59 protein-coding genes (1 of these 59 cut by a window edge) are annotated in these 54,958 nt (G+C 65.1%); 27 read left to right on the plus strand and 32 right to left on the minus strand.

Annotated features, from left to right (window positions below; all coding sequences use genetic code 11):
- Nucleotides 1–136 precede the first annotated feature (136 nt).
- Complete coding sequence (locus CCR95_RS07465) at nt 137–367, minus strand: hypothetical protein (RefSeq protein WP_201093211.1); 231 nt, start codon at nt 365–367, stop codon at nt 137–139.
- A gap of 195 nt (nt 368–562) precedes the next feature.
- Here CCR95_RS07465 and CCR95_RS07470 point away from each other — a divergent pair, with 195 nt between their 5' ends.
- The 8 genes from CCR95_RS07470 to CCR95_RS07505 all read left to right on the plus strand — a co-directional run bounded on the left by CCR95_RS07470 (nt 563) and on the right by CCR95_RS07505 (nt 5,324).
- Entirely contained in the window at nt 563–940 is a 378-nt protein-coding gene (locus CCR95_RS07470; RefSeq protein WP_201093212.1) for a 4Fe-4S binding protein, read from the plus strand.
- A complete protein-coding gene (locus CCR95_RS07475; RefSeq protein WP_201093213.1) occupies nt 937–1,245 on the plus strand; it encodes a nitroreductase family protein in 309 nt (102 codons plus the stop codon). Before CCR95_RS07470 ends, CCR95_RS07475 begins: the two co-directional genes overlap by 4 nt.
- A gap of 179 nt (nt 1,246–1,424) precedes the next feature.
- On the plus strand, nt 1,425–1,814 hold the full coding sequence (locus CCR95_RS07480) for a hypothetical protein (RefSeq protein WP_201093214.1): 390 nt from the start codon (nt 1,425–1,427) through the stop codon (nt 1,812–1,814).
- A 24-nt stretch (nt 1,815–1,838) separates the two neighbouring features.
- A complete protein-coding gene (locus tag CCR95_RS07485) occupies nt 1,839–1,973 on the plus strand; it encodes a WG repeat-containing protein (protein WP_201093215.1) in 135 nt (44 codons plus the stop codon).
- The gene (locus tag CCR95_RS07490; RefSeq protein WP_201093217.1) at nt 1,970–2,137 is read left to right on the plus strand and encodes a hypothetical protein; all 168 of its coding nucleotides are present in this window, start codon (nt 1,970–1,972) and stop codon (nt 2,135–2,137) included. Before CCR95_RS07485 ends, CCR95_RS07490 begins: the two co-directional genes overlap by 4 nt.
- Nucleotides 2,138–2,278: 141 nt before the next feature.
- Nucleotides 2,279–3,229 (plus strand): HlyD family secretion protein, encoded by a 951-nt coding sequence (locus CCR95_RS07495; protein ID WP_201093219.1) that lies wholly within the window; start codon nt 2,279–2,281, stop codon nt 3,227–3,229.
- Entirely contained in the window at nt 3,226–4,164 is a 939-nt protein-coding gene (locus CCR95_RS07500; protein WP_201093221.1) for an ATP-binding cassette domain-containing protein, read from the plus strand. Before CCR95_RS07495 ends, CCR95_RS07500 begins: the two co-directional genes overlap by 4 nt.
- The gene (locus tag CCR95_RS07505) at nt 4,161–5,324 is read left to right on the plus strand and encodes an ABC transporter permease (RefSeq protein ID WP_201093223.1); all 1,164 of its coding nucleotides are present in this window, start codon (nt 4,161–4,163) and stop codon (nt 5,322–5,324) included. Before CCR95_RS07500 ends, CCR95_RS07505 begins: the two co-directional genes overlap by 4 nt.
- Before the next feature lie 147 nt (nt 5,325–5,471).
- On the opposite strand, the gene CCR95_RS07510 is transcribed toward CCR95_RS07505, so the two are convergent.
- From CCR95_RS07510 to CCR95_RS07535, 6 genes are all read right to left on the minus strand, one after another.
- The gene (locus CCR95_RS07510) at nt 5,472–5,948 is read right to left on the minus strand and encodes a hypothetical protein (RefSeq protein ID WP_201093225.1); all 477 of its coding nucleotides are present in this window, start codon (nt 5,946–5,948) and stop codon (nt 5,472–5,474) included.
- 478 nt (nt 5,949–6,426) lie between these two features.
- Nucleotides 6,427–8,502: a TonB-dependent copper receptor gene (locus CCR95_RS07515; RefSeq protein WP_242523112.1), complete on the minus strand. Its 2,076-nt coding sequence runs from the start codon at nt 8,500–8,502 to the stop codon at nt 6,427–6,429.
- A 403-nt stretch (nt 8,503–8,905) separates the two neighbouring features.
- Nucleotides 8,906–10,240, minus strand: coding sequence for a sigma-54-dependent transcriptional regulator (locus tag CCR95_RS07520; RefSeq protein WP_201093227.1), 1,335 nt, complete (start codon nt 10,238–10,240; stop codon nt 8,906–8,908).
- A gap of 339 nt (nt 10,241–10,579) precedes the next feature.
- Nucleotides 10,580–12,190 (minus strand): sensor histidine kinase, encoded by a 1,611-nt coding sequence (locus CCR95_RS07525; protein WP_338115363.1) that lies wholly within the window; start codon nt 12,188–12,190, stop codon nt 10,580–10,582.
- On the minus strand, nt 12,156–12,533 hold the full coding sequence (locus CCR95_RS07530; RefSeq protein WP_207188550.1) for a hypothetical protein: 378 nt from the start codon (nt 12,531–12,533) through the stop codon (nt 12,156–12,158). The genes CCR95_RS07525 and CCR95_RS07530 overlap by 35 nt, the downstream gene beginning before the upstream one ends.
- A gap of 22 nt (nt 12,534–12,555) precedes the next feature.
- Complete coding sequence (locus CCR95_RS07535; protein ID WP_201093231.1) at nt 12,556–13,665, minus strand: hypothetical protein; 1,110 nt, start codon at nt 13,663–13,665, stop codon at nt 12,556–12,558.
- 322 nt (nt 13,666–13,987) lie between these two features.
- Here CCR95_RS07535 and CCR95_RS07540 point away from each other — a divergent pair, with 322 nt between their 5' ends.
- The 4 genes from CCR95_RS07540 to CCR95_RS07555 all read left to right on the plus strand — a co-directional run bounded on the left by CCR95_RS07540 (nt 13,988) and on the right by CCR95_RS07555 (nt 17,320).
- Complete coding sequence (locus tag CCR95_RS07540) at nt 13,988–14,797, plus strand: DUF2202 domain-containing protein (protein WP_201093233.1); 810 nt, start codon at nt 13,988–13,990, stop codon at nt 14,795–14,797.
- A gap of 185 nt (nt 14,798–14,982) precedes the next feature.
- Nucleotides 14,983–15,303 carry a PepSY domain-containing protein gene (locus CCR95_RS07545; protein WP_242523113.1) on the plus strand — a complete coding sequence of 107 codons (321 nt, stop codon included), beginning with the start codon at nt 14,983–14,985 and terminating at the stop codon, nt 15,301–15,303.
- An 8-nt stretch (nt 15,304–15,311) separates the two neighbouring features.
- On the plus strand, nt 15,312–15,971 hold the full coding sequence (locus CCR95_RS07550) for a response regulator transcription factor (RefSeq protein ID WP_201093235.1): 660 nt from the start codon (nt 15,312–15,314) through the stop codon (nt 15,969–15,971).
- Nucleotides 15,968–17,320, plus strand: a complete 1,353-nt coding sequence (locus CCR95_RS07555) for a sensor histidine kinase (protein WP_201093237.1) — start codon at nt 15,968–15,970, stop codon at nt 17,318–17,320. The genes CCR95_RS07550 and CCR95_RS07555 overlap by 4 nt, the downstream gene beginning before the upstream one ends.
- Nucleotides 17,321–17,339: 19 nt before the next feature.
- Here the strand turns inward: CCR95_RS07555 and CCR95_RS25800 are convergent, their stop codons facing one another.
- Genes CCR95_RS25800 through CCR95_RS07565 form a run of 3 tightly spaced genes read right to left on the minus strand, consistent with a single transcriptional unit; the run spans nt 17,340 to nt 18,107 of the window.
- Nucleotides 17,340–17,471, minus strand: a complete 132-nt coding sequence (locus CCR95_RS25800) for a hypothetical protein (RefSeq protein WP_276570238.1) — start codon at nt 17,469–17,471, stop codon at nt 17,340–17,342.
- A 40-nt stretch (nt 17,472–17,511) separates the two neighbouring features.
- Nucleotides 17,512–17,874 carry a DUF5615 family PIN-like protein gene (locus tag CCR95_RS07560; RefSeq protein WP_201093239.1) on the minus strand — a complete coding sequence of 121 codons (363 nt, stop codon included), beginning with the start codon at nt 17,872–17,874 and terminating at the stop codon, nt 17,512–17,514.
- On the minus strand, nt 17,871–18,107 hold the full coding sequence (locus tag CCR95_RS07565) for a DUF433 domain-containing protein (protein ID WP_201093241.1): 237 nt from the start codon (nt 18,105–18,107) through the stop codon (nt 17,871–17,873). Before CCR95_RS07565 ends, CCR95_RS07560 begins: the two co-directional genes overlap by 4 nt.
- Nucleotides 18,108–18,704: 597 nt before the next feature.
- Here CCR95_RS07565 and CCR95_RS07570 point away from each other — a divergent pair.
- The 6 genes from CCR95_RS07570 to CCR95_RS07595 all read left to right on the plus strand — a co-directional run bounded on the left by CCR95_RS07570 (nt 18,705) and on the right by CCR95_RS07595 (nt 26,584).
- Entirely contained in the window at nt 18,705–19,949 is a 1,245-nt protein-coding gene (locus CCR95_RS07570) for a TolC family protein (protein WP_201093243.1), read from the plus strand.
- Nucleotides 19,946–21,160, plus strand: a complete 1,215-nt coding sequence (locus tag CCR95_RS07575) for an efflux RND transporter periplasmic adaptor subunit (RefSeq protein WP_242523114.1) — start codon at nt 19,946–19,948, stop codon at nt 21,158–21,160. The genes CCR95_RS07570 and CCR95_RS07575 overlap by 4 nt, the downstream gene beginning before the upstream one ends.
- Nucleotides 21,160–24,252, plus strand: a complete 3,093-nt coding sequence (locus tag CCR95_RS07580; protein WP_201093245.1) for an efflux RND transporter permease subunit — start codon at nt 21,160–21,162, stop codon at nt 24,250–24,252. Before CCR95_RS07575 ends, CCR95_RS07580 begins: the two co-directional genes overlap by 1 nt.
- Before the next feature lie 198 nt (nt 24,253–24,450).
- Nucleotides 24,451–24,756, plus strand: a complete 306-nt coding sequence (locus CCR95_RS07585; protein WP_201093247.1) for a DUF3240 family protein — start codon at nt 24,451–24,453, stop codon at nt 24,754–24,756.
- A gap of 77 nt (nt 24,757–24,833) precedes the next feature.
- Nucleotides 24,834–25,265 (plus strand): hypothetical protein, encoded by a 432-nt coding sequence (locus CCR95_RS07590; RefSeq protein WP_201093248.1) that lies wholly within the window; start codon nt 24,834–24,836, stop codon nt 25,263–25,265.
- A gap of 107 nt (nt 25,266–25,372) precedes the next feature.
- Nucleotides 25,373–26,584 carry a cytochrome-c peroxidase gene (locus CCR95_RS07595; RefSeq protein ID WP_201093249.1) on the plus strand — a complete coding sequence of 404 codons (1,212 nt, stop codon included), beginning with the start codon at nt 25,373–25,375 and terminating at the stop codon, nt 26,582–26,584.
- 144 nt (nt 26,585–26,728) lie between these two features.
- Here CCR95_RS07595 and CCR95_RS07600 read toward each other — a convergent pair whose 3' ends face one another.
- The 10 genes from CCR95_RS07600 to CCR95_RS07645 all read right to left on the minus strand — a co-directional run bounded on the left by CCR95_RS07600 (nt 26,729) and on the right by CCR95_RS07645 (nt 37,385).
- A complete protein-coding gene (locus CCR95_RS07600; protein ID WP_201093250.1) occupies nt 26,729–29,308 on the minus strand; it encodes a PKD domain-containing protein in 2,580 nt (859 codons plus the stop codon).
- A 306-nt stretch (nt 29,309–29,614) separates the two neighbouring features.
- The gene (locus CCR95_RS07605) at nt 29,615–31,012 is read right to left on the minus strand and encodes an ATP-binding protein (RefSeq protein ID WP_201093252.1); all 1,398 of its coding nucleotides are present in this window, start codon (nt 31,010–31,012) and stop codon (nt 29,615–29,617) included.
- Nucleotides 31,009–31,677 carry a response regulator gene (locus CCR95_RS07610; protein ID WP_201093254.1) on the minus strand — a complete coding sequence of 223 codons (669 nt, stop codon included), beginning with the start codon at nt 31,675–31,677 and terminating at the stop codon, nt 31,009–31,011. Before CCR95_RS07610 ends, CCR95_RS07605 begins: the two co-directional genes overlap by 4 nt.
- 25 nt (nt 31,678–31,702) lie before the next feature.
- On the minus strand, nt 31,703–32,632 hold the full coding sequence (locus tag CCR95_RS07615) for a cation diffusion facilitator family transporter (RefSeq protein ID WP_201093257.1): 930 nt from the start codon (nt 32,630–32,632) through the stop codon (nt 31,703–31,705).
- Between the two features lie 32 nt (nt 32,633–32,664).
- Nucleotides 32,665–33,288: an EF-hand domain-containing protein gene (locus tag CCR95_RS07620; RefSeq protein WP_201093259.1), complete on the minus strand. Its 624-nt coding sequence runs from the start codon at nt 33,286–33,288 to the stop codon at nt 32,665–32,667.
- A gap of 336 nt (nt 33,289–33,624) precedes the next feature.
- Nucleotides 33,625–34,449 carry a cytochrome c3 family protein gene (locus CCR95_RS07625; RefSeq protein ID WP_201093261.1) on the minus strand — a complete coding sequence of 275 codons (825 nt, stop codon included), beginning with the start codon at nt 34,447–34,449 and terminating at the stop codon, nt 33,625–33,627.
- Nucleotides 34,449–35,027, minus strand: a complete 579-nt coding sequence (locus CCR95_RS07630) for a hypothetical protein (RefSeq protein WP_201093263.1) — start codon at nt 35,025–35,027, stop codon at nt 34,449–34,451. The genes CCR95_RS07625 and CCR95_RS07630 overlap by 1 nt, the downstream gene beginning before the upstream one ends.
- Before the next feature lie 8 nt (nt 35,028–35,035).
- Nucleotides 35,036–36,334 carry a 2Fe-2S iron-sulfur cluster-binding protein gene (locus CCR95_RS07635; protein ID WP_201093265.1) on the minus strand — a complete coding sequence of 433 codons (1,299 nt, stop codon included), beginning with the start codon at nt 36,332–36,334 and terminating at the stop codon, nt 35,036–35,038.
- A 68-nt stretch (nt 36,335–36,402) separates the two neighbouring features.
- On the minus strand, nt 36,403–37,011 hold the full coding sequence (locus tag CCR95_RS07640) for a diheme cytochrome c (protein ID WP_201093267.1): 609 nt from the start codon (nt 37,009–37,011) through the stop codon (nt 36,403–36,405).
- A gap of 17 nt (nt 37,012–37,028) precedes the next feature.
- A complete protein-coding gene (locus CCR95_RS07645) occupies nt 37,029–37,385 on the minus strand; it encodes a DUF1924 domain-containing protein (protein WP_201093268.1) in 357 nt (118 codons plus the stop codon).
- A gap of 254 nt (nt 37,386–37,639) precedes the next feature.
- Here CCR95_RS07645 and CCR95_RS07650 point away from each other — a divergent pair, with 254 nt between their 5' ends.
- The 4 genes from CCR95_RS07650 to CCR95_RS07665 all read left to right on the plus strand — a co-directional run bounded on the left by CCR95_RS07650 (nt 37,640) and on the right by CCR95_RS07665 (nt 42,216).
- Nucleotides 37,640–38,251 carry a cache domain-containing protein gene (locus tag CCR95_RS07650; RefSeq protein WP_201093270.1) on the plus strand — a complete coding sequence of 204 codons (612 nt, stop codon included), beginning with the start codon at nt 37,640–37,642 and terminating at the stop codon, nt 38,249–38,251.
- A 5-nt stretch (nt 38,252–38,256) separates the two neighbouring features.
- Nucleotides 38,257–40,644: a methyl-accepting chemotaxis protein gene (locus tag CCR95_RS25805; RefSeq protein ID WP_201093272.1), complete on the plus strand. Its 2,388-nt coding sequence runs from the start codon at nt 38,257–38,259 to the stop codon at nt 40,642–40,644.
- A gap of 290 nt (nt 40,645–40,934) precedes the next feature.
- Nucleotides 40,935–41,417 carry a YchJ family protein gene (locus tag CCR95_RS07660; protein WP_201093274.1) on the plus strand — a complete coding sequence of 161 codons (483 nt, stop codon included), beginning with the start codon at nt 40,935–40,937 and terminating at the stop codon, nt 41,415–41,417.
- Between the two features lie 4 nt (nt 41,418–41,421).
- Nucleotides 41,422–42,216 (plus strand): YkgJ family cysteine cluster protein, encoded by a 795-nt coding sequence (locus tag CCR95_RS07665; protein WP_201093276.1) that lies wholly within the window; start codon nt 41,422–41,424, stop codon nt 42,214–42,216.
- 99 nt (nt 42,217–42,315) lie between these two features.
- Here the strand turns inward: CCR95_RS07665 and CCR95_RS07670 are convergent, their stop codons facing one another.
- The gene (locus tag CCR95_RS07670) at nt 42,316–42,942 is read right to left on the minus strand and encodes a cytochrome b/b6 domain-containing protein (protein WP_201093278.1); all 627 of its coding nucleotides are present in this window, start codon (nt 42,940–42,942) and stop codon (nt 42,316–42,318) included.
- A 143-nt stretch (nt 42,943–43,085) separates the two neighbouring features.
- Here CCR95_RS07670 and CCR95_RS07675 point away from each other — a divergent pair, with 143 nt between their 5' ends.
- The 4 genes from CCR95_RS07675 to CCR95_RS07690 all read left to right on the plus strand — a co-directional run bounded on the left by CCR95_RS07675 (nt 43,086) and on the right by CCR95_RS07690 (nt 46,804).
- On the plus strand, nt 43,086–43,433 hold the full coding sequence (locus CCR95_RS07675; RefSeq protein WP_242523115.1) for a PepSY domain-containing protein: 348 nt from the start codon (nt 43,086–43,088) through the stop codon (nt 43,431–43,433).
- Nucleotides 43,433–44,098: a response regulator transcription factor gene (locus CCR95_RS07680; RefSeq protein WP_201093282.1), complete on the plus strand. Its 666-nt coding sequence runs from the start codon at nt 43,433–43,435 to the stop codon at nt 44,096–44,098. Before CCR95_RS07675 ends, CCR95_RS07680 begins: the two co-directional genes overlap by 1 nt.
- Nucleotides 44,095–45,474 carry a sensor histidine kinase gene (locus CCR95_RS07685; RefSeq protein WP_201093283.1) on the plus strand — a complete coding sequence of 460 codons (1,380 nt, stop codon included), beginning with the start codon at nt 44,095–44,097 and terminating at the stop codon, nt 45,472–45,474. Before CCR95_RS07680 ends, CCR95_RS07685 begins: the two co-directional genes overlap by 4 nt.
- 169 nt (nt 45,475–45,643) lie before the next feature.
- On the plus strand, nt 45,644–46,804 hold the full coding sequence (locus tag CCR95_RS07690; RefSeq protein ID WP_201093284.1) for a glycosyltransferase: 1,161 nt from the start codon (nt 45,644–45,646) through the stop codon (nt 46,802–46,804).
- Between the two features lie 48 nt (nt 46,805–46,852).
- On the opposite strand, the gene CCR95_RS07695 is transcribed toward CCR95_RS07690, so the two are convergent.
- The 3 genes from CCR95_RS07695 to pyrE form a co-directional block, all read right to left on the minus strand.
- Nucleotides 46,853–48,187: a capsular polysaccharide export protein, LipB/KpsS family gene (locus CCR95_RS07695; RefSeq protein WP_201093285.1), complete on the minus strand. Its 1,335-nt coding sequence runs from the start codon at nt 48,185–48,187 to the stop codon at nt 46,853–46,855.
- Between the two features lie 85 nt (nt 48,188–48,272).
- Nucleotides 48,273–49,271: a DUF4124 domain-containing protein gene (locus CCR95_RS07700; protein ID WP_201093286.1), complete on the minus strand. Its 999-nt coding sequence runs from the start codon at nt 49,269–49,271 to the stop codon at nt 48,273–48,275.
- A gap of 43 nt (nt 49,272–49,314) precedes the next feature.
- Entirely contained in the window at nt 49,315–49,956 is a 642-nt protein-coding gene (gene pyrE, locus CCR95_RS07705) for an orotate phosphoribosyltransferase (protein ID WP_201093287.1), read from the minus strand.
- Between the two features lie 62 nt (nt 49,957–50,018).
- Here pyrE and CCR95_RS07710 point away from each other — a divergent pair, with 62 nt between their 5' ends.
- Nucleotides 50,019–50,708, plus strand: coding sequence for a sulfite exporter TauE/SafE family protein (locus tag CCR95_RS07710; protein WP_201093289.1), 690 nt, complete (start codon nt 50,019–50,021; stop codon nt 50,706–50,708).
- 88 nt (nt 50,709–50,796) lie between these two features.
- Here the strand turns inward: CCR95_RS07710 and CCR95_RS07715 are convergent, their stop codons facing one another.
- The 8 genes from CCR95_RS07715 to rph all read right to left on the minus strand — a co-directional run.
- Entirely contained in the window at nt 50,797–51,087 is a 291-nt protein-coding gene (locus CCR95_RS07715) for a DUF167 domain-containing protein (protein ID WP_201093291.1), read from the minus strand.
- 12 nt (nt 51,088–51,099) lie between these two features.
- Nucleotides 51,100–51,675 (minus strand): YggT family protein, encoded by a 576-nt coding sequence (locus tag CCR95_RS07720; RefSeq protein WP_201093293.1) that lies wholly within the window; start codon nt 51,673–51,675, stop codon nt 51,100–51,102.
- Nucleotides 51,672–52,502, minus strand: a complete 831-nt coding sequence (gene proC, locus CCR95_RS07725; protein WP_201093295.1) for a pyrroline-5-carboxylate reductase — start codon at nt 52,500–52,502, stop codon at nt 51,672–51,674. The genes CCR95_RS07720 and proC overlap by 4 nt, the downstream gene beginning before the upstream one ends.
- Nucleotides 52,503–52,681: 179 nt before the next feature.
- A complete protein-coding gene (locus CCR95_RS07730) occupies nt 52,682–53,377 on the minus strand; it encodes a YggS family pyridoxal phosphate-dependent enzyme (RefSeq protein ID WP_201093297.1) in 696 nt (231 codons plus the stop codon).
- Complete coding sequence (locus tag CCR95_RS07735) at nt 53,374–53,859, minus strand: MerR family transcriptional regulator (protein WP_201093298.1); 486 nt, start codon at nt 53,857–53,859, stop codon at nt 53,374–53,376. Before CCR95_RS07735 ends, CCR95_RS07730 begins: the two co-directional genes overlap by 4 nt.
- A gap of 6 nt (nt 53,860–53,865) precedes the next feature.
- Nucleotides 53,866–54,087, minus strand: coding sequence for an ATP-binding protein (locus tag CCR95_RS07740; RefSeq protein ID WP_201093299.1), 222 nt, complete (start codon nt 54,085–54,087; stop codon nt 53,866–53,868).
- Between the two features lie 70 nt (nt 54,088–54,157).
- On the minus strand, nt 54,158–54,775 hold the full coding sequence (gene rdgB / locus CCR95_RS07745; RefSeq protein WP_201093300.1) for an RdgB/HAM1 family non-canonical purine NTP pyrophosphatase: 618 nt from the start codon (nt 54,773–54,775) through the stop codon (nt 54,158–54,160).
- Between the two features lie 22 nt (nt 54,776–54,797).
- Nucleotides 54,798–54,958, minus strand: partial view of a ribonuclease PH gene (gene rph / locus CCR95_RS07750; protein WP_201093301.1) — the end only. Its footprint extends 556 nt past the window's final position; 161 of the gene's 717 nt are visible here — the last part of the coding sequence; its start codon lies beyond the right edge, outside the window; its stop codon occupies nt 54,798–54,800.

The raw sequence follows: 54,958 nt of genomic DNA on the forward strand, positions 1-54,958 counted from the left end.
CGGTTTTACTCTTCCACTATTGAATAACTTGGCACTACATTGCGATTTTCGGCCGGCGTGTACATAAAGATCAGATGGTTAGATGCCATCTGGGGGTGTTTATCAATGGGGTTATGTTAAAGATGGGCTAGGCAAATCAGTTTACCTCGATCTCACCGGATCGTGCACGCCCCCGTTCCAGTCCAACCTTGGGACAGCCGCCGGCTCGCCGCGCCCCCTGCCAGGTGCCCGAGTCCATTGGCAGGCGAAACTCCCGCGCGAGTGACAGGTTCCAGTGGAGCGTGTAGGCCAGAAAGATCGCGAGCACGAGGAGGAACAACGGCGCATCGAGCTGGACCGGATCGAAGCGATTGGCCGCGAGGGTCAAGAGCCCGGTCGCCAGGCGGCGGGTCGGCTTGGCTCTAACCGATCCGCGTCGATCCGCCCGGATGGCGGATCACCACCGACCAGGCGCATCATCTGACGGTGTCGTCGAGCGTCGCCGCGCTCGTTTGGCATGCATCCTTGACGAGCGCGGACCGCCAAACGCCGGCGGCGAGCACGCGATGAGAGACTGCCAGCCATGGCCATCCCTACCTCCAGAACGACGGTTGCCGCCACCCTCCAGCTCGATCCCGAGCGCTGCAACGGCTGCGGGCGCTGCGTGGCCGTCTGCAAGGACAATGAACTCACTCTCGCGCAGGGGCGTGTGGCGCTCAGCGGACATCCGGTCTTCGGCTGTATCGGTTGTGGCCATTGCATGGCGATCTGTCCCACGGGCGCGATCCGCATCCTGGGCCGGACCCTCTCGCCCGACGATCTCTTCGACCTGCCGGAGCGCGCGGCGGCCACCCCCTATGAACCCCTGCACGCCCTGCTGCAGCGCCGCCGCAGCATTCGGGAGCGACTTCGTCCGGCCGATGTTGCACACCCTACATCGAGCAGAGGCGTCAGGGCGTGAACGCGGTGACCTACGACGCCCCCCTGGCGCTCTATTTCTACGGCTCCGCCTATTGCGATCCGGCGGATCCCATTGTGGCCGCGACCTACGCCATGCTCGCCGGTGAAGCCCTGGGGCTGGGAACCTGCATGCTCGGCGGTATCCACCCCTTGATCCAGCAGGGCCGCAAGGCGAAGGCCTTCCGCGAGGCCCACGGCATCCGCTCGGCGAGTCGCGAGGGCCTCTTCGTGATCTTCGGCTACCCGCGCTTGAGGTACCACCAAGGGATTCGGCGGACCTTCGCCTCGATCGATTGGGCGCGGTGACGGGCGGCCAGGCCTCGCGGCGCCCGGACGGCGTTTGGTCCGTTTCGCAGCGATCAGGGCATCGCAAGATCCTGCGGCGGTCACCGACGGTCTGTCATGGACGAGACCGAGCCTAGTCGAAACCTGATCAGAAGTGCGGTGGCTCCGCTTCCTCGAAATCAAACCACCGGTGTGCCGCCATGACGCGATGTTCCCTCCTGACACTCTCGCTCTGGAGCGCCTTCACCGGCGCCGCTGGTTTTCCGCTGCCCTGCGCCGATGTCGCGCGAGGCGCCGAGGCCAAGCTGGCGTCCCACCGCGACTGCGCGGCCCTGAAGGGCGAGGATCTGATGCTGGCACCGACGCAGCTTCGACCGATGCGCTTCGAGATCCAAGGGCTTGCCGTTGTCTGGGTCGCTGGACAGTGGTACGACGTCCGGCCCACGGGCGAGTCGTTGCCCGTCGTGACCCTGGATAACGGTCCGGATCCCTTCGCCGAGGGGCTGGTCCGCTCGCCACGTAAGGGCCGTATCGCCTATGTCGATGCCCAATTCCAAGAGGTCATCGCGTCCCGCGATGACTGGGGCTGACCCTTCGCGCGGGGGAGGGCGCTGGTGTGTCGCGGCTGCCGCCCGATCCAGGACGGTGAGCACACCCGCCTGAGCGGTGGGCGCTGGGGCTGGATCGATCGTCAGGGTCGGGAAGTGGTGCCGGTGCGGCTCGACGAGGCGCGGGCGCGGCTTCGATGACTACCTTCCTCCACAGTCGCCTGATGCGCCGCGCTGTCACGGAGCGGGTCAACGCGGAACGAACTGCTTCCAAGCCACGGACACCGCGCATCGCGGCCTGCATGATCGCCCCCGCCCTGGATGGCGGGCGCGCGGACACCCAGACCAGGAGCGCGCCGCCATGACCGGCCCGTGAGCTGACTTCGCGCTCCGCGTGCTTGACCAGAACTCGGGGCCCCTTTAGCCTCGCGCTGGCGGTCTGCCGGAGCGGTTGGACCCGCCACGTCGCAACGACAGCGTCCGCGTGCTCAAGAGGCGTCCGACCCATGTTCAGGCTCAGATTTCCATTCGCCATCCTGGCAGCGGCCCTGATGACGGGCTGCTCGGAGACGGAGCGACCGCTCGCGCTCGGAACCCTGGAACGGGACCGCGTCGCACTCACCGCCACCGTCGCGCAGTTGGTCGTCGACTTGCCGGTGGCCGAGGGCTCGCCGGTGACCAAAGGCACCCTCCTGGTCCAGCTCGCCGACGGTCAGCAGCGCGCGGAGGTCGAACGCGCCAAGGCGCAGGTCGCTCAGGCCGTGGCCCGCCTGGAGCAATTGCGCAATGGCCCGCGGAGTCAGGACATCGCGGCGGCCAAGGCGCAGGTGGCCGGGCGCGAGGCGGATCTGCGCGAGACCCAGATCACTGCCGAACGCAATCAGGAGCTGATCACCCGCAAGGCGGTCAGCCAAGCCGAGGTCGATCGGACCCAGGCGCTGCGCGATGCCGCCAGTGCGCGGCTGGACGAGGCCAAGGAGAACCTCAACGCATTGCTCGCGGGCACGCGCCCGGAAGAGATCGCCCAAGCCGAGGCCGAGCTGAGCGCGGCCCAGGCCGCGCTGGCTTATCAACAAGCCTTGCTGGCGGAGCTGCGCATCGTCGCGACCCGCGACGGGGTGCTCGACAGTCTGCCCTGGAATCTCGGCGAGCGCGTCACCGTCGGCAGCCCGGTGGCGATCCTGCTCGCCGGCCAGGCGCCCTATGCCCGGGTTTACGTCCCCGAGCCCTATCGGGTCAGGATCCACCAGGGCGATACGCTCAAGGTGCATGTCGATGGACTCGATCAAACCTTTGACGGCACCGTGCGCTGGATCAGCGCCGACCCGGCCTTCACCCCCTACTATGCCTTGAATGCCCGCGACCGCGCCCGGCTCATGTATCTGGCGCAGGTCGAGCTTCCGGACAGCGCGGCCAGTCTCCCGAACGGCGTGCCGGCACAGGTCGAGCTGCCGTGACCGCGCCGGTCATCGAGGCCCAGGGTCTGACACGCCGGTTCGGCGACCTGACCGCCGTCGACGCACTGGATCTGACCGTCGAGCCGCGCACCATCCATGGCTTTCTCGGCCCCAACGGCTGCGGCAAGACCACCACCCTGCGGATGCTGACCGGGCTGCTGACGCCTTCCGCCGGCACGGTGACGGTCCTCGGTCATTCGCTCCCGCGCGACGCCGAGCGGCTCAAGCGCCAGATTGGCTACATGACCCAGAAGTTCTCGCTCTACGACGACCTCACCGTGGCCGAGAACCTCGGTTTCGTCGCCGAGATCTATGGCCTCGGGCAGCGCGTGGCACGCCAGCGGATTTCCGCCTTGCTCTCGACCTATGCGCTGGAGCCGATGCGCCATCGTCGCGCCGGACGCATGAGCGGCGGCCAGCGGCAACGCCTGGCGCTGGCTGCGGCGACCATCCATGAACCGGCTTTGCTGTTCCTTGATGAGCCGACCTCGGCCGTCGACCCCGAAAACCGTCGCGATTTCTGGGAACGGCTGTTCGACCTGGTCGACGCCGGGGCCAGCATCCTGGTCTCGACCCACTACATGGACGAGGCCGAACGCTGTCATCGGCTCGCGATCCTGGAGTCCGGGCACAAACGCGCCGATGGTTCGCCGACTGACCTGATGGCCGGCATGGGAGCCCGAGTGGTCGAGATCGAGGCGCCCGACCTGCGCGCACTCAAGCAGGCGCTGTTGGCGCTGCCGGAGGTTATCTCGGCCGCGCAGCTCGGCAGCCGACTGCGCGTGCTGGTGGCGGAGCGCATCGCCGATCCGGTCGCCTGGCTGCGGTCGCAACCGCTGCAGCCGGCGCCCACGGCGTTGGCGCCGGCGCGTCCCAGCCTGGAAGACGTCTTCGTCACCAGTACCGGGATCCCGGTCGGGAGCCACCAACCATGAGCGCCCTGCTGTCATCGGCCCGGCGCATCCTCGCGATCCTGTCCAAGGAGCTAACCCAACTACGGCGCGATCGCACCACCCTGGGCATGGTGATCATGATTCCGCTGATTCAGCTGATGCTGTTCGGCTATGCCATCAACACCAATGTGCGCGATATCCCCGCCGCGCTGGTGGATCAGGCCAACACCGGCCTCAGCCGGATGCTGACGCAAGCGGTCGAGGCGACCCAGGTGGTGCGCTTCACCGAGCGCACGGTCGACCTCGGCGCGGCGCGGGATGCGATCGTCACGGGTCGAGTGCGCGCCGCCTTCATCATCCCGCCGGATCTCAGTCAACGCGTCGCCCGTAGCGGCAGCGTCGGCGCCGGGTTGGCGACCCCGCCCGCGACCGACGAGCAGACCAGCCGCCCGGTGGCGCAGTGGATCGTCGACGGCTCGGACACCGTGATCGCCGGCGCCATCAAGGGTCTTGGCGCGATGCCGCTCACCGAGCTGCTGCGCCGCCCCGCCAACCGCACGACGCCGACCTTCGCCGTGGCACTCTTCTTCAACCCCGAGCAGCGCACCGCGATCAACATCGTGCCCGGCTTGGTCGCCGTGATCCTGACCATGACCATGGTGATGTTCACCTCGGCGGCGATCGTGCGCGAGCGCGAGCGCGGCAACCTGGAGATGCTGATCAACACGCCGGTGCGCCCGCTGGAGCTGATGCTCGGCAAGATCGTGCCGTACATCGGCATCGGTCTGGTGCAGACCACGATCATCCTGCTGCTCGGTCACCTGATCTTCGGCGTGCCGCTGCAGGGCTCGCTCCTGGCGCTGGCGGCCGCGACGCTCGCCTTCATCGGCGCCAGTCTCGCCCTCGGGCTGGTGCTGTCGACCATCGCCAGCAATCAGCTGCAGGCGATGCAGATGACCGTCTTCATCCTGTTGCCGTCGATCCTGCTGTCGGGGTTCATGTTCCCTTACGAAGGCATACCGGTACCGGCCCAATATCTCTCCGAGGTGCTGCCGGCGACCCACTTCATGCGCGCGATCCGTGCCGTGATGCTGCGCGATGCCGGTCTGACCCAGGTCGCCGGGGATACCTTTTGGCTGCTTGGGTTCATGGTGGTCGGGCTGCTCATCGCCGCGCAGCGCTTCAAGAAGCGGCTGGATTGAGAGGTTGGCGACAGCGGGATCCGAGTTCGATGACGGAGGCGGGACATGTCGGCGCGAGGCTTCGGCCGAGCGATGGTCGATCGGGTCCGACAGCGCCGCCATCGCGCCGATTGCGGACGCCGTTCTTGTGACTTCAGGCGATCAGTCTCACCAGCAACCCAAGTCAGAGTCCGTTCGGCGCTCTGAATCGCGATGTCCTCGTCGGCCGGGGACATGCGCGCGGCTCTGTGACGCAGTCGCTGTCTGGGGGCGTGGCGAGCGGGCAAATCCTTCACCGCCCGCGACCGAGTGGACCAGCGCCACCTGGCCGGGCGCGAGCGCACCGAGGTGGATCAAGCCGTACCAGGCGGTCAGCGCCTTGCCCGCCGTGAGCCAATCGGGCCACAGCCACCGGATCGGCTCGATCACGATGCGCGCGGCGTTGATGAACGTGACATCTCCCAACGCGTCGACGGGTGCCGTGTTCCAGGCGGCGGGTCGCGCGGAATTGGGCGGCATGCCCTCACCGATGGCGACCGGCTCAGCCTCTCGACACGCAGCATCCTGGTTCCGATCACGCCGCCCGCGCGCGAACCCATCCTGCAGCGTTCGTCGCTCGGCGGCGACGTTGATCGGGACCACCATCTGGCGCGAACCGGCGCAAACGGTGCGGGTGAGAAGGGTGGTACTTCGTGTTGCAGCCGATCGGCAGGCGGACATGGCGTACCGGATTGTTGCCGTTGCGATCGGCCTGGAGGTGTCCGGCCTCCGCCAGCGCTTGGTGCAGGCGCTGCGCGCTGGCCAAGTCCTCCAAAGGCTCACACTTGTCAGGCCCCATGAGACTGGCTCCTGCTCACCCGGCCCAGCGAGCGTCGGACCGAGTCAGGGTGGATGGTTGAAGGTGCCCGAGCGTTGCCGTGACCGCGCTCGCTGGGGGCCGCGGTTCGGTGCGGAACGGCCGCGAGCGGCGTGAGGGTCACCTTGGGAGGCCAAGGTGCGGCGCCTGACGGAAAAGCCAGGCCAGCGCCCGGTCGCTGACCACGGATCAACCATCGTTGATGCGCCGCTATCAGGCGCGACTGGCACGGCTGGCTCGATGAAGCGACGGGATTATGCCATCGGCTCAGAAATCGACCGAGACTCGCGCCCACAGCACCCGGCCCGGCTCGTTCACCTGGACCGCGCCGGGATTGAAGGGATCGAGATTGGCGCGGTTCACATGATCGGCATAGGCGCGGTCGAAGAGGTTGTCGATCCCGAGCCTGAGACGCCCGTGCTGGCCGAGGCTGGCCTCGCCATAGAGATCGAGCGTCCACCAGCCGGGCGTCTCGCCGACATCCAGACCGCTGCCGATCAGTGGGTCGTCATCGACACGGTGCTGGGTGTCTGACCAGTTCAGCCGCGCGCCGCCCGACCAGGATTCCCGTCGGTGCTCCAGGCTCAGGTGTCCGTTCAAGGGCGGAATCTGGGCGATGGCGCGCCCGTCGGTCCGGTTTTGGGCAGACACATAAGCAAGCGATGCACCGGCTTCCCAGTGGGCGCCCAGCCGGATCTCTCCGGTCCATTCGCCGCCGGCCAACTCGGCCTCGACATTACGGTAGATGCTGGCGTTGTCGCTCAGCAGGATGCCGGATTGTCCATGGGCGCGGTCGCGCAGGATGTAATCGCTGACCCGGTCATAAAAGACCTCCAGACCGGTGCGCCAGGTCGTGGCGGTTCGGGTCAGCGTGAGGTCGATCTGATGATGGCGTTCGGGCCGGATGCCGGGATTGCCAATCCAGCGCGCGGATGCCGGATTGCCGTTGGACGCCACATAAGCTTCGGTGGCGTCGGCGGTGCGGACGCTGCGGCTCAGGCCCGCCGTGAGTTCGAGCCCTGGACGCAGGTCGCGGGCGTAGCGCAGAAAGCCGCCCAGGTTGTGCTCGGCGCGGTCCTCGGCGGCGCGGCCATAGTAGGCGGCATAGAGCTGACTGGGCGACAACACCCAGGCGGGTCCGACCGGGGCGGCGTTCGCCCGTGACCGCGAGAGACTGGCCCGCACCCGGTCATAGCGCAGCCCGGCGGTGAGTCGCGCAACCTCGCTCAACGGATGCTCCGCCTCGGCGAACAGGCCCAGAGCGTCCTGCTCGACATCCGGCCACAGGAACGACTGAGGCACGTCGACGGAGGTCGAACGGAAATTCCAGTAGCGGGTCGCGTCGCGCGCGACCTTGAGTGAATCGACGCCGAGCGTCCAGTCGGTCGCGCCGCTGGTCAGGTCCGCGACCACGCGCCCGCCGGTCGTGTCGGATTCGGTCGGCACGCGCATCCGGAAAGGACTGGTCTGGGTGCGCAGCGAGTAATTGTCCATCAGATGATCGACGTTGACGCTGTAGAACGCGGCGTGCAGCGCGTGCAGCGGACCCAGCACGACGTCCTGGTCGAATGTCAGCCGCCATTGGTCGCTGTCGCTGTAGGGAGAGTCCATCGCCGAGCCGGCGAAGAGGACGTCCCAGTTGTGCGTGCGGTCGTACTTGAGTTCGAGCCGCGTGCCGTCGTTCGGGGTCAAGCCGAGCGTGACGCCGGCTGCGTCGCTGTTGAAGGCACTGCGCACCTCGTCGCCGTTGCCGTCCCGGTAATTGTCAGCGCTGCGCGACTGTCCGGTGACGCGCGCGAAGCCGAGCGGATTGCCGAATGCGATGTCAGCGCCAGCGGATTGGGCTTCCGAGTTGCTGGTCAAGCCGCCGTTCAGTCGGACGCGCGGCGCCTCGCCCGCGCTGAAACGCGGGGTTTCGCGCTCGAACAGAATCGTCCCGCCGCTGCCGCCCCCGCCGTAGCGCACGGTCTGAGCGCTCTTGATCAGGGTCAGGCGGTCGAAGGCGTCCAGGTCGAGCAGCGTGGTCGGCGGGTCCATGCGGTTCGGGCAACCGCCGAAGGCATAGGCACCATCGATCAGGACATTGAGCTGGTTCTGACTCTGGCCGCGCACGATGGGGTCGATGCCATGACCGCCCATGCGCGCGCCGGACACGCCCGGCAAATGGCGCAGCAGATCGCCGCCATCGGCCGGCAGCCCGACCGGCAGACCCTGGATCGGGGACGAGAAGGTCGCGGGCGGAAGAAGCGTGGATCTGGTTCCGGTCACGACCACCTCGGGCAGAACGGACTCGGCCAAAGGATCCGCTGGCGGATCCATGGATTCCCCGGCCGCTGCGGTCATCGCCATGGTGCTGAGGAGGCACATCCAGCCGAGACTGACATGAGGACGGCGTAAGGGGCTTAGGAACGGAGCATAAAGAACCGATCCGCTTTGGCGCGTCGTTTCACCCTCGCCCCAACCCCTCTCCCCGCTGGGGAGATGGGCTAAAGGGCAGGCTGTTTCAGTTGCGTTTGCACCAAGAGCCAAGTAATCAAACGAAAAGGTGGACTGCGACATACGGGATGCCTCTTTGGATACAACATCGAGGATTCGGCGGCAAGGATACCCGATCTTGATCGCCGCTACGTCGACCGACCTTGATCGTCGTTTCGGCCATCGCCGTCACACGGGGGGCGGGCGTCCCGCCCGCTAGTCGGGCGAGACGCCCGTCCCCCAGCCAACAGGTCGACGATTCTGTCAAGGCTCAGGTCTCTGTCCGCCGGATGCCGTACTTGCCCAGCTTATAGCGCAGAACCCGCTCGCTGATGCCGAGTCGCTCGGCGGCGTGGGTCTGAATCCAGTCGGTCTGCTCCAGGGCCGCCAGCAGCATGTCGCGTTCCAGGGCATCCAAGCGCTCCTGCAACAGGCCCTGATCGGCGGACGGGTCGGTACGGACCTCCTCGGGCAGGTCGCCCGGAAGCAGGACACTGCCGCGCGCCAGGGTCAGACTGCGCTGGATGATGTGTTCCAACTCGCGCACGTTGCCCGGATAAGCGTAGCGGACCAGCCGGTTCAGGGTCTCGGGGGCGAGCCGGGTCGGGCGCCGCGCATAGCGGGTCATGAAGTGCTCGATCAGGGCGGGGATGTCCTCGCGCCGCTGGCGCAGCGGGGGGAGCGCGACATCCAGAACCCGCAGCCGGAAGTAAAGATCCTCGCGAAACTGGCCGGTCTCGCACAGGGCGCGCAGGTCGCGGTTGGTGGCGGCCAGGACGCGCGTTTGCACCTCGATCTCGCGCTCGCTGCCGACCCGGGCGATGCGTTTTTCCTGGAGTGCGCGCAGCAGCTTGGATTGCAGCGCGGGCGGCAGCTCGCCGACCTCGTCGAGAAAGAGGGTGCCGCCGGCGGCGCGCTCGAAGCGACCGCGATGGGCGCGATCCGCGCCGGTGAAGGCGCCTTTTTCATGACCGAACAGCTCGCTCTCGAAGAGGTTCTCGGGGATCGCGGCGCAGTTGACCTCGACGAAGGGGGCGTCCGGCGTCGGGCCGAGCAGATGGATGAGGCGCGCGATCAGCTCCTTGCCGGTGCCGGTCTCGCCGTGGATCAGCACGCTCCAGGGGCTGTCGGCGACGCGCCGCACCAGCGACAGGGTCTCCTGCATGGCGGGGCTGGTGCCGATGATCGCGATCGGCAGGGGGGCGCTGGCGACCGCCTCGGTCACCTCGATCACGTCCGCCGCGACCGCCACGCGCTGTTCCAGTTGCTCGATCTTGTGCAGCAACTGGACGAGGTCCACGGGCTTCTCCAGGAAGTCGTCGGCGCCGAGCTTCATGACCCGGACCGCCATGTCCACCGCGCCGAAGGCGGTGATGAGGATGGCGCGGACCAGCGGGTTGAGCGCCTTCATCTGCTCAAGCACCTGGTCTCCGGTCATTCCTGGCATGCGATGGTCGAGCAGCGCGAGCTGAATCGGTGCGTGGCGAAAGATCTCCAGTGCCTCCAAGCCATCGGCGGCGGCATGCACCTCATGGCCCTGCTTGCGCAGAAAGCCGGCCAGCAGCTCGCGCTGCATGGGGTCGTCATCGGCGATGAGAATATTCATCCGAGCCCCCGGTTAAGCCGCGTCGATTAGGGTATGCGTCGTTATGAGTCATCAACCAGGTTGGCCCTCATCTGTGGCGTCGGAGTCGACGCGGTTGAAGCGTTAAAAATTTAAAAACCAAAACCGCGCCAGCCAATCGTGCGTGGTCGCTCGTGCAACTGTGCGAAAGTCCCAAGACCGTCTCAGGTCGTTGTCGTTGTCGTAATCGTGGTCTCGACATGGCGAATATTCGATTACGACAACGACAACGACAACGACAACGACAACGAGGATGCCTCGGTCTCGGAACTTGAGTAGCGAAGTACTAGCAAAACTGGAAAACCCACGGAACAACGTTGTTCACGCTGGATGCGGTTTAATCGCGCTGGGTCGCGCGGGCAGAACGACGGTGACGCACAGTCGCCCGGGTCTCGATACCCTAAGCAGCAGACGCCCGCTGTGCGCGCTGACAATGCGCTGGGAGATCGCTAGACCCAGCCCGGTGCCAAGGGTCTTGGTGGTGAACCAGGGCTCCAGGATGCGCTCGACCTCGCTCGCCGGCAGCTCCAGTCCGTCGTTCTCCAGGGTGAGCGAGGTCTCGTCCTCCACCCGCGTCAGGCCGATCCGGAGCACGCCCCCGGCAGGGCTGGCCTCAAGCGCGTTGCGCAGCAGGTTGTCGAGGACTTGGCGCAGCAGATCGGGGTCGCCGAAGACCTGGGAGCCGGGCGACAGACTCGGCTCCAGAGCAATCCTGGCCTTCGTGATGGCCGGGGCGTAGAGGCTCAGTTGATCGACGATCAAGGCATCCAGCGCGATACTGGCGCGTCTCGGTTGGATCGGCCGGGCGTAGTCCAGGAGTCCCGTGACCGTGCCGTTGGTTCGTTGGACCGCCTCGCGCACCAGCTCCAGCAGACGGCGGTGCTCGGACGTCAGCTCATCGGCCTCCATCTGCAGGCGCTGGAGCCCCATGGCCATGGCGTTCAGCGGGTTACGGATCTCGTGAGCGATCGCTGCCGCCGCCCGCCCGAGTCCAGCCTCCTCGCGCTGGCGCGACAGCCGGCGTTCATAGCCGAGGCGCTGGCGCTCGTGGGCGCGCTGATGACGGTAGAGCACCCAGGTGCCGGCGCTGCCGGTCAGGACCAGCGCCAGGACGAAGACCAGGAACTCCCACCAAAGCCGGGCGCGCATGCGTTGCAGGGGGCTCGCGTCCAGCTCCAGCCGCAGTTCGGCGCCGGCGACCGGGGCGCTGGCCTGGGCGACCAGACGCCCGTCCGTCGCGTGGCCGAGGGTGATCTTCGGTAACCCTGCGTCCTGCCTGGGCGTGATGTCGACCCGGGTCTCTCCCAGGAGCCGGACCGAGATCACACCGGGCAGATCGGCCACCGAAGCCAGCGCGCGCGGGAGGCCGACGGCCGACTCAAGGGCTTCGGTGTGGCGACTGTCCAGCCCGACCAGCACGCACCCCTCACCCTGGCTTGCGGCGACGCCGAAGAGGATGGTGTGTGCCTCCGGCAGGCGGATGAGACGCTCCAGACGCGCGCAGTCCAGGGACTCCGCGCTCGTCCAGTCGGACGGCCCTTGGACCGTGCCCTCGGCGCGTCGGATGTGGATGACCGACAGGCCGGCCTCGGCGGCGAAGGCGGTCAACTCATCGGTCCGAAAGGGCGCGATGCCATCGAGATAGTCGGCGAAGCGCGCCGACTGGCCGAGAAAGCGGGTGAGAATGCGGCTCATGACATCCTCCGCCAGCAGCGCCCCTCGGGCGTGCAAGATCACCGCGTCCGCCAGCAGGCGGGCATGCTCGCCCGCGTCGTCCTGAAAGGCGCGCTCCGCTTGGCGGGTCTGGACGAAGAACCAGCCGAGCACCAGCGCGAAGAGCAGGCCGAAGACCAGCAGATGACCCAGCCAGGGCGGCGGCAGGCGGCGCGACTCCCAGTCAACGTCCACCCGCGCCGCCCCCGAGTCCGCCACCGCCGGATCCGCTGCCAAGACCGCGCGACCCGCCGCGCATGAGACGCGCCCGCACCCCGGTGCGATCCCGTGCCGAGAGATCGCCCGCGAGCGGTTCCAGACGTGCCTCGGTGAGCGGACCGTTCGGCATGCGCGCCGAGCCTGGCCACAGCCGGACCAGTGCGCCGACCGCGAGTCCGGGCGGTCGGATCGGCGCCTCGACCGTGACCACCCGCGCCTTGTCCGCACCCGCGCGTCCGTCCTCGACGCTCAAGGTGACCCGCTCCGCCTCGATGGCGAGGATCCGTGCCAGCACGGGCGCCTCGGCGCCGACCGGCCACGCGCTCAGACACAGCATCAGCATCGCCAAGCCGGCGAGCAGAGGATCAGCGGAACGACCAGGAGAGGCCACATTGGGTTACCTGTTGTTGGAATGAGCGCTCCGCGCGCGTGGAATCGCTGTCGAGCCACTCGACACCGCAGATGATTTCACCCTGGCCAGAGGGGCTGCCGGGCAGGGCATGGCGCGCGGCGAACAGCAGACGATGCTGTTCGTCTTCCCGCCTGTCTTGCCGGGAGGTCGCAGCGTAGCGCGTGAACGACCAGCCCAGTCCGAGTTCAAGCTGCCAGCGGTCGGCCGGCGCGAAACGCAGCACGAGGCCGAGGTCGTCGCGATCATAGGTCTGGGCGGTCACCGGGGAGTCGCACCGCGTATGGATGGCCGACAGCACGCTGGCGAGATTGGGTCGCCAATGGCGGGTAAAGTCCAGGCCAAACCCGAACAGATCATCGTCGCGGCGCACCGCGAGCATGTCACCTTGGCGACGGGTGTCGGCGAACGCATCGCGTCCCGTATCCAGGACACCGCCAGACCCAGACCCAGACCCAGACCCAGACCCAGATCCAGATCCAGACCCAGATCCAGACCCAGACCCAGATCCAGACTCAGCTCCATCACCCCCGCCGGGACGCCCGGCCCAAGGCAGCGAGGCGTTGCGGTAGGCGAGGCGACGCAGTTCGCCATTCAGCCCCAGGGTATGGCGGGCCGACAGCGCACGCGCATAACGGATTTCCACAGCCGCCTCGTTGCGCTCGTCGGCCGGAACCAACCGATCGCGATAGGCGGCGCCCGCGATCGAGACCTTGAGCAGACCCGCGCCCGCGTCCGTCTCGTGCGTCCAATCGCCCGCCAGCGCGAGGCGATAGCTGTCATTGTCCGCTTCATAATCGCGATACCAACCGCTCGCGGCGAGCCCAAACTCGGCGTCCGCGCGAGGCCATGCCCGCGCCGCCTCGACGCCATAGCGGGCAAAGGCCAGTTCGGGGCCTTCCCGACGTTGCGCCGGATTGGAATCGTAGCCAAACATGACCTCGGAGCGGATCGTGAACGGCTCATCGATGAGCAGCTCTCCGGCAAGTGCGGAGCCGCCCGCCAGCAGCGACAGCATGCCGGCGATCGCGCGGGCGGCGGTGTCGGCGACGACAGATGAAGGCATGGCGGTTCCTCGGGGCGCGGACGCGGGATGCCCGGACAGGATAAGCGCTCGGGCGATCCAGGTCAGCCTCCGAATGGATTGCGTCCAAGCAGGAATCGGACCGGACCGCTCGATTCACTGGTCCGGCGCGTCGGGAAGGCGAAGCAGGCGTCGAGACGGGGCTCCGGGGTCGACATTTCTGTCGAGCCGCACGCGAAATGTCGACCGAATGCTCCGCCGACCATGGGGTTAGTGCCCGTGAATACAGGGTTTAAGCGATGGCACGGCACCTGCTATAGGACTCGTGACGATCCTGTCGAACCTGATTGAAGAGGCAAACGCCATGACCATGCAATACCGCCTGATCCCTGTCGCCATCGCCATGAGTGCCATCCTGTCCGCGGCTCCCGCCTTGGGCGCGGGGCCGAACGGCCGTCAACCGGCCCAGCCGGTGCTCAGTGAGCTGGATCCCGGGGAGGTCGCGACCCTCGTCTTCATGCGCGAGGAAGAGCGAGTGGCGCGCGATGTCTATCTCAACATGGATGCGCTCTGGCAGTTGCTGCCCTTCGAGAACATCGCCGCGTCCGAACAGAAGCACATGGATGCCATCAAGGGCGCGATGGACAAGTACGGGCTCGCGGACCCCTCGGATCCGAATGACATCGGCATCTATTTCGATGACGCGCTTCAGCAACTCTATACGGACCTGATCGACCTGGGCGACGACTCCTACATCGCGGCACTCCAGGTCGGCGCGCTGATCGAGGAGGTCGACATCGATGATCTGGAGGTCGCTATCGCCGCCACCGACAACGCGGATCTGCAAACCATCTATGGCAATCTGCTGCGCGGCTCGCGCAACCATCTGCGCGCCTTCGTCGCCGAGATCGAGCGCCGGGGCGTCGTCTACGTGGCTCAGCATCTGACCCAGGACGCGGTCGATGCCATCATCGATACGCCCATGGAGCGCGGCGGCAGGGCAGATGGAAAGGGTGCCGGATCCAAGCGTTTGGGAATGGCCGAAGGCATGGCGGATCAGGCGAGCCTGACTTTAGGGTTGGACCGTCTGATCGCGCGCAACGGCAATGGTAGCGGCAACGGCGGCGGGTCGAAGACCCGCAAGGGCGGCGGCAGCGGCGACTGCAAAGCCTGATACGAGGTTATTAGGCGCCAGATTGGCGCCTCATTCACGAGTAAAACGTTAATTTAAACAACGACAACGACAACGACAACGACAACGACAGCATGACTCTTACTGCATTCAGCGTCAGTTCAGAATCATCCTCCAGAATCGCCTTCAACCCTCTTCGATCGATCCCTTTCAACGCCGAGCCACGTATGTCGCCAAGGTACCCGACCCTGAGGACCGGACTGGCTGGGTTGATGGCCTTCAGCCAGCCGGGTCTGGGCGACCCTCTCGATCATGACGAGGTCAAACACCTGCGAGAGTCGGGGCGGATTCTGCCCATGGCGCAGGTGATGCGGCAGGCGTTCAGGATTCAGCCGGGACATTTGCTGGAGGCCGAACTGGAGCGGGAGCAGGGTTGCTATCGCTACGAGATCACGATTCTCGATGCGGCTGGCGCGATTCATCGATTGATCCTGGACGCGGCCAGCGGCGAATCGATTAGCCCTGAATCAAATCCGGAATCGAGGTAGACACAGGCATGCGTCTACTCCTGGTCGAAGACGATCCCCAGCAGATCGCGGCCCTCCTTCCCCCCCTCAACGCGGCGGGTTTCGCGGTCGATCAGGCCACCGACGGGATCCTCGGCGAGACCCTGGGTCAATGCGAACCCTATGATGTCATCCTGCTCGATCTCGGCTTGCCCGGACGGCCCGGCCTGACGGTGCTGCGCCACTGGCGCGAGCGTGGAATCGCGACCCCGGTCCTCATCCTGACCGCGCGCGATGCCTGGCATGAACGGGTCGACGGACTCAAGGCGGGTGCCGACGACTATCTCGGCAAGCCCTTTCATGTCGAGGAACTGATCGCGCGCCTCAATGCCCTGACGCGCCGTGCCGCCGGCAACCCAAGACCCGCGCTGGCGGTCGGCGGACTCGCGCTGGACGGCGATCTGCAGCGTGTCATCTTACCGGACGGCGCGGCGCGCGAGCTGACCGGGACGGAATTCAGGCTCCTGCGCTATCTGATGCTCAACCCCGGGCGCATCCTCTCCAAGAGCCAGATCATGGATCACGTCTACGATCTGGATGCGGATCGTGGCAGCAATCTGATCGAGGTCTATGTCCGCCGCTTGCGCGAAAAGATCGGCAAGGAACGGATTCAGACCCTGCGCGGACAGGGCTACCTCTTTCCCCGATGAAATCGCTCGAAAGCCATCTCCATCTCGGCCTCACCTTCAGTCTGGTGCTGCTGATCGGCGCGGCCTGGTGGCTGGGGCACGCGGCACTCCATCACACGGCCAATGCCTTCGTGATCTCGCGCCTGGAGCATGACGCCGAGGGACTGGTCGGCAGCCTCGGGCTTGAGCGGACGGAGGCGCGGCGCCTGGACGCGGTCGGGTTGACGCCGGTGTATGAACAACCCTATTCGGGACACTATTTCGTGGTCGCCTTCGCGACGGGAAAGCGACAGCGTTCGCGATCCTTGTGGGACGAGGAACTCGCCGTTCCCCGTCTGGCTCCAGGCGAGACCCGCACCTGGAAAATGGCCGGGCCGATCGATCAGGATCTGGTCGTCTGGGCCGGCGGCTACCGCATCGGCGGACAGGATCTGGTGGTCGCTGTCGCCGAGGACATCCGTCCGCTGAGCGCCGAGCTGGTCGTCTTCGAGCGACTGTTTGCCCTGATGGCGCTCGGCGGGCTGGCGTTGAGTCTGCTGATTCAGCGGGTGATTCTGCGCCGCGCCTTCGCCAGCCTGCGCCCGGTCTATCGCGACATCGAACGTCTCGAACACGGTCAGACCGCAACCCTGACCGAGCAGGTTCCGGCCGAGATCCTGCCTCTGGTGCGCAAGCTCAATCGGCTGCTGGTGCTCTTCGCCCAGCGTCTGGAACGCTCGCGCACCGCCGCCGGCAATCTCTCTCACGCCATCAAGGGACCGCTTGGACTCGTGCGCCAGCAACTGGAAGACCCGGCCCTGCCCATGGCCGACAGAACCCGTGCCAGCCTGCTCGAACAGGTCGAACAGCTGCGCCGTCTCGCCGAACGTCAGCTCAAGCGCGCCCGTCTGGCGGGGGCCGGCGGCGCCGGTGCCTGCTTCGAGCCGGCGGCTGAGCTGCCAACGCTACAGCGTCTGCTGGAACGGATGCATGCCGACAGGGGGCTGGAGATCCGGCTGACTCAGGCCATTCCGGAGCCGCTCGGTGTGGATCGCGAGGACATGCTGGAACTCCTCGGCAATCTGCTCGACAACGCCTGCAAATGGGCGCGCAAGCGCGTTGTCTGCAACCTCTCGATCGAAGGTGGAACGCTGCTGCTGCGCGTCGATGACGACGGTCCCGGCTGTGCCGAGGACGCGCTCGCGGCCATCACCGAACGCGGCGTGCGTCTCGACGAGCAGATCAGCGGTCATGGTCTTGGGCTGGCGATCGTCAAGGAGATCCTCGAAGGGTACGGCGGGCGCATCGTCTTCGGGATCTCGCCCGAACTTGGAGGACTGCGCGCCGAGGCGCGGGTGCCGCTGGGCGTTGATGTCTCGTGGAATCGGTGATTAGGGTCGGGGGCGGTGTTCAGCGGTTCGTGCCGACAGCACCCTGGCCGTGGCGCGCGCCGAGCGCACCCGCGTGAAGCACGATCGACTTGGCAATCCGACCCTGAGTCTCGGCGGTACGCTTCATGGGGTCGCAGAATAAGGTTGACATGGTCTTTATCCGCTCTTGTTTACCCGTGTCGTGGATGCGTTCATGCACGTCCACCCCGAATGCGGACGCGCTGCTCCTCGACGATCCAGAGGTGCCCCATTAGGGGTTGCTTATCGAGCAGTTGCAGCAACTGTTTCGTTAAACGTTGGAACATCGAAATCGTCTGGACGCGCGGGCGGAGCACGATCAGACCACAATACAAATCAGGCGGGTAGGTGCGCGGATCGGCAAAATCCAGATCGAGTGTCACCAATGCACGTTGCTCGGCTCGGCAAACAGCGGCTACGTCGCAATCGGGATGCCCCGCCATTTGCTGGTCGACCACGGTGAAGGCGTCATGCCCAGAATCACATAGCAGCGCGGCCACTTCCACAGGCAGATTCTCATCCGTTTTGAACTTCACGCCGCCACCTCGGGCAGATCGACAATACGCTCACGAGCCATCTCGGCCGCGTAGCTTAGCGCTGCCTGGATATCCTGCTCTTGCAACGTCGGATAGCTTTCGAGAATGCGCTGTGGTGTTTCACCCGCCGCCAGATTATCGAGGATCACAGAGACCATGATCCGCGTCCCGTGGATACAGACCTTTCCGTGACAGATACGTGGATCGGCGCAAATGCGATCTTGCCAGTTCATGGGTTCTCTCCGGTTTCCAGATCATCGTAATGGCGCTGCCGGCCTGCCATAGCTCTTTGAGATGGTCGTGCAACGCTAGAAAATGTCGGTCATCGTGCGCCCGCACGACCCACCGGGCGTCATCCTCGGATTCTCCCCTTTCGTAGCGGTCAAAGAAATCCGCCGAATCCATCCCGGTCTCCGTTTCGTAACTGCTTAATTCTACTTTGTTAACTTTGACTGTCGCATAAATTAATGAATTTTAAGTTATTTTTTATTAGGCGCAATAAATCTTCATTTACTATGCCCCTATTGAAGATAGATGTTGGCGGTTTATGGGTGATTATAGGCGCTCAACGCGCCACTAGAACCCTATTGTTTATGTGTATTTTTGTTTATTATCATAAAATTTAAACACTTAAAGATTTTTTGAAGGTAACAAAGTAGAATTAAGCGTTTTGCGATAGCCACCAAAAGCATCCAGCGGCGATTTGAACGTCGTCGTCTGCTTGACCATGTTTTTTACAGTGGGTACATGGTTGCGGACATCCAACTCGTTATTCGGTCGCTGCTACCAGGATTCAGCGTGGTTTCAGTTTGGGACCTTAGGATGGTCCCATGATCACTCAATCATCCATCCTGTCCGCAAACATCCCAGCGGCACGGCGGTTCGGGGCACTGGCCCTGATCCTCCTGCCGCTGGCGGGCGCTCCGGCCTTCGCCGGCAGTCTGGGCGAGGCCGTGTCCTCGGCCCTGGCGGTCGCCGCCGAGCAGGCGCGCATCGCGGCGATCCGCGGCGAAGGCGAGGCGGTGCGTCGCCAGGCCGGCGGCCTGGTCGCGGGCGATCCGGCGCTGCGGGTCAAACATCGCAGCGACCGGCTCACCGACGATGCCGGCGCCAACGAGTGGGAGGCGATGCTGGATGTCCCGCTGTGGATGCCGGGACAGCGCGACGCGCGCCAGTCCGTGGCGGCGGCGCTCGGCGGTCAGGCCGATGGTCTGGCCAGCCTGCTGCGCTGGGAGATGGCCGGGCGGGTGCGCGAGGCGGTCTGGACGGCGACGCTGGCCCAGGGACGGCTGCGCCAGGCCGAGGAGGCGTTCGCGAGCGCTCGCGCGCTGGCAGCAACCATCGACAAGCGCTTCGCGGCCGGCGAGCTGGCGCGGGTCGACCTTCTGCTGGCGCGTCAGGAGACCCTGGAGCGCGAGGCGGAGCAACAGGCCGCCCAGGTCGAAGTCGAGACGGCGCTGACCCAGTACCGGAGCCTGACCGGTCAGACCGCCCTGCCCAAGGATCCGCTCGAACCCCTCACCGATCTGGAGACCGTCCCCACCGATCATCCACTGCTGCGCGATGCCGACGGCACCCTGGGCGTGGCACGCGCCGAGCGTACCCGCACGCAGCGCGATCGCCGTGGCAATCCGACCCTGAGCCTCGGCGGCACCCGCACCCAAGACGGCCGCGGCGCCGATGCCGCCGACGCGGTGCAACTGGAAATCAGCATCCCCTTCGGACTCGCGAGCCAGTCGGCCCCGGCGCTGGCGGCGGCCGAACGCCTCTATACCGAACGCACGACCGACTTGCACCGCGCCCGTCTGGAGGCCGAGCAGGCGCTGGCCGTGGCGCGCGTCAGCCAGCGTGGTGTCGCCGAGGCCCTGGCGGTCGCGGAACGCCGTCATACCCTCGCGCACGAGGCGCTGGATCTGGTGCGGCGCGCCTTCGATCTGGGCGAATCCGATCTGACCGCTCTGCTGCAAGCCGAGGCGCGCGCCCGCGAGGCGAGCGTGGCCCTGGAACTGCGGCATCTGGAACAGGGTCGGGCGCGGGCCAGACTCAATCAAGCACTAGGAGTCGTCCCCCAATGATTCGCATCCCGTCGCCCATGTTCCGCCCGGCGCGCTGCCGGCGCGCCGCCAGTCCACCTGGACGCTCGCGCGCCACGACGCACTGGCTCACGGCCCTCCTGCTGTTGCCCATCCTCGTTCCGGCGAGCGCGCTGGCTGGCGAGCTGATCGCGCTCGACGCCAGTCAGCAGGCGGCCTTCGGCATCCAAACAGTGGAGCCCATCCCCGCCGAAACCACGCTCTCGCGGCGCTATCCCGCCGAGGTGGCGGTGCCCAACCGCCAACTGCGGGTGGTCGCCGCGCCCCAGAGCGGGGTGCTGGAGAGCCTGAAGGTCGCCGAGGGCGAGCGGGTCGGCACCGGCCAGGTGCTCGCCGAACTGCGCAGTCCGGAATTGGTCGACACCCAGAGTCAGTATCTGGAGGCGCTGATCCGGCTCGAACTCGTCGACAGCGAACTGGCGCGCGACCGCAAGCTCCACCGCGAGGGCGTGATCGCCGAACGGCGTCTGCTGGAGACCCAGTCCCGGCAGCGCGAACTGGCCACCCTGCTCGATCAGCACTGTCAGTTGCTGGAGCTCGCCGGACTGGCCCCGGAAGACATCGCGACCCTGACCCGCACGCGCCGCCTGACCAGCACCCTGCCGGTGCATGCGCCGATCGCCGGGGTGGTGCTGGAGCAGATGGTGACCACCGGGCAGTCGGTCGCCAGCGCCGCGCCGCTCTATCGGATCGCCGAGCCGGACCCGCTGTGGCTGGAGATCCATGTCCCGGTCGATCAGCTCGAAGGCATCGCCGCCGGCGCCAAGGTGTTCCTGACACGCCAGGGGACGGCGGGCGAGGTCGTCACCATCGGGCGGATGGTGCACGGCCAGGATCAGGGCGTGCTGGTGCGCGCGGAGATCTCCGAAGGCGTCGACCAACTGCGTCCCGGCCAGTTCGTCGAGGTTCAGTTGCTGGCGACTCTCAGGACGGGTGCGACGCCCGGCCAACTGACCACGGCGACCTCCGGCGCGCCGGTCGCGAGCTGGCGCCTGCCCGCCGGCGCGCTGGTCCGCCAGGCCGACGTCGTGCATCTCTTCGTCGCCCGCCCCGGCGGATTCGAGGCGCTGCCGGTTACCCTGGTCGGCGAGGAGGAGCAGAGCGCCGTGGTTCGCGGCGAACTGACCGCCGCCGACCGCATCGCGGTCAGCGGCGTGGCGGCCCTCAAGGCCGCCTGGCTGGGGGGCGAGTAATGCTGGCGCGGCTGATCCAGTTCGCGCTGACCCAGCGCCTGCTGATGCTGCTGGCCGCCCTGCTGCTGATCGGCGCCGGCTGGAAGGCGATCCAGGAGACCCCGATCGATGCCTTTCCCGATGTCTCCACCACCCAGGTCAAGATCATCGTCAAGGCGCCGGGGATGACCCCGGAAGAGGTCGGCACGCGCATCACCAGCCTGATCGAGGTGGAGATGCTCGGCATCCCGCACCAGACCATGCTGCGCTCGATCGCCAAATACGCGCTCACCGACATCACCGTCGACTTCGCCGAGGGGACCGACATCTTCTGGGCGCGCCAGCAGGTCGCCGAGCGGCTCAACGCCATCTGGGGCAACCTGCCGGACGGCGTCGAGGGCGGCATTGCGCCCATGACCACGCCGCTCGGCGAGATGTTCATGTTCAGTATCGAGGGCGGCGAGCTGAGCCTGGCCGAGCGGCGCGATCTGCTCGACTGGACCATCCGCCCGGCGCTGCGCGCGGTCCCCGGCGTGGCCGAGGTCAACGCGCTCGGCGGTCTGGTCACCAGTTTCGAGGTGGTTCCGGACAATGCCCGCATGGCGGCCCAGGGGGTCAGCCTGGCGGCCCTGCGCGCGGCGATCGAGGCCAACAATGGCAACGACGGCGCCGGGCGGCTGGACGCCGGCGAAGAGGTGCTGCTGGTGCGCAGCGAGGGCGCGATCCAGACCCTCGATGACCTGGGCGCGATCGTGATCGGCGGCGACCGGCGGCAGCCGGTGCGGGTCGCCGACGTCGCCGAGGTGCGGCTGTCCGCGCTCACCCGCTATGGCGCGGTCACCCGCAATGGGGTCGGCGAGGCGGTCGAGGGACTGGTGCTGGGCCTGCGCGGGGCGAACGCGCGCGCGGTGGTCGAAGGGGTCAAGGCCAAGCTCGACGAACTCGCGCCGGGCCTGCCGGACGGCGTCGCCATCGAGGTCTTCTACGATCGCGGCGTGCTCGTGGACAAGGCGGTGCACACGGTCGCCAAGGCCCTGATCGAGGCCACGGTGCTGGTGCTCATCCTGCTGGTGCTCTTTCTCGGCGACCTGCGCGCGGCGCTGACCGTGGCCCTGATCCTGCCCCTGTCGGTGCTGGCGACCTTCATTTTGATGCGTCAGTTCGGGCTCTCGGCCAATCTCATGTCGCTCGGCGGTCTGGCGATCGCCATCGGCATGCTGGTGGACGCCGCCGTGGTGGTGGTCGAGAACGTCGTCACCCAGCTCAATCGCGGTGCGGCCGGCCGGCGCCTGCCCCGGCTGCATCTGATCTATCGCGCCACCCGCGAGGTGGCGTTGCCTATGACCTCGGGCATTCTCATCATCATCATCGTGTTCCTGCCGCTGCTGACGCTCCAGGGGCTGGAAGGCAAGCTGTTCGTCCCGGTGGCGCTCACCATCGTCTTCGCCCTGGCCAGTTCGCTGCTGCTCTCGCTGACCCTGATCCCGGTGCTGGCGTCCTATCTGCTGGGCGCTGGCGGCGGTCATGGCGACGGCGATCACGAGCCCTGGCTGCCGCGCCTGCTGACCCGGCTCTACATGCCGGTGCTCGGCTGGTCGCTGCGCCATCCGGCCGTGGTGGTGAGCGCGGCCGTGGCGCTGCTGGTGGTCGCCGGTTATGTCTACACCCTGATCGGCAAGTCCTTCATGCCGACCATGGACGAGGGCGATCTCATCGTCCAGCTCGAAAAGCTGCCCTCGATCAGCCTGGCCGAATCGCTCGCCATCGACCAGCGGGTGCAGCGCGCCATCCTCGCCGAGGTGCCGGAGGTCTCCGCCATCATCGCCCGCGCCGGCTCCGACGAGCTGGGCCTGGATCCCATGGGCCTGAATCAGACCGACAGTTTTCTGGTCCTCAAGCCGCACGCGGACTGGCGCTTCGCGACCAAGGACGAACTGATGGAGGCGATCCGCGTGGTGCTGGAGCGCTTTCCAGGGGTCGATTACGCCTTCACCCAACCGATCGAGATGCGCGTCTCGGAGATGCTGACCGGGGTGCGCGGCGATCTGGCGGTCAAGCTCTTCGGCACCGATCAGGACCAGCTCAATCGCACGGCGGCGGACATCGTGACAGTGCTGGAAGGCATCGCGGGCGCGCAGGATGTCTACACACCGCGCAACGAGGGCGCCCAGTATCTGAATCTGGTGGTCGACCGGCTGGAGGCCGGCCGGCTCGGTGTCGACGCCGATGCCCTGGCCGCCGCGCTGCGCGCCCAGGTCGAGGGGCTGACGGTCGGCACCGTGTATCTGGAAGGCAAGCGCCGCCCGCTGGTCATCCGCGGTCCCGAGACGCAGCGCAACTCCCCGGCACGCTTCGCCGGGTTACAGATCGCGCTGCCCGACGGACGCGCCGTGCCGCTCGCCAATCTGGTGCGGATGGAACGGATCGAGGGACCGGTCGCCCTGACGCGCGAGCGCGGCAACCGCATGGCGGTCGCCATCGCCAATGTCGAGGGGCGCGACCTGGTGGGCTTCGTCGAAGAGGCCCGCCAGGCGGTGACCGATCAAGTCGAACTGCCCACCGGCTACTGGCTGGAATGGGGCGGCGAGTTCGAGAACCAGCAGCGCGCCGCGGCCCGGCTGGCGCTAGTGGTCCCGATCGCACTCGGGCTCATCTTTCTGGTGCTCTTCTCGACCTTCCGCTCGGTCAGCCAGGCGGTACTGGTGCTGTCCAACATCCCCTTCGCGCTGATCGGCGGCATCTTCGCGCTGGCCCTGACCGGGGAATATCTCTCGGTACCGGCCTCGGTCGGCTTCATCGCCCTGCTCGGCATCGCCGTGCTCAATGGCGTGGTGATGGTGACCTACTTCAACCAGCTACGCGCGCTCGGCCGGCCGATGGAGGAGGTCGTCACCGAAGGGGCGCGAAGGCGGCTGCGCCCGGTCCTCATGACCGCCAACATCGCCACCTTCGGACTGGTACCGCTGCTGTTCGCCACCGGCCCCGGCTCCGAGATCCAGCGTCCGCTCGCCATCGTGGTCATCGGCGGCCTGGTGAGCGCGACCCTGCTCACGCTGATCCTGCTGCCGATCCTCTATCGACGCTTTGGCGGCGGTCCTGGTCAGGCGAAATGACGCTTGAACCTAAATTCGGCGTTTGGAACCGCAAAGGCGCAAAGGACGCAAAGAAAAACAAGGCATTGAACGACTTCGCGTTCTTCGTGTTCTTTGCGGTTCAACTGCTCTTTTTAGGTTGAAGCCAGGCTGTCGGGACGAATGAATTCGCTACAAGGATGCCGCTCAACTGACAACTGACAACTGACAACTGAATTCATGCCCAACACCCTACTCAATCTGATCGTCCCGCCCGAGGCCGAGGATCTGGTCGCCGAATGGCTGCTCGATCGCGATGACGTGCCCGGATTCACCAGCGTCCCGGTCTCGGGTCATGGCTCCTCGGAGCGATCCATGAGCCTGGCCGAGCAGGTGGCCGGGCGCAGCCGGCGGGTGATGTTCTTCACCCATCTGCCGACGCCCGTCGCCCAGTCCGTCCTCGCCGCGCTCGGCGAGGACTTCAAAGGCAGCGGCATTCACTACTGGCTGACCCCCTTGATCGAGGTCGGTCGGCTGAAAGGCTGATGGGCGAACGCCGTTCCGAACGCCGTGGAAGCCCACCGTGACACCCAATCAATGGCTTGAGACGAGAGGTCAACACCGTGATCCTGAAACCACAATCCCTGCCTGGAATCGCGATCGGGATGGCCATCCTGCTCAACGCGGGAGCCCTTGGCGCGGCGGATCGATCGCCGGCGTTCGATCCACCCCTTTCGATCGAGCGTATCGCCTCGCACCGGTTCGAGGTCGCGCTGGTTCAGGCGCGCCCTGACAAGGGAGCGATCTCCGTGCGTGGCACGGTGACCCCCAGAATTGCGCGTCGAGGCGCGATCCCTGGGTATGTCCGCATTACGCTGATCGGTCCGGACGGCACACAACTGGCTGAAACCTATGCGAGCCCGATGCGCCGCAACCGTCAGGCCCAATCGGCCTATTTCAACGCGCGCCTCATGATCGATCCGCCCGCGGGGAGCACCCTGCGCCTCGCGCATATCCTGGCGAACAGCCCGATGTTCCTGGACTCGCCGGGTTGAATTCGGCAACCCGGAGCGATCGCGACGCTGGCGGGATTGGCTTTTCATGCGGCGTAACCATTTTGGCTACCGACGAACCGATGCCCGGAGCGAGATAAGAGGTTCCGATGATTCTGATTCACGCTTTCATACTCGTGGCGCTCATGCTCGCCTGTCCGCCAGTCGACGCGACCGATCACCTGTCGGCGCTCGGCAAGGCCATCTTCTTCGACCCCAGTCTGTCCGAACCGCCCGGACAATCCTGCGCCAGTTGCCATGCCCAGGCGACGGGATGGACGAGTCCGGACAGCGCGACCCATGCCGGCGGCGGCGTTCATGAAGGCGCGGTGCGCGGGCGCTTCGGTAATCGGCGCCCGCCGATGGCCGCCTATGCCTCCTTCAGTCCGCCGCTGCATCTCGACCCCGAGGAAGACCATTTCGTCGGCGGCAATTTCTGGGACGGCCGGGCGACCGGTTGGCTGCTCGGCAACCCGTCCGCGGAACAGGCTTTGGATCCCTTCCTCAACCCGGTGGAACAGAACCTGCCCAAGGCCGCCGAGGTCGTCCGGCGGGTGTGCGCGGGCGGCGCCGGGGAAGGGCTGCGCGCCTGGTTTGGCACGGAGGTCTGCGCCAACCCGGTGGCTGGCTTCAACGCCATCGCCCAGGCGATCGCCGCCTTCGAGGCGTCGCCGGAGATGAACGCCTTCAGCTCCAAATACGATTTCTTTCTCAAGGATCCCGCGCGTTATCCGCTGAGCGAGCAGGAACGTCTGGGTCTTGCGCTCTATGCGGACGAAGACAAGGGCAACTGCGCCGCCTGTCATCCGCAGACCCCCGGACCCCAGGGCGAGCCGCCGCTGTTCACCGATTTCACCTATGACAATCTCGGCGTCGGCCGCAACCCCGACAATCCCTGGTATGGCCTGAGCGAGCGCAATCCCGAGGGCGCGGGCTGGCGGGATGAAGGACTCGGCGGATTTCTCAAGCGGGTGCCGCGCTTCGCCGATCGTGCGGCGGAAAACCTGGGCAAGTACAAGGTTCCCAGCCTGCGTAACGCCAATCTCCGACCCAGCGCGGGGTTCGTCAAGAGCTACATGCATAACGGCGCCCATAAGAGCCTGGAAGAGGTCGTGCATTTCTACAATACCCGTGACCTAAAGCCGGATTGCGCCGGTCTTGCGGACCCCGCGCCGGGCGTCAATTGCTGGCCCGCGCCGGAGATCGGGGAGAATCTGAACACCGAGGAACTCGGCGATCTGGGTCTGAGCGCCGAGGAGGAAGCGGCCATCGTCGCCTTTCTGCGTACCCTCGACGATGGCTGGATGCCAGCGGCCGAGTGAGCGGCCACGCACAGGATTTTATGCCAATACCGCCCATTTCAGGTACGGACTCCGAGTCACGCGGCGCGGATTCTGGCAAGGCCAACACGAAAAAAGGCCGCCCGAATCAGGCGGCCCCAAGGCTCGCTCCCGCGAGCCGCTCTCTCAGCCCTCGCCGCGGCTCAGGCTCAAACTCCGCTCCGGGCGCGAGAAGTTGTGACAGGTAGCACACTCCTTGCCTTCTTTCTGGACATGCCGGCTGTGCACGCCCGCGAAATCGCGATCTTCCGACTCGTTTTCGTGGCATTGGGTGCAGATGCTGTTCAGATTGCCGTTGAGTGCCGTGACGCGGGTACCGATCACCGCGCTCGGCAAGGTCCGCAGTCCGTAACCGAGCCCCTGCATGTCCAACCGCGCCGGACCGCCGCCGAGCGCCTGGTGACAGGAACCGCAACCCGTCGCGTCGCCGCCCAAGGCGTTGGAGTCGGGTTCGACCCCATGGTTGATGGTCTGGTAGGTGAAGACCGGGACCGTGGTCGTACCGAGGGGCATCTCGGTATCGCCGGGGGTGCCGTTGCAGGCGCTGTCGGGATCCTCGCCGAGTCCCACCGCCACCGCGCGGCAGAAGCTGCCGGTGCGGAAGAACTCGAAGGTGGAGTGCCCAACCAGACTGTTGTCGGCGTCGTTGCGCGCCAGCTTGCCCCAATGCTTCTTCATGGGATAGAGCTTGGCGGTCGCGCTCGTCACGTTCCCATTGGGCATCCCCAGGGCATAGGCCGGGCTGCCGGCGCTGAAGCCGCCGACGAAGTTGGCCGCGACCGTGGCATCCAAGGGAACCGTGGGCACACCCGCCAACGACTCTTCCAGATAGACCACCTCGGAGGTGCCGTCGAACCAGGTGTAGCTGGGAATGAGCGACGCCGTCCCCAGACCGCCCTTGTCCTCGCGGGGGAGCCAGCCGCCGCGCCCGTTACAGGCCGAGTCGGACGGATGCGGATCCTGCCAGTCGCGGGCGATCTCGGTGCCGACCGCCGCCTTGGCGTAGCTCGGGATATGGCAGGTCTGACAGGCGACCTTCATGGCGTGCTTGTCCTTGCTGGAGCCCTGGGTGTTGCTGAAATCGCCATGCGGGCGGTTGTCATGGCAGCCGCCGGTCTCGCAACTGAAACGCTCTGCCACGTCATTGGCCCGCAGGTCAAGTCCGCGACCGCGCATCCGGTGGCCCTCGCCATTGGTTCCGGTTGCGCTGTGACAATCCGAACAGGTCAGGTTGGCGCCGTCCGGACTCATGTGCAGGTCGTGCGTGAGGGGCGGATTGATGTTTTCCGTCGACAGATCGCCGCGCTTGGCGCCATCGGCCCCGCCCGCCCCGGCATGACAATTGAGACAGGACTGACGGGTGGTGGCATGGACGTTCTGCGCCGCCGCCAGGGTGGTGAGCGGCATGGGTGTCATGGGGACGGACGCGGGCAGGATGTCGATGCCCGCCGGCTTGAACAGGAAGTCGCCTGCCAGACTCACCTTCGGGATGCCCTGGAACCCGGTTCGCAGCAAGGCGTTGCCCTCGGCGCGGATCAGCGCGCCGGTTGCGTCCTCGGCCAGATTGAGCAGGCTAAAATCGCTGAAACCCTGCCCGGACGCGGTCCAGTCCGGGAAGCGTTTGTAGACCTCCTGATGGCAGGTCAGACAGTCAATGTTGGCGAGTTGCGCATGGGCCTCGGTCGACGCCGGATCAAGCTGCTCGAACAGCGATTGGGCCATCGGGAAGCGTCCATTCCCCACATGACAGCCGGCGCAGGTGAAGCGCGGTGAGTTCTCGTGCGTGCCGCAGTAGGTGTTGACGCCGGTCGCGACCAGATCGCCCGCCGCCTTGGCGGGTCGCTCGCCGGCCGCCGCAAAATCGCCCGGGATGTTGGTGACATTGGGGAAGGCCCCGCCCTGCTGATAATGCACCGAGCCGTGCATGTCGCGCGCCTGGTCCTCGTGGCAGGCGACGCAGACCTCGGGGCCGGCGTAGGCGGTGATATTGCAGTGCTCCGCGATGGGCGAGGTGCAGCCAACCTGCGGCGTATCCGAGATGGTCGCGGTGGTGGTCGAGGGCGCGGAGGTTGCGCCCGTATTGTCGGTCACGGTGAGGGCGACGCTGTAGCTGCCGACCGCCGCATAGATGTGGCTCGGGTTGGCCTGGGTGCTGGTGGCGCCGTCGCCGAAGGTCCAGGCGTAGCTGGCGAGGCTGCCGTCCGGGTCGGTCGAGCCGGCGCTGCTGAAATTTACCGCCGTGCCTGGAAGACCGCTGTAGGGGCCGTTGACCCTGGCCGTCGGGGTCTGGTTGCCGCCTGGAGGCGGAGGGTCGCCGCCGCCCGGTGACTTGGGCGAGCAATCAGACGGAGCCTTGTCGACCGCGCGTTCGGCCGTCTGTCCGTCCCGCTGGATGGCGCGCACCCGGCAGGGCACGGGCCTGGGCCGCTCTTCGCGGATCGACCAGGTGCCATCGCGTCGATCGGCCTCGTCGTCGTCGAGCGTTTGCGAGGGGGCGTAGGCGTTGACCAGGGTCACCTTGGCGCGCGGCGTGCCCCGCCCGGAGACGTTCAGGCGTCTTTCCCGGCTGTCCCAGGAGGCGCGATCAATCCTGAGCTGGGACGGAGAGGAGTCGTCATCGCGCTCGTGATCATCCCGATCGTCATCGGCGAACGCCATGCCCACCGATAACACGCAGACCGCGACCAGGGCGAGCGCGACCGTCAAGCTACGCCAAACCCGTTTCCGATCTCGTGCCGGTGGTGGTGCGCCAAGGATGCCTGTTTGTTTGGACGCTCTCATCATTCTGTTCTCTCACTGGTTATGAAACGCGGTGCCTCCTGGCGTCGGCCACGGACGCCGGGGCGTTTGGCCCACTGGGAAACCCTTTGTTCATCGCTGCTTGGAACGCCAGCCTAGCCCGCCAAGCCTTAAGGGAACCTTAAGGCTCGGGGGCTTCGTGACGAGAGATATGGAATATGCGCGGGAGGATGGCGTGACGACACGCACCGCCGCGACGCCGGAGCGATGGTTTTACTGCTCGGTGATCTGGTGAGATCGATCACGACCGGGATGCGGAACGGAGTCCGCGGCAGGCTTGCAAAAAACGACCTCGACCAGCAGGCCCTGCCCATCCTCCGCGTCGAGCAGCTCGATCCCGACACCATGCAGCTCGCAGATCCGCCGCACGATGGCCAGACCGAGCCCGGCACCGGGCTCGGTCTGACCGGGCGGGCGATAGAAACGATCGAAGACCCGCGTCCGGTCCTCGGCGGGGATACCCCGGCCCGAGTCCTCCATCCGCAGCAGAACCTGTTCCCGACGCACGCTGACCGTCACGGCGACGCGCCCGCCTACCGGGGTGTATTTGATCGCGTTGTCCAGCAGATTACCGACCAGAATGCTCAAGGCCCCAGGCGAGACGCCGACCAGACCGGGCTCGCCTTCCGGGATCTTGCAGGCAAGTTCGATGGACTTGGCGCGCGCCGTTCCCTGCTTGTCCGCAACCGCTTGTTTCGCCGTCTGGACCAGCGAACAGGTTGCGTGCTCGGTTTCGTGCGCCCGCGATTGCAGTCGGGACAGAATCAAGAGCTGGGCGATCAGATGGGTCGCCCGATCAACCCCGCGAATGAGTTTCCCGAGCGCCTCGGAGCGTTCCTCGGGGTCGCGGCTGCGCTGGGCGATCTGCGCGTGGGTACGGATGATCGCGAAGGGGGTACGCAGTTCGTGCGAGGCATCGGCGGCAAAATGGCGCTCCGCGTCCAACGCCTGTTCGAGCCGGGCCATCAAGCCGTTGAGCGCATGGATCAGCGGTCGGATCTCGCCCGGCACGCGGCGCGCGTCGATGGGGGCCAGTTGCTCGGCCGAGCGGTGCCCGATGGCGCGGGCGAGCCGGCTCAGTGGAAGCAGGCCGTCCGTGATCGCCAGCCAGATCAGGAACACGGTGAGCGGCAGCGACCAGAGGATGGGTTGCAGCGCATGGAGCGTCAGATACTCGATGAGTTCCCGCCGGATCCCGTCATTCTGCGCCACATAGATCACCTCGTCGGAACGCCCCGTCGGGAACCCGAAGACGCGCCATTGGGTCGACCCGAGGGTCTGATCCGAGAATCCCGACTGCCGTGCCAGGGGTTCCAGCGGCGCGGCGCCGAAACTGCCGATCAGCACGCCCTCCCGCCAGAGCTGGAAACTGATCATGGATTCGTAGGGATGGCCGATGGGCGACAGGGTTTGGGGCGCGCCAGCGATGCTGGGCAGATCGCCGGCGAGCGTGATCTGGCGCAGGAAATGCGCGGTCTGGGCCAACTGCGCATCCATCAATTCACCGACCTCGTGACCCGAACGATTCCAGGCAATCAGGGCGATGGCGATCCAGATGACGGTCCAGACAAGGCTGAGTGACAACAGCAGGCGGCGGCGGATCGATCTCATGGCGAGGGTTCCGAGACGAATCGATAGCCGACGCCGCGCACCGTGAGGATCCGGTGCTTGCCGAGTTTCTGACGCAGGTTGTGGATATGCACTTCCATGGCGTTGCTCTCGATCTCGTCGCGCCAGCCGTAGGTCGCCGCCGCCAGCCGCGCGCGTGGCACCACCCGGTCGGCGTTGGCGACCAGCTTTTCCAGCAGGGCATACTCCTTGGGCGAGAGTGACAGCGGTTGTTCGCCGAGCGTCACGGTGCGCCGATTGGTATCCAGCGCCAGCGCGCCGGCCTGCAACAGCGGTGTCGCATGCCCCTCCCGGCGGCGCGCGAGCGCGCGGATCCGCGCGCTCAGTTCATCGAGATCGAACGGTTTGACCAGATAATCGTCCGCGCCGGCGTCCAGTCCGGCCACTTTATCCGCGATCGCATCGCGGGCGGTGAGGATCAGAATCGGCAGATCGATCCCCTGGCGGCGCAGATCGCGCAGCAGGGCGAGTCCATCGCGTCCGGGCAGCCCGAGGTCGAGCACCATCACATCGAAGTGCTCGATCCGCAGCGCATGCTCGGCTGGATCGGCGCTGTGCACCCAGTCCGCCAGATAGCCATCCTGGCCAAGCCCGGTCTGCAAGCCCGCGCCTAGGAGTAGGTCGTCTTCGACGATCAGGATGCGCATGAGGGGGCGATGGTCTTGAGGAGGCTCAGCTCTCCGAGCCATCATGACCCAGACTCGCCGGATCCTGATGGATGATGATGTCGGAATCCGGATAGACGCCGCGGATCTGGGCCTCCACCTCATCGGCAAGACGATGCGCGTGCAGCAGGGGCAACTGATCGTCGAGCTCAAGATGCAGTTGGATGATCAGCGACTGGCCGGACTGGCGGGTGCGCAGGCCGTGCAGGCCACGCACCATGGGCACGCTCAACGTCAGCGTGCGGATGTGCTCGCGCTGTTCCTCCGGGAGCTCGTGATCCATCAGCATCTGGATCGCCTCGCGACCGATGTGCGCGGCGCTGTAGAGGATGTAGGCACCGATCGCGAGTCCGAAGATCGGATCGAAGCCGGACCAGCCGAGGCTCGCCAGACCCAGCGCCACCAGGGTCGCCGAATTGGTGGCCAGGTCCGTGGCATAGTGCAGCGCATCCGCGCGGATGGCGGGCGAGCCGGTCCGACGGATGACATGATGCTGGAACGCGAGCAGCGCCAGGGTGATGAGGATGGCGAAGCCGATGACCGCCACGCCGATCCCGATCTCGACGACTGGCTGCGGATGGAACAGGCGGTCGATAGCCTCCAGGGCGAGGAACCCCGCCGAGCCGGCGATGAAGGTCGCCTGAACCAGGGCCGCGAGCGCCTGCGCCTTGCCATGACCGAAACGGTGCTCGGCATCCGGCGGCAGCAGCGACCAATGCACCGCCAGCAGATTCACCAGCGAGGCGGCGGCATCCATCGTTGAATCCACCAGCGAGGCGAGGACGCTGACCGATCCGGTCAGCAGCCAGGCCACGAGCTTGGCCAGGATCAGCAGACCGGCCGTGGCCACCGAGGCATAGGTGGCGAGCCTGAGGAGTCTGCCGGTCTCGGCGGAGGTTCCGAGCGAGACCGGCTTTGGGTTTGCCTCGGGATTCAAGGCGCGTATCTCATGGCTGAATTCTCCCGCTCTCAGCGTTGCGGAGGCAGCGGCGGCTGCATCATCTGCTGGCGATGCTGGGCCTGTGCCAAGTCAAATTCCCGTGGGTCGACCAGACCGTCGCCGTTGAGATCGATGGCTTTGAAGTCAGGCGCGTTGGCCAGGTTGCGCATCGCATAACCCTGCTGCGACCGCTCCTTGATCCGGTTGGCCCGTGCCTCGTAAAACTCCTTCTCGGTAAGGGTTCCGTTCTGGTTCAGATCGAATTCAGCGAAGGCCGGCATGTTTCTCCCCATGCCACGGCCCATCCCCGGCCCCATCCCCATGCCGGGCCGGCCTTGCATGAGCGCTTGGTGCGCGGCGGCGAATTCGTCGGGCAGCAACTGACCGTCGCCATTCAGATCGAAATCCGCGAAGGTCGGAGCGTTGGCCGCCCCGCGCATCGGCGCGCCGGTGGCGGCCCGCGCAGCCATCCGCTCGGCATGGACCGTATTGAACTCCTGTTCGGTGACGATCCCGTTGCCGTCCTGATCGAAGGCGGCAAATGGCATGGGGCCGCGCGGGGGCGCGTTCGTGGGTTGCGCAAGCGCGGGCAGGGCGCCGCAGGCAGCGGCAATCGCGAAGCTCAGGGCGATGGTTCTGGGCGTGTGGTTCATCACAATCCTCTGGTTGAAACCTCCCCCTTCAGGGGGATAATGCGCACGGGAGAGGGGTAACCTCTTCCGTGCAGTGTCGCCCGGCTTGCCGGGCGCGGATTGAAACATCGATTGAAAGGCGGTCGGCGCCACGTTCAGTGCGCCGGAAACTCGGCTAGCGGGGGCGTTTAACACGCCCCCCTGCCGCCACCTTGATTGTCATTCGAAAAAGGTCAATAAACATGGAGAAATCGTGAATTCAGCGAAATTGCTGTCTACAGCGATGCGTGTTGCTTCAGATAAGGCCGATCCAGCGCAAAAACCACGCGGGCCATGCGGACATGGTTGATACGCGGCTTAATCGTCATCCTCACGCCCTTTGTGTTCGTCATGTTGATCAGGTTCGCCGCGGCTACGCCCCCAAAGATCCTGGCGGGTTTGGCTCTTCAAGGTGCCAATGGTTGAATTCCGTCTCTCGTGCTCGTCGCCTTCGCCTTCCTCGTCATCGCCGCTACGGTGACACTCGACGCAGTTCTCGTAATCCTCGATGCCTTCTTCCACATGCTCCGCGCGGATGTTCGAGCGTGAGTGCTCGTGACAGCCGTAGCAGGTATAGCGGCTGTAGTCCTGTTCCACATGACAGGTGGCGCAGGCGGTCCGGTGATCCTCATCGAAACGGAAAAACTGCTCATGGTCGAGGGTGGCCGGCGTCCAGGCCTGCTGCGAATGGCACTGACTGCAATTGGCGACCAGCTCCCGGTGCAGGCTGTCCCCAGGATTGCGGTGACACCCGTTGCACTCGCCGCGCAGATTGACTTGCAACAGCTCATGCGAGAACTGGCCGATGGGACGGAAGGATTGCACGCCCTTGTGATCGCTATGACAGGCGACGCAGTCCTGTTCGATCAGATCCTGATGGAAGGGCGTTAGTTTCCGCTCGTGGGCGATCGATAGCCCCGTGGTGGTGACCAGGCCGATCTCGGCGGGCTTGTGGCATTGTACGCACTTCGCTGGCCGACTCCCGATGAACGGGGTATGACAGGCGAAGCAATCGGTCTCCAGCGACGCATGGGCGTTGATCAGCTTGCCGGGCTCGACCATGATGCGTGGATAAAAGATGGCGAGCAGCACCAGCAGCACCAGATTCGCCCCGACGACCAGGAAGATGAGTTTCGTCTTCATTATTTCCACTGCCAGAACAGAAAGATGCCGAGGATGTGCGCCAGTCCGAGCACCCCAAAGGCGAGCGTGATCGGGAAATGTACGCTCCGCCATTGCTTCATCAGATCCACAGTCACCGCGTCCCAAAAGACCTCCTGATCGATCGTCTGATTGCTCGCTCCATCGGCTTCATAGGCCGCGCGTTTCGCGCTCAAGTCGCGCCGCGAGCGGTCCAGCAGGTACTGCCCCGTCATTCCGCTCGCCAGCGTGATCAGCATCGCGATCAGGGCCAGCCAAGGCAGCAGGGTGTAGACATGGATGCCGGCGTGCACCAGGATCATCAGCGCCCCCAGCCAGGTCAGCACCTGATGCAGCCGCAACAGCTTTTTCGGCTCGCCGAACCGGATCAGCTTGCGTTTGCGCATCGAATAGAAGAACGACAGCAGGATCAGAAGGGTGCCGGGGATGCCCAGATAACGCCCGACCCAGACCAGATCCAGGAGATGCAGCAGGGCATCGGTGATGGCGGTCGCGATCAGCAGCGACCCGAACAGCGCCAGAAAGGGAAGAACGTCCTTGCGAATGATCGAACGTTTCATGGTGGTTCCTATAGAGCCAGCGTCAGGTCGGTGGCCGGGGTCGTGATACAGAGCAGGCAATGGCCGGGTTTCACGTCTGCGTCCGGTGTCTGCTGGTAGCTGACCTCGCCGGACTCGATGGCGGTCTGACAACTGCCGCAACTGCCGGCGCGACAGCCCGAGTCGACCCGGATGCCCTGATCCTCGGCCAGTTCGAGCAGCGATTCGGCGGCGGGATTCCACTGGACGGTCTTGCCCGATTGGCTGAAACGCACCGCCATCGGAGCGCTGACCGCCGTCGGCGCTGGCGTCCGACGCTTGGTCAAGGAGGCGGGACCGAAGGCTTCATAGTGGATGTCCTCGGGCGCGACGCCCGACGCCTCCAGCGCGGGCACCAACATCTCCATCATGGGCGGCGGGCCACAGACGTAGAACTCATAACGCCCGAAATGGAGTGTCCGCTGGAGTAGCTGGATATCGAGCCAGCCCTGGTGCTGGTAGTCGACGCCGGGGATATCTTCCTCGGAAGGCTCCGCGTAGCAGACCTGGAGACGAAACTCCGGATGCGAATCGCACAGGCTTTCCAGGTGTTCCTTCATGATGTGCTCGCCCCGGTTGCGCACCCCATAGAAGAGCCAGACCTCGCGCGGATCGGCCCAATGGGCCAGCGTGTTCAGAATACTGAGCAGCGGCGTGATGCCGATGCCGCCGGCGATCAGCACGATCGGCAGTTCCCCGTCCTCGTTCAGGTGAAAATGCCCCGAGGGTGCCCGGACCGAGAGGCGCGAGCCTTCCTGGATGCGGTCGTGGAAGTGGTTTGAGGCGATCCCCGGAGGAACATCGGACTTGCCGGGTGGCGCCGGAACCCGTTTGATCGATACTCGGTAGTGAGTGGCGCGCGGACGATCCGAGAGCGAATAGCAACGCACCACGCTTTTCGCCGCGCCGCCAGCGGAATTCGGCACGTCCAGCTTGAAGGTCAGGTATTGACCCGGCCGGTAGAGCGGGAGCGGCGCGCCATCGGCGGGGACCAGAGAGAAGGAACAGACGCTGGCGTTACCATCTTCGATCACCCGGCGCTGGACCACGAAATCCCGCTCGCCCGACCAGGCCGGCGCCGGCGCTCCGGTCAAGGCCGGTGTGGGCAAGGCGTCGAAGGTCTGGTCGGCGGCCGTGCCGGCTTTTGGATCCAGCGCGCCAACCTCGGCCCCTTGCCGTTCCAGCGCGCGGTATCTGGCGCGTTGGCGAGACAGCACCCAGGCCACGAACCCGACGATCTGGCCCAGGATCAAGGTGCCGATCAGGAGTGTAAAGGTCGTGGTGCTCATGGTGTCTGTCCTGTTCGATGAGTGCGTCGGATGGGCAAGGCGCGGCGTGCCCGTCGTCCAAGGTCGCATCAATCCTCCCAGCGGCCGTGGCCGGGGATGCTAACCTGATGCTCGTTATAGACGCCGTCCGCCGCCCCGCGATGGCAGGTGTTGCACTGGCTGAAACTGCCGACCTCGGGATTGCCGGTGACCAGTCGCGCCGGGATTTCGTCATGCTGACGCACGAAATAGCGGGTTTCGGTGATGCGCGGCAGGACAGCGCCCTGGCGGGAGCCCTTGGCGCCCGACGCGACGGCAAAGGCGCGAGCGCGTGTCTGTTCGGCCTGATCCGCGGCATTGGCGATCAGATAGGCGCCGATCTCCTGGCTGAGATCGTCCGTCAGCGAGGCGTCATCGCCGTAATGGTTGCCGAGCGCCGCGGGATCCATGACCCGCGCCCAGGCATCCGCCGGGAGCAGGCCAGGCTGATAGGCCAGGTGGCAGGAGCCGCATTCCTGGCCGTAGGTGGCATTGGTCACCGGGGCCACGTCGGCGCCGGATGTCACCCAACCGCCGCGTTCGCCACGCTTGCCATGCCGATCATCGTCATCGTCGTCATCGCTGAAGGCGACGCCGACGGCACCCAGGCCGAGCAGGCTGGCGGCCAGAATCACAAGGATTCGCTTGGGATGGTTCATGGGTCAGATCTCCGGGATCACTGAGTTTTGATGTAGGCGACGAAATCAGCCTTTTCGGTGGTCGTGCATTCGCGGCCCATCGTCCAGCGACAGTTGCGCAGCAGCCACTTCTCGATTTTGGCCTGATCGGTCAGCCGCTTCGGATTGACCGACGGTGCCAGCGGCTCGATCGTCTTGCCGGTGTTGGCCTGACGGCCCGACTGGGTCAGATCGCGGCCATGACAGGTCGCGCAACTGCGCGCCGCCGAGTCATCCGATGCTGGATATTCCTTGGTCCAACCCGCCTTGCCGGCCGCCGCATCCGCGGCGAGCAGGGGCGTTGAGAGTGTCAGTGCGCCCGTGGTGACCAGAACGATTGCAAGCGGTGATGTCATGAGTCTTCTCTCCGTTTAAAGGCGGTGCGTCTGGCGGTCGCGATGGACCGCGAACCTGGGCGCAGATTACGGGGGGAAGGCTGACAAAACGCTGTCGGTCATGGTCAGTGATCGGTCAGGGGGTCGACAGAACCAGAAGGAAACAACCGAGACGCCGAGCGGTCCTTCGGGTTAACCTTCCACCCGGTCAGGAATGCCGATGTGGTGGCACAAGATCGCGTGCCCCTTTCCACCGATGGCGGCTGGGCCATGCAATGGAACAGCGTCAACCCATCTCCCGCCACGTTCCACTGACCAGACGCGCGCTGTCGATGCTCAGCGCCTTCGCCATGCAAGGCCCGATCGCTTCGCTGAGGCGAAGACAAAACCCGCTTGAATCACTCACACCGAGGACACTGCCAATGAAGACGAACTGGTTACGTCATGCACTCGTATTCTTCCTCTCCGCTGGTCTCGCCCTGTCGTTCTCCGCGCTGGCGGAGGACGGACCTGATGCCGCCAAGGCGCTGGTGGAGAAGGTCGCGGCCTTTTATCAGGCAAACGGCAAAGCAGCGACCATCGAGACACTCAACCAGGCCGATGGCCCGTTCTCCCAGGGATCGCTCTATGCGTTTGCCTACGATCTGACCGGCACCATGGTCGCCCACCCGAAAAACCCCAAGCTGGTCGGTAAGAACCTGATCGATGTGCCGGATGCCGACGGTAAATTTTTTCGCAAGGAGATCATCGAAACCGCCCAGACCAAAGGCGAAGGCTGGGTCGACTATCTGTATAAAGACCCGACGACCAGTCAGCTCGAACCCAAGACCACCTACCTGAAACGACTGGACGACATCGTCGTGTGCGCCGGCACCTATCGGAAATAACCTGTATGCGATCCTCGACCTTCCGGCAGCAACTCTGGTTCATGGTCCTGGTGGTCATGGTGCTGTTGTTGACCTTGGCGGTTTCCGGATGGTGGGGGATCCATCGCGTCCGTCAGAATCTGGATCACCTCTACTCGCAAAGCGTGGTTCCCGCCGAAAGCCTGATGCGCACCCTGGATGTGATGCACCGTATCCGCACCCAGGCCCTGTTCGCCGTGACCGAGGAGACGGACGCCGCCGCGGGCGCCGCCTTGGCCGCGCTCTCCGAACTGGATCAGGCCCTCGCCACGCACTGGCAAACCGTCAACAGCCGTTTCGACGATCCCGATCTGCGCGCGGCGGGGAATCGTTTCGAGCAGAACTGGGCCGCTTACGTCAAGGCGCGCGATCAGTCGGTCCTGATGATCGAGGTCGGCGATCTGAGTTCCGCCCTGCACAACATGAAGTTCAACGCCGGGAAGCAATTCCAGCAGGCCGACGAGAGCCTCCAGACCATCATCCGTCGCCAGGGAGAACTGGCCAGTTCCTACCAGCAAGCGGCGAATCGTATCCAGGAGTGGTCCGAGCGCGGGGTGATCGCGATGGCCCTCATCGGCCTGGCGGTCTTTGCCTTGGTCGCCCTCGGACTGTTTCGCGGGATGGCGCGTCAACTCGGCGGCGAGCCCGCGTTGGCCGCGCGGATTGCCCGCCTGATCGCCGATGGCAGGCTCGACAACGAGATCCCGTTGAAGCAAGGAGACACGGGCAGCCTGCTGGCCTCGATGAAGGACATGCAGCAACAGTTGCATGATCGTCTCGGCGCCGAACGGCAAGTCTCGGCCGAGAGCCTGCGCATCCGCCATGCCCTGAATAAAGTGACCCTCCCGGTGACGGTCTCGGATGAACACAACACACTGGTTTACATCAACGATGCGGCCCGAGCCCTCTGGCAAGGCATGTCCGTCGAGATCGCGCACCGACAACCCGGCTTCGATGTCAACCAATTGATCGGAAGCAGCCTTGCCAACTACTTCGAGGATGAGGAAACGCGCGCGGCCTACCGCGCCGAACTGTCGGGTGCGCGCACGCTCGATACGCTTCTGGGCGGGCGAACGCTGAGACTCACGGCCAGCCCGGTGCGGGATGAGGCAGGCGCCTACCAAGGACGCGTAACCCATTGGCAGGATCGCACCCTCGAAGTGGAGATTGAACGAGAGATCGCCGACATCCTTGGCGCGGTGGCCAGCGGCGACTTGACCCGCCGGATCGAGGTCGCGGGCAAGGAGGGCTTCTTCCTGCAACTCGCCGAGGGATTGAATCGATTGATGGCGATCGTCGCGAGCAGTCTGACCGACGTGGTGGCAGTGCTGAACGCGATCGCCCGCGGCGACCTGACCCAGACCATCGACGCTCAGTACGAAGGGATCTTTGGCCAGCTTAAAGATGACACCAATGCGACGGTCGCCCGCTTACAGGAGGTCGTCGGACGGATCCTGGAGGCATCCGAGACCATCGGCAGCGCCGCCAACGAGATCGCGGCCGGGAATTCCGATCTCTCGGGACGCACCGAGGAGCAGGCCGCGAGCCTGGAGGAGACAGCCAGTTCGATGGAGCGGCTCAATGCCACGGTCAAGCAGAACGCCCAGAACGCCGATCAGGCCAATCGACTGGCGCAGGAGGCCAATGCTCTCGTGACCCGTGGCGGGGAGATGGTGCAACAGGTCGTGGGCACCATGGGCGCGATCCAGGAATCCAGCCGGCGCATCGCCGACATCATCGGCGTGATCGACGGAATCGCCTTTCAGACCAACATCCTCGCGCTCAACGCCGCCGTGGAAGCGGCTCGGGCCGGCGAACAGGGGCGCGGCTTCGCCGTGGTCGCTACCGAGGTTCGCAATCTGGCGGCGCGCAGCGCCCAGGCGGCCAAGGAGATCAAGGGGCTCATCGCCGACTCAACCGCCAAGGTCGATGGCGGGGCGCAACTGGCCAGCCAGGCCGGTGGCACCATGGAGGAGATCATCGTCGGGTTCCGGCAGGTTGCGACCTTGGTCGATGGGATCACCCACGCCTCGCGCGAGCAACATTCCGGCATCGAACAGGTGACCAAGACTGTCGCCCAGATTGACGAGGTGACCCAGCAGAATGCGGCCCTGGTGGAAGAGGCCGCGGCGGCGGCCGAGAGTTTGGAAGACCAGACGCGGGTGCTGATTCAGGCGGTGGCCATGTTCAGGCTGGCGGGATCAGGCGTCGTCAAGCCGCACGGCACGTCTCAACTGTCCACAGGCGCCCACCTCGCTTCGCCGCCAACCCGAGGCAATCCGGTGACGTCTGAAAAGACCAACCGCGCGTCCATCCAGAAGGACAAGCCCATTGCATCGCTGGCTGGCGACGACGACCAATGGACAGAGTTTTAACCCATGTCATCGTTAAACTAAACAACCACCGGGCTAAAGCCGGTGGTTTGAGTAACGGACTGAAAGTCCGGATATGCGTCGACTAAACGACGCATCGTGATGGCTCGACCTTGAATTCGCTGGAGGGATCTGGCATCAAAATGATGCCCCAAGCTGGGTATTTCCGGTGCGATGCCGTCCTTTGTTTATGCGGTTAATGTGGGATGGCGCATCTTTACTGGGTGGCGAGCTTCAGGTTAAAACGCTGGAGCGCCATTCGCTGATAGTGATCGATCAGGGTAGGGTGATGTATGTCTGTCTGTGTCTGCGGTTCCGGTGGTGAATTCGATGATTGCTGCGCGCCGATTCTGGCCGGTCAACCAGCGCCGACGGCGGAAGCCTTGATGCGCTCGCGCTACGCGGCCTATGTGGTCGGCAATCTGGATCACCTTGAACGCACGAACATGCCCGAGGCGCGTGAGACGTTCAACCGCCTCGACGCCGAGCGCATTGTCGAAGAAACGACCTGGCTAGGGTTAGAAGTCCGCCGCATCATCGCTGGCGGTGTTGACGATCCGACCGGCCAGGTGGAATTCGTGTTCCGCTATCGCCAGCAGGGACGGACATTGATGCAACACGAATTAGCGCAATTCTGCCGCGAGAATGGGGCCTGGCGGTATCAGAGCAGTGAAATCAATCCGAAATCGCCTCCAGTGCACGTCTCAAAAGTCGGCCGTAACGACCTCTGTGCGTGCGGATCTGGCAAGAAATCCAAAAAATGCTGCGGGGTCTGATGCGGTGGGCGTCAGACGCCACGCCAAGCCGGCCACGCCCACGCACCACTTCGCCTGCACCGCGTGCGGCAAGTGCTGTTATGGATGGCTGCCACTGACGCTCGCGGATGCCTTGACGCAGGCTGGACGCTTTCCGCTGGCCATGGTCTGGACGCCGGTTCCCCAGACCAGTCGTGCGTTTGATTTGACCGCGCAATTGGGCACGACCGTCCAGCTTGCCAAACGCAAGCGGGTTGCCGTCTTGATCGCGCCGACCGCCTATCTTCCTCCGTCTTTTCCCTGTCCGGCGTTGTCGGCGGAGAATCGATGCGTCATCCATGCCGAGAAGCCGCTGCGGTGTCGTTCCATGCCCTTCTATCCCTATCGTCGGGCGGCGGATCAGGCGGATATGCTCGTTCCGCGAACGGGGTGGGTTTGCGATACTTCTGCCAGTGCGCCAGTGGTCTATCGGAACAGGGGCATCGTCGATCGTACGGATTTCGATCGCGAACGCGCGGCCCTTCTCGCGCAAGCCCCGATTTTACGTGCTTACGCCGACACCACACTGCAACACTATCCTGAAGTGATGGGCCGTTTGCAGCAAGCGGCGCAGAACCCCGCGACGGGACGCTTTGTCGTCGGTTTCTGGTCCTTTCTGCGCCAGCATCGGAGTGAGGATCTCGTCACGTTCGCCAAGGCACAACATCCAGTGCTCATTGAATTTTCAGACCGGACCGCAGATCTGCCAACGCTTGCTGAGTATCGCCGCTACTATCAGGACGCCGCAGCGGAACTGGCTTGGTTCGCGCAACGCGCGTAAGGCTTGGCAGCGGTCCCTTAGCCTTTCGGTGACTGCTTTCATGAAGCCGGCGTGACCCCCGCTCAGGCCCCGCCGCAGTCATGACAAAGCTGGAGTTCATCAGTCTTCTCTCCGCTTGAATCCGGTGATCATGGCGCCGATCAGGTTCTCCCGATGCGACAGGCTGGAAAAGGCCACGCCGGCCAAGTGAACGATCACCAAAGCGAGCGTGAAGTTGGCCAGGACTTCGTGGACTTCTTCCAGGCCCTCTCCCCAGGACTCAGGCATGCCGCTCATCAGTCCCGCCAACGGGCCGGCGAATTCCTGGGCGCCATAGAGCGCCATCCCGCTCAATCCGGTGGCCGTCACCGCCAGCAGTAGCAACAGAATCATGGCGCCACCGGCGGGGTTGTGGCCGAGATAGTGCTTGGCGCGAAAACGCAGAACGTCGGCCAGATAGGCGCGAATCTCGGCGGGTCCGCGCACGAAATCGCTGAACCGGGCATGCCGGGTGCCGATGACGCCCCAGACCAGACGGACGGCGATCAGCGTCAGCACCAGATAACCGGCCCAGACATGGACGCCGAGCAGGTCGTCCTCGACGATGAAGGCGGTCGCGAAACCGGCGGCGAGCGACCAGTGGAAGATCCGTACCAGCGGATCCCAGACGCGGACTTGCGTGCTGGCTTCGGGTGTGGCGGTCCCGAGTGAATCGGTCCCGGTCGGGATTGCGGTTTGTGACGTCATCGGTTTGCTCCTCGATTGACTGTGTTGGTCAGTCGGTCGCGATCGGTCGCGACCTTGGGAGCAGACTAACGGGACGACGCTGACGGAACGCTGTGCGTCACTGTCAGCGAACGGTCAGCCATAACCGGGGCATAATGCGCGGCATGTCCCTCAAGCCGATCCATTGCCGCCTGCCCGTCGTCATGCTGGGCCTCCTGCTCTGCGCCCCCGCGCGGGCGGATCGTTTCGGCGACGGCGGTTCCCGTCGGCATGACCACGAGCATGCCCATCAGGCGCTGGCCCGGGGCGAGGTGCGCCCGCTCGCCGAGATCCTGGCGCGGGTCGCCACCGAGGCGCCGGGCGAGGTGGTCGATGTCGAATTCGAGCGCGAGAACTGGCGCGGGGCGAAACTCTGGGTCTACGAGCTTAAGATCATCGCCGCCGATGGCCGCCTGCTGGAGGTGCTGGTCGACGCCGCGACGGGCCGCATTCTGGAGGTCGAGCAAGACTGATGCGTATCCTGCTGGTGGAAGACGACGAACGCGTCGCCGAGGGCGTGAGCGCCGTGCTGAATGCGGCGGGGTTCGTCGTCGACCGCGCGCGCGACGGCGAGGACGCCTGGTTCCGGGGCGAGACCGAAAGCTATGCCGCCGCGATCCTCGATCTCGGGCTGCCCGGCCTGGATGGCCTGTCGGTGCTGCGCAAATGGCGCGCGGCCGGTCAGCGCCTGCCGGTGCTGATCCTCACCGCACGCGGCGACTGGAGCGAGCGGGTCGAGGGCATCGATGCCGGCGCCGACGACTATCTGCCCAAGCCCTTTCGCATGGAAGAACTCGTCGCGCGACTGCGGGCGCTGATCCGTCGTGCCGCCGGCCAGGCGAGCGCCTTGCTCGTTCATGGCCGGATCGCGCTCGATACCCGCCGCATGGCGGTCAGCGTGGATGGCGTCCCGATCCATCTCTCGCCCCAGGAATACCGCCTCGTCAGCTATCTGATGCAGCACGCCGGGCGGGTCGTCTCCCAGCTCGAACTCACCGAACAGCTTTATGCGCAGGATTTCGAGCGCGACTCCAACGCCGTGGAGGTGCTGGTCGGGCGGGTGCGGCGCAAGCTCGGCACGGAATTGATCGAAACCCGGCGCGGGTTCGGATATCTGGTCGAATCAGACCGGCCATGACGCGCCACTCGCTCCGCGTCCGGCTCTGGATCGGCGCGGCCGTCTCCATTACCGTCGCCCTGCTGGTTGCCGGGGTCGGTCTCGTGACCCTGTTCGAGCGCCACGTCGAACGACGGATCGGCGATGAGCTGAGACGCGAACTCAACCAACTCGCCGCGGCCATCACGATCACCCCGGCGGGAACCGTAAACCTCATCCGCGAACCGCTTGACCCGCGCTTCGAACAGCCCCTGAGCGGGCTCTACTGGCAGATCGACAGCGACGGCCAGCCCGGACTGCTGCGCTCGCGCTCGCTGTGGGACGCGATGATCGCACTCCCCACCGATCTGCTCGAACCCGGCGGCGTCCACACCCATGAGCTGGCAGGCCCGGCCGGGCAATGGCTGCTGGTGCGCGAGCGTCGGATCCGGATGCAAGCCTCCGGCCATTCTCGCGTGCTGCGACTGGCAGTCGGCCAGAACCGCGCCGAGCTTACCGCCGCGCGCAACGCTTTCGCCGCCGACATGCGTCCTTATCTGGGCCTGATCGTGCTGCTCCTCGCGCTCGCCACCCTGGTCCAGATCCAGACTGGGCTCGCGCCCCTGGAGTCCGTCCGGCGCGGCGTTGGTGCCATCCGCTCCGGCCAGGATCGGCGGCTCGCCGACGACTATCCCGACGAGGTCATGCCACTCGTCACCGAGGTCAACGCACTGCTCGACGCCCGCGCCCAGGCCGTCGAGCGCGCCCGCGCCTGGACCGCCGATCTGGCGCACGGACTCAAGACCCCGCTCAGCGCGCTGGTCGCCGATGCCCAGCGGCTGCGCCAGGATGGCCATCCGACGCTCGCCGACGACTTGGAGCAACTCGCCACGACCATGCGTCGGCGGGTCGATCGCGAGCTGATCCGCGCCCGCGTGCGCTCGGGCGCGGCGACCCATCAGGCCAGGGTCGAGGTGGTGGACACCATTGGGCGCCTGCTCCGTACCCTCCGGCGTACCCCCGACGGCGAGCGGCTTGAATGGCAAATCGATGCGCCGCCCGCGGCCTACGCAGCGCTCATGCCGGACGATCTGCTGGAGTTGCTCGGCAACCTCCTGGAGAATGCCGCGAAATGGGCGCGCGCACGGGTACGGGTCTGGGTGCGCGCTGGGCCGCACGCCCGACAGGCGGGCGCATGGATTGAGATTCGCGTGACCGATGACGGCCCCGGCGTCCCGACCGCACTGATGACACGGCTCGGCGAGCGCGGTCTGCGTTTGGACCAGGCCAGGGAAGGGACTGGCCTCGGACTCGCGATCGTGCGCGATGTCGTGGATGCCTATGCTGGAACGCTGACCTTTCGTCCCGCCAGCGAGAGCGGGCTGACGGTCAGCGTGCATTTGCCGGCAGCGTGCTGATCTGTCGCGGTATCGCCATCGTTCTGCCGCGCCTTACTTTCCGTATGGATCTCCCGCTCCCGCCAGTCTTGACCGCTCCTTTTCGATTGACATCTTGGCGTTATTGGCGTTCTTGGCGGTTCGACCGCGCTTTCCAGGATACATCGAGACCCAAGACGTGGAGATGGCGATGAAAAAAAGACCCCGCACCTTGCCGCGGCGACCTGTCGGCGCCGATTCGACGCGGATCGCCTGTTTCTTTTCGACCTCGGGGCACAGCGGGGTGGACCGTGCGGCGGGGCACCTGATCCCGGCTCTGGCGCGGCGGGGCTATCGCGTGGATCTGCTCAAGGTACGTCAGCATGGCCCCGAGTTGGAGGAGATCCCGGAAGGCGTCACGCTGATCGATCTCGGCTCGCGCCATACCCTGGCCTGCCTGCCCGCCGTCATCCGCTATCTGCGTCGCTGTAGACCGGCCGTGATGCTGTCGGACAAAGACAAGGTCAACAGAGTGGCGCTGTTCGCCCGCGCACTGGCGCGCGCTCCGACGCGCCTGGTTCTGCGCTCCGGCACGACGATCTCGCTCGACCTCGCCACCCGCGGCGCGCTGGAACGCTGGATCCAGCGTCACTCCATGGGGTGGCTCTATCCCTTCGCGGAGCAGGTGATCGTCGCCAGTTCCGGGGTCGCCGACGATATGACGGATTACACCGGATTGGCGCGCGCGCGAATCCGCGTGGTGCCGCCGCCGGTGATCCCGGCAAACCTATTCGCGTCGGAACTGCCGCGTCCGGACCATCCCTGGTTCGGCCAGTCCGACACGCCACTGATTCTGAGCGCCGGAGAGCTTTGCAGCCGCAAGGATTTCGCGACTCTGCTGAGGGCCTTCGCCCGCCTGCGCGCCGAGCGTTCCTGCCGACTCATGATCCTGGGCAAGGGCGCGGCGCGCGAACGTCTGCTGGCGCTGGCCGAGACTTTGGGCGTGGCCGCGGATTTCGCCCTGCCAGGTTACGTCAGAGACGCCCATGCCTATATGGCTCATGCCGACCTCTTTGCCTTTACCTCGCGCTGGGAGGGATTGGGCTTCGTGCTGATCGAGGCGCTTGCCGTGGGGACGCCCGTGGTCTCGACCGACTGTCCTAGCGGTCCACGCGAGATTCTGGACGGTGGGCGCTATGGACCGCTGGTTGCCGTCGGCGACGATGCCGGTCTCGCGCGCGCCATGCTGGCGACCCTGGATCGTCCGCTGCCTAAGCGCGTGCTACAGCAAGCCGCGCAACCCTATGAGATCGAGGCCAGCACGGATGCCTATCTGAATGCCATGGGTTTAGCCGCGAGAGCCTGGAGTTGAGCCAGGGGCGTTTCAGCGGCGGCCGGCTGGCGGACATGGATGCCGTTCTCACCTCCACTCCTCGCCCGCGATCTGCAACCGCGTTGAAGCCGGTGGCGTCTCGATCATCTCCACCATCCGTCGCGCCATATTGCCGAGCGATATCGGCGAATGATCCCGCCAGTGAGCACGCACGAAGCCGAAGAAGTAGAGATACAGCAGGTACTGACGGATCAGTCCGGCGTCTAGCGGTTCGCACAGGGCGCGTTTCAGTTGGGCCGCCAACTCGCCGCGCTCGCGCACCGGATAGACCAGTCCGTCGCGGACATAGAAGTTATTGCCCAGGGTCACCACCGGTTTGCCGAAGATCATGCCTTCGATGCCGACGGTGGAGTTCACGGTGATGACGCAGTCGGCTCGCTCCAGGATTGCCCGCACATCGCCCCCGCCTACCCAGATCACCTCGGGAAAAGCCCGAACGACCGGGTCGTAATCGGTCTTTCTGACATCCGCCGGATGGAGTTTGACCACCAGCCTTAATCCGGGCTCGACCTCTCGCAACGCCTGATCGATGTCGGCGATCGCCTTGCCAAGCCGGTTGCCATATAGCGGCGAGTGGATGGTTAATTGGCTGTCGCTGCTCACTTGGAGTGGAAAAAAGGCGAACCGCTTCGGCAAAGCGGGAGGTTCGCGGGAGATGAGCCGATTGGCTCGGATCGCGGCGGGGCGTTGCCTCAGGTCGATCCAGCTTTGAATGAGATACGCCATCCAGGAAGGACGGACTCTTCCCCTCTCCGGCCCCAAACACATTGGCTTCCGACCGGCCCGATAACCGGCGATGACCGCGTCGAACTCCCGAATCCGCGGTTCGGAATAGGAGATCGTCCGAATGTCGGAGAGACCCATGCGCCAGCCGATGGACGCGAAGGCATTGACGCCCTCGGGGTCGAGCTGCAAGGTGTTCGGCAGATATCCATTTTCGCCAAACAGGAGTGGAATGCCGCGCGCCCTGGCCAACTGCTCGGTCACCGCCGCGGCCAGGCCGGATCCGTTCCAGAGAAAAACGCCCCGCGGCTCGATTGCCGCGAGGAAGCGGTCCAGCTCGCTGACCAGCCAGCAAAAGTCGGGCGAAGATTGACGAACTCTATCGCGATCCGACGCCTTGCGCAGGCGCGCGACGAGCGACTCGGGGTCGATGCCGAGGCTTGCCGGCCAGGCGGCCGCCTGGCCCGAACGGCGCCTGGGATAGATCTCCTGTCCGAGCCGGCGCAGCAGACTGCGACTTTTGACGTGGCGGGAAAAAAAGACGGGAATATAGTCAGGCGCGAGACAATCGCCCACGCCGACTAGGAACTGGACCAGATTAGGCCCCGGATCGATAAACACGATAGGCGATGCGGTCATGCGCGCGGCAACCGATGGTTGGTCTCGTGTTCCACAATGCGGTAAAGCGATTCCCGCGCAAGCCATCGATCCGGATCCGGTCTCCTCACCGCGCATCGCGCTTGCCGCCCCGGCCCGCTTTGGTTAGTGCGGCCCGGAAACCATCGCGGACATTCATCGCGGCCTGGTTGGTGCAGGTCAGATTCGCGGTCAGTCGGTTCTTGCATTCCAGATCCAAATAGAGATAAACGGGTTCCTCCGGCCTGTTCTGAATCCAGACAAGCGTCAGAAGACGGTCTTCGCGCTCGTCCTGCTGCGCCGCGATCAGGAGTCCTGGACCCAGGATTTCATCTCGGATATCCGCTTGGGCGCGAACATAGGCTAGTGCCTTCTCCCAGGTCTGGAGGCACTGCTCGCTGTCATGACAGATCACGAGGTTGCTCGACAGCGAGCCCGCTGCCGCTTTCCCGGTTGCTTCGGCGGATTCGGGAAGCTGCCTGAGGTTTCGATAGCGCAACATTATCTGGTCAAACTCCTTGCGGATCGACTCTTTGCGAAATTCCTGTTCGATGATCGTCGCATAGCCATCGCGGATGCGTTGTTCGGACTTGGCGATGGCATCCTGAAAGTGCGCGGCTACCGGCTTCCCGCTCCGCTTCAGCTCGGCGGTCTGCTTGTGCAGCGCTCGCAGACGTCGCTGTTCGAACCGAATGCCATCGCGTGTGGTCTGGCCCAGGGCCTCGACGGCGGCGACCTTGCCCTCCCGCGCCAGGGCCAGATCCTCAAGGGAGCGAAAACGCTCCAATAAAGATTGATTCTCGGCCTTTTCATGCTCGATGCGTCGCACTTGCTCCTGTTGCATGCGTTCCCGTTCCTGTATCCGCCGCATTTCCTCCGCCGTGGCCGCGGGGGCGACCGTTTCGGTTCGAATCCCCTCTTGACTGAGTCGGGTGTGCCCCTGCTCGATCTGAGCGGGCGGTATCCGATCGGCATAATGAACGGCGCCACTGTCGTCGACCCACCGATAGGTTTGCGCATCGGCATACCCAAGGCGTATCGACCAGTCAGCCCCCGGACAGACAACGCCCAGCACGCCCAGCATCATGACGATTGGCCAGGGATCCGCGCGAGCGGGACGTCGCGCTATCTCACACGCCATACATGGCGCGGTAGTCACGCATGGATTCAGCAACGCCATGCTCATTCGGCTGTTCCTCCAGGTACGCAATCAGATCGGTCAGGGTGAGGATGGCGTGGACCGGCAGACCGAAGGTGGCGCGAACCTCGTCCACGGCCGACCGGTCGCCCCGCCCTTTTTCCTGCCGATCCAGTGCAATGACGACCCCCGCGGGCGCCGCGCCCGCCGCGCGGATGATCTCGACCGACTCGCGCACCGACGTACCGGCCGTGATGACATCGTCAATGATCAGGATCCGCCCTGCGAGCGGACTGCCGACGATCAGACCGCCTTCGCCATGATCCTTGACCTCCTTGCGATTGAAGGCATAGGGTGCCTCCTGTCCGTGCTCGGTCGACAAGGCGACGCTAGTCGCCGCCGCAAGCGGGATCCCCTTGTAGGCGGGGCCATAGAGGACATCGTAAGCGATGCCCGAGGCGATGATGCCATGGGCATAGGCCTGGGCGAGCCGGGCGAGCCGGGCACCGGTATCGAAGAGACCGGAATTGAAGAAATACGGGCTTTGGCGGCCGGACTTCAGCGTGAAATCGCCGAATCCGAGGGCGCCGATCTTGATGGCGAAGTTTAGAAACTCTCGTTGGTAATCATGCATTGCGACAGGCTCGGCGACAGGAAAGTGAATGAGATGACCGCCCGATACAGAGAGCTGGGGCCATGAATGCGCCACTGTTCCAAGTGTACATCACCGCCTTTCTGGTTGGTCTGTTGGGCGGCGTTCATTGTCTGACAATGTGCGGGGGTCTCGTCGGTTCGCTGACCCTGGGGCTCGATGCGCGCATTCGCGCGGAACCCTGGCGGATGCTGCCCTACCAGTTCGTTTATAACCTCGCCCGCATCGCCGGCTATGGCGTGGCCGGCGCGTTGTTCGGTGGCCTGGGCGCTCTGCTGCTGCAGCTCGATTCCTTCCAGGTCATGCAGCGAGGTCTTTATGCCTTCGCGGGCATCATGATGATTCTGTTGGGCCTGTATCTGGGCGGCTGGTGGAGGCTGCTGGCCGCGACCGAGCGTCTGGGGCTGATCCTGTGGCGCCGGCTGCAACCTCTCACGCGTCGTCTGCTTCCGGTGCGAACCTTGATCCAGGCCGCCGCGATCGGTTTTCTCTGGGCCTGGATTCCCTGCGGGCTGGTCTATAGCGTCCTGATCACGGCCACCGCCACCGGCAGTCCAGCGCATGGCGCTGGTATCATGCTGGCCTTCGGTCTGGGCACGCTGCCAAACCTGCTGGGCATCGGTCTGCTGGCTGGCGCCGCCGCGCGGATCGCCGAGCGGGCCTGGATTCGGCAGGTCGCCGGGCTCCTGGTGATCGGTTTCGGCTTGTACGCCCTCTGGCAGTTAGTCGGCTAGCCGTGTTGAGCGGTCGACGCCCCCGGAATTCTCGATTTTTCATTGCTATTTGACACTTCTCTTTTGACTGGGAAGTCAAAAGAGAACGTCAAGCCGCATCCACCGGGATTGGAAACAATCTTGGGCTCTCAATCCGCAGCCGCTTATAGCGAGCATGTTCCCCGCTGAGGATCGTCACCCGCGAGGGCGGCACGCCAAAGGAAGCGGCGATGAATCGCTTCAACGACTCCGTTCCCTTGCCATCGACCGGCGGCGACTGGATGCGGACCCGATAATAATCGCCGCCAGGATCGGGGCCGACAAAGCCATCCCGAGGCGCGCGTGGCTGCACGCGTAGCGACAGTTCCAGATCCTCTCCCTTCCAGCGATACCAGGACATCCCGTCTTTCCGTCAGAAGGGACTGACGACGATCCATTTGAGCGGCGGAATCAGCAGCATGTTGAGCAGGGTCAGACCGATAAGGACCAGCATGGGCGAGAGGTCGATCCCGCCGATGGGTTTGATCAACCGTTGCGCCGGGCGCATCACGGGATCGGTGAGTCGGTTCAGCAGCGCGACCGCCGGGTTGTAAGGATCGGGACTGACCCAGCTCAGGATGACCCGGATCAGGATCGCGAACAGAAAGAGATTGATGAAGAGTTCGACGACGCTTGGGATCGCCCAGCCGAAGGCCATCAAGGGCGAGCGATCGATGCCGAGCAGAAGCGCCAGAATCCCCAGCTCGACGCTCGCGAGCAGCCAGACGAGCACCAGCGCGGCCAGATCCATCCCGCCATAACCGGGGATGATCTGACGCAGCGGACGCAGCACGGGCGTGGTGACCTTGACCACGAACTGCGAGATGGGATTGTAGAAATCCGCCCGCGCCCATTGCAGCAGAAACCGGATCGCCACCACGGCGGTATAGAGCCCGAACAGGGTCTGGATCAGGAAGACAAGCGGGTCGAGCAGATAGGAACCGGTCATGGTTGCTCCGAGAGGGTCTGTGAGATGTCGGCGGCCCGATCGCGCGCGGCCCGGGCGGCACGCGCCACGAGCGCATGCAGATCCGCTTCCTGAAACACCGCGAGCGCGCGCTCGGTGGTGCCCCCCGGCGAGGTGACCTGTTCACGCAGGCGCGACGGCGGGGCGGCGCTTTCCATCGCCATCTTGGCCGCGCCCAGGGCGGTCTGGATGGTCAGCAGACGGGCGGTCTGCGGGTCGAGACCGAGTTCGATACCGGCCTCTTCCAGCGCCTCCATCAAGAGAAAGAAATAGGCTGGACCGCTGCCGGAAATGGCGGTCACCGCATCGATCCTGGCCTCGTCCTCGACCCAGCGGATAAGCCCGGCGGCGCGCAGGATGGTCTCGGCGCGATTGCGGCCCTCGGCGTCGACTTCCGGGCTGGCATGCAGTCCGATGGCGCCGGTCTGCACCATCGCCGGGGTATTCGGCATGGCGCGCACCACCGGCAGCGGGGCGCCGAACCAGCGCTGCATGGCCTGCTCGGGGACGCCGGCCATCACCGAGATGATCAGCGGTTGGATGGCAGCCACCGCGGCGGCGATATCGGTACAGACCGCAGCGGCCATCTGCGGCTTGACGCAGAGTACGAGTGTCTCAGCGTTGGCAATGGCCTCGGCGTTGTTGGCGAAGGCGCGCACACCGAAGCTGGCCTGAAGCGTCTCCCGACGCTCCTGACTCGGATCGGCGACCTGGATGGTGTCTGGCGCGTGGCCGTCGGCAATCAGGCCGGCGATCAGGCTGGTGGCCATGTTGCCGCCACCGATGAAGGCGATTCTGGCTGTTGTCATAGCAATCCCGGAATCAAAGTGTCAGTTGTCAGTTGTCAGTTGTCAGTTGTCAGTTGTCAGTTGTCAGTTGGCAGTTGGCAGTTGGCAGGAAATCGGTCGGCCATCGTGGGTGTCAGGCGTGACGTTCCACTGCGGACATGACAACTATCCCCTGACAACTGACCACTGACAACTGCCAACTAATGAGTTGGACGCGGCCCGAAGATCGCCGTGCCGATGCGAACGAAGGTCGCCCCTTCCAGAATCGCGGCCTCCAGATCGTCGGACATCCCCATGGACAGGTCGGAGAGCGGCCGCGCCGGCGTGGCGAGTCGGTCGCGCAGATGGCGCAGTGCCGCGAAGGGTTGACGCTGCACCGCTTCATCCTCGGTCGGGGCGGGCAGGGTCATGAGTCCGCGCACGCGCAGACCGGTCAAGGCATCGCAGACGGCGAGCAGATCGGCGACGTTCGCCGGATCGACACCTTCCTTGCTGGATTCGCCGCTCAGATTGACCTCAAGACAGACCTTCAGCGGCGGGGCATCGGCAGGGCGCTGCGCGTTCAGGCGACGCGCATGCGCGGGATCCGCCAGGCTGTGGACCCAGTCGAAATGGGTCGCGATCTGTCGCGTCTTGTTGGCCTGCACGCGGCCGATGAAGTGCCATTCGATGTCCAGGTCGGTCAGTTGGGCCATCTTGTCGAGCGCCTCCTGAACATAGCTTTCGCCGAAGGCACGCTGTCCTAACTGGTAAGCGGCGCGGATGGCGTCGGCGGGTTGCTTCTTGCTCACCGCGATCAGTTCGACTTGATCGGGAGGGCGACTCGCGCGCGCGCAGGCGGCCTGGATGCGCGAGCGCACCTGTTGCAGATGGGATTCAATGTTTGCAGCGATCATGAGGTTGGCGCAATTCCTTCATCCCAGACCAGATTGAGTAACGGGATTTCGTCTCGCCGCTGTCGCACCAGGCAATCCGGGCAGCCTTGCGTGCTTGGCGGACGCTGGCAGTCGCGGCAGGTCAGGATGATCTCGCGCGCCGACTGCATCTCTTGTTTGAGCGCCGCAAGCGCCTGGATTTGTCGTTCCAAACCAGCCAGGGTTTCGTCGAACAACCGGGATAGCCGACGGCTGCTTTCGCTGCCGGTCGCGCATTGCTCCCGGATGCTGGCGATGTTTCCGATGGTTTCAAGCGCAAAGCCGTTGCGTGTCAAGTGCAGGATCGCCTTGAGCCTTTGGAGATGGGATGCCGAGTAGAGGCGGGTGCCTTTTCCGGTGCGGATCGGGGAAATCAGCGATTCCTCTTCATAATAGCGGATCGTGCGGACGGAGGTGCCCAGCACACTGGCCACCTCCCCGATTTTGTAAAGCCCGTCGCTCATCGCGGCTTAGAGTCCAACCATCCGCCCCGTGTAACCTCTTGCCTTAACCGCATCGAGGAGTACGGCGGAACTGGTTCGATCCGGGTTGTAGGCAACTAGCAACAGGTGCGGTTTGTTGAAGCGTGGTGCAATGACGCCTTGCAATCCCCTGATCCGAGATTCCAATGCTTGTTGTTGCACGGTGTCTAAGGTCTCATCGATGTGGATCATGATGTCTGTCGTTTGCATGGATCGCCTCAATATCTTACGTTAACGGAAGAAAAATTATCTTCCGCGAACGTAAGATCGTCAAGGGCGGCTACCCGGAGTGCGCGTCCAGCAGATCGTGCAGTTGCCGCAGCGCCTGACCCCGGTGACTGAGCCGGTTCTTAGTCTCGGGGTCGAGTTCGGCGGAACTGCAACCGTGCGTCGGCACGAAAAAGATCGGATCGTAGCCGAAACCGTTTTCGCCGCGAACCTCGGTCAGAATCACGCCCTCCCAGGTGCCCTGACAGATGAGCGGCGTCGGGTCGAAGGCATGGCGCAGATAGACCAAGACGCACTGAAAACGGGCGGTCCGCGTGGTCTCGGGCAGGCCTTCAAGATCCTTTAGCAGCTTGACGAGATTGTCCTCGTCGGAGGCGCCGACGCCCGCGTAACGGGCCGAGTAGATGCCAGGCGCGCCCTGTAGCGCGTCGACCTCCAGTCCCGAGTCGTCGGCGATGGCCGCAAGCCCGCTGCATTGCGCCGCATGACGGGCCTTGAGAATCGCGTTTTCGACAAAGGTCAAGCCGGTTTCCGCGACCTCGGGAACGCCATATTCGCTCTGCGGCACGACCCGAATCCGCGCCCCGGCAAGCAGTTGGCCGATCTCCCGCACTTTTCCCGTGTTGTTGCTGGCTAGGACGATGGATTCTCCAGCATGCGATTGGCTCATCGAATTCTCCCAGGAAAATGTTTCATCCGACCAACGCCGCGCGCTGCGCGGTCTGAATCTGGCGGATCCCGGCCGCGCCCAGCGCCAGCAGGGCATCCAGTTCCTCGCGACTGAAGGGCACGCCCTCGGCGGTGCCCTGGACTTCGATAAAGCGGCCCTCGCCGTCCATGATCAGATTCATAT

Source organism: Thiocystis minor (assembly GCF_016653465.1).
In the GTDB taxonomy this organism is placed as follows: domain Bacteria; phylum Pseudomonadota; class Gammaproteobacteria; order Chromatiales; family Chromatiaceae; genus Chromatium; species Chromatium minus.

What these genes read in the sequence shown, in the direction of transcription:
- CCR95_RS07470 (WP_201093212.1), top strand. Translation starts at nt 563, where the DNA reads ATGGCCATCCCTACCTCCAGAACGACGGTTGCCGCCACCCTCCAGCTC.
- CCR95_RS07480 (WP_201093214.1), top strand. Translation starts at nt 1,425, where the DNA reads ATGACGCGATGTTCCCTCCTGACACTCTCGCTCTGGAGCGCCTTCACC.
- CCR95_RS07490 (WP_201093217.1), top strand. Translation starts at nt 1,970, where the DNA reads ATGACTACCTTCCTCCACAGTCGCCTGATGCGCCGCGCTGTCACGGAG.
- CCR95_RS07495 (WP_201093219.1), top strand. Translation starts at nt 2,279, where the DNA reads ATGTTCAGGCTCAGATTTCCATTCGCCATCCTGGCAGCGGCCCTGATG.
- CCR95_RS07505 (WP_201093223.1), top strand. Translation starts at nt 4,161, where the DNA reads ATGAGCGCCCTGCTGTCATCGGCCCGGCGCATCCTCGCGATCCTGTCC.
- CCR95_RS07510 (WP_201093225.1), bottom strand. Translation starts at nt 5,948, where the DNA reads ATGGTGGTCCCGATCAACGTCGCCGCCGAGCGACGAACGCTGCAGGAT.
- CCR95_RS07515 (WP_242523112.1), bottom strand. Translation starts at nt 8,502, where the DNA reads ATGACCGCAGCGGCCGGGGAATCCATGGATCCGCCAGCGGATCCTTTG.
- CCR95_RS07520 (WP_201093227.1), bottom strand. Translation starts at nt 10,240, where the DNA reads ATGAATATTCTCATCGCCGATGACGACCCCATGCAGCGCGAGCTGCTG.
- CCR95_RS07530 (WP_207188550.1), bottom strand. Translation starts at nt 12,533, where the DNA reads ATGCTGATGCTGTGTCTGAGCGCGTGGCCGGTCGGCGCCGAGGCGCCC.
- CCR95_RS07535 (WP_201093231.1), bottom strand. Translation starts at nt 13,665, where the DNA reads ATGCCTTCATCTGTCGTCGCCGACACCGCCGCCCGCGCGATCGCCGGC.
- CCR95_RS07540 (WP_201093233.1), top strand. Translation starts at nt 13,988, where the DNA reads ATGACCATGCAATACCGCCTGATCCCTGTCGCCATCGCCATGAGTGCC.
- CCR95_RS07545 (WP_242523113.1), top strand. Translation starts at nt 14,983, where the DNA reads ATGTCGCCAAGGTACCCGACCCTGAGGACCGGACTGGCTGGGTTGATG.
- CCR95_RS07550 (WP_201093235.1), top strand. Translation starts at nt 15,312, where the DNA reads ATGCGTCTACTCCTGGTCGAAGACGATCCCCAGCAGATCGCGGCCCTC.
- CCR95_RS07555 (WP_201093237.1), top strand. Translation starts at nt 15,968, where the DNA reads ATGAAATCGCTCGAAAGCCATCTCCATCTCGGCCTCACCTTCAGTCTG.
- CCR95_RS25800 (WP_276570238.1), bottom strand. Translation starts at nt 17,471, where the DNA reads ATGTCAACCTTATTCTGCGACCCCATGAAGCGTACCGCCGAGACTCAG.
- CCR95_RS07565 (WP_201093241.1), bottom strand. Translation starts at nt 18,107, where the DNA reads ATGAACTGGCAAGATCGCATTTGCGCCGATCCACGTATCTGTCACGGA.
- CCR95_RS07570 (WP_201093243.1), top strand. Translation starts at nt 18,705, where the DNA reads ATGATCACTCAATCATCCATCCTGTCCGCAAACATCCCAGCGGCACGG.
- CCR95_RS07575 (WP_242523114.1), top strand. Translation starts at nt 19,946, where the DNA reads ATGATTCGCATCCCGTCGCCCATGTTCCGCCCGGCGCGCTGCCGGCGC.
- CCR95_RS07580 (WP_201093245.1), top strand. Translation starts at nt 21,160, where the DNA reads ATGCTGGCGCGGCTGATCCAGTTCGCGCTGACCCAGCGCCTGCTGATG.
- CCR95_RS07585 (WP_201093247.1), top strand. Translation starts at nt 24,451, where the DNA reads ATGCCCAACACCCTACTCAATCTGATCGTCCCGCCCGAGGCCGAGGAT.
- CCR95_RS07595 (WP_201093249.1), top strand. Translation starts at nt 25,373, where the DNA reads ATGATTCTGATTCACGCTTTCATACTCGTGGCGCTCATGCTCGCCTGT.
- CCR95_RS07605 (WP_201093252.1), bottom strand. Translation starts at nt 31,012, where the DNA reads ATGAGATCGATCCGCCGCCGCCTGCTGTTGTCACTCAGCCTTGTCTGG.
- CCR95_RS07610 (WP_201093254.1), bottom strand. Translation starts at nt 31,677, where the DNA reads ATGCGCATCCTGATCGTCGAAGACGACCTACTCCTAGGCGCGGGCTTG.
- CCR95_RS07620 (WP_201093259.1), bottom strand. Translation starts at nt 33,288, where the DNA reads ATGAACCACACGCCCAGAACCATCGCCCTGAGCTTCGCGATTGCCGCT.
- CCR95_RS07625 (WP_201093261.1), bottom strand. Translation starts at nt 34,449, where the DNA reads ATGAAGACGAAACTCATCTTCCTGGTCGTCGGGGCGAATCTGGTGCTG.
- CCR95_RS07630 (WP_201093263.1), bottom strand. Translation starts at nt 35,027, where the DNA reads ATGAAACGTTCGATCATTCGCAAGGACGTTCTTCCCTTTCTGGCGCTG.
- CCR95_RS07635 (WP_201093265.1), bottom strand. Translation starts at nt 36,334, where the DNA reads ATGAGCACCACGACCTTTACACTCCTGATCGGCACCTTGATCCTGGGC.
- CCR95_RS07640 (WP_201093267.1), bottom strand. Translation starts at nt 37,011, where the DNA reads ATGAACCATCCCAAGCGAATCCTTGTGATTCTGGCCGCCAGCCTGCTC.
- CCR95_RS07645 (WP_201093268.1), bottom strand. Translation starts at nt 37,385, where the DNA reads ATGACATCACCGCTTGCAATCGTTCTGGTCACCACGGGCGCACTGACA.
- CCR95_RS07650 (WP_201093270.1), top strand. Translation starts at nt 37,640, where the DNA reads ATGGAACAGCGTCAACCCATCTCCCGCCACGTTCCACTGACCAGACGC.
- CCR95_RS25805 (WP_201093272.1), top strand. Translation starts at nt 38,257, where the DNA reads ATGCGATCCTCGACCTTCCGGCAGCAACTCTGGTTCATGGTCCTGGTG.
- CCR95_RS07660 (WP_201093274.1), top strand. Translation starts at nt 40,935, where the DNA reads ATGTCTGTCTGTGTCTGCGGTTCCGGTGGTGAATTCGATGATTGCTGC.
- CCR95_RS07670 (WP_201093278.1), bottom strand. Translation starts at nt 42,942, where the DNA reads ATGACGTCACAAACCGCAATCCCGACCGGGACCGATTCACTCGGGACC.
- CCR95_RS07675 (WP_242523115.1), top strand. Translation starts at nt 43,086, where the DNA reads ATGTCCCTCAAGCCGATCCATTGCCGCCTGCCCGTCGTCATGCTGGGC.
- CCR95_RS07680 (WP_201093282.1), top strand. Translation starts at nt 43,433, where the DNA reads ATGCGTATCCTGCTGGTGGAAGACGACGAACGCGTCGCCGAGGGCGTG.
- CCR95_RS07685 (WP_201093283.1), top strand. Translation starts at nt 44,095, where the DNA reads ATGACGCGCCACTCGCTCCGCGTCCGGCTCTGGATCGGCGCGGCCGTC.
- CCR95_RS07690 (WP_201093284.1), top strand. Translation starts at nt 45,644, where the DNA reads ATGAAAAAAAGACCCCGCACCTTGCCGCGGCGACCTGTCGGCGCCGAT.
- CCR95_RS07695 (WP_201093285.1), bottom strand. Translation starts at nt 48,187, where the DNA reads ATGACCGCATCGCCTATCGTGTTTATCGATCCGGGGCCTAATCTGGTC.
- CCR95_RS07700 (WP_201093286.1), bottom strand. Translation starts at nt 49,271, where the DNA reads ATGATGCTGGGCGTGCTGGGCGTTGTCTGTCCGGGGGCTGACTGGTCG.
- pyrE (WP_201093287.1), bottom strand. Translation starts at nt 49,956, where the DNA reads ATGCATGATTACCAACGAGAGTTTCTAAACTTCGCCATCAAGATCGGC.
- CCR95_RS07710 (WP_201093289.1), top strand. Translation starts at nt 50,019, where the DNA reads ATGAATGCGCCACTGTTCCAAGTGTACATCACCGCCTTTCTGGTTGGT.
- CCR95_RS07715 (WP_201093291.1), bottom strand. Translation starts at nt 51,087, where the DNA reads ATGTCCTGGTATCGCTGGAAGGGAGAGGATCTGGAACTGTCGCTACGC.
- CCR95_RS07720 (WP_201093293.1), bottom strand. Translation starts at nt 51,675, where the DNA reads ATGACCGGTTCCTATCTGCTCGACCCGCTTGTCTTCCTGATCCAGACC.
- proC (WP_201093295.1), bottom strand. Translation starts at nt 52,502, where the DNA reads ATGACAACAGCCAGAATCGCCTTCATCGGTGGCGGCAACATGGCCACC.
- CCR95_RS07730 (WP_201093297.1), bottom strand. Translation starts at nt 53,377, where the DNA reads ATGATCGCTGCAAACATTGAATCCCATCTGCAACAGGTGCGCTCGCGC.
- CCR95_RS07735 (WP_201093298.1), bottom strand. Translation starts at nt 53,859, where the DNA reads ATGAGCGACGGGCTTTACAAAATCGGGGAGGTGGCCAGTGTGCTGGGC.
- CCR95_RS07740 (WP_201093299.1), bottom strand. Translation starts at nt 54,087, where the DNA reads ATGCAAACGACAGACATCATGATCCACATCGATGAGACCTTAGACACC.
- rdgB (WP_201093300.1), bottom strand. Translation starts at nt 54,775, where the DNA reads ATGAGCCAATCGCATGCTGGAGAATCCATCGTCCTAGCCAGCAACAAC.